Below are 57,671 nucleotides of genomic sequence, written 5' to 3'. Positions count from 1 at the left end.
CGAACTCCACATAGAAAAACAAGCTGTTAATGAATTAATGACTCAAGTTATCGATTTAATTCAATATGAAGCTAATCAAAAAAACTTAGCATTAGCATTGAATATTCATAAAAATGTGCCTCATTATTTTTGGATAGACATTGTTAGAATCAAACAAGTATTGATGAACCTTTTGTCTAATGCCGTTAAATTCACCGAAATAGGGAGTGTGAAATTAGAAATAAGTGTAAAAGAAATTTTAAACGATTCGCAAACAAAAATTCGTTTTTCAGTAATTGATACAGGAATCGGTATAGCAGAACATAATCAGAAAAAAATATTTAAAGCTTTTTCACAGGAAGATAGTTCAACCACCAAAAAATTTGGTGGAACAGGATTAGGGTTAACTATTTCGAATAAACTTTTAAATCTAATGGACAGCCGTTTAAAACTTAAAAGTGAAATAGGAAAAGGAAGTTGCTTTTATTTTGATATCGATTTAAAAACAAACAACCAATTAATAGAAGATAAACTTCAAGAAAAAAATACTTTTATTTCGGATAATATTAATTTAGTAAACATCAATCCTAAGTTAGAAAACATAAAAATATTACTGGTTGAGGATAATAAAATAAATATGTTATTACTCAAAACCATATTAAAAAACTGTCTGCCTGGTGCTATCATTTTTGAAGCTTCAAACGGACTTGAAGCAACAGAACAGTTTGAAGAAATTCTTCCGGATATTATTTTTATGGATATTCAAATGCCGATAATGAATGGTTATGAAGCTAGTCAAATTATTAGAAAATTAAAGTCTGGTAAAGATGTACCAATCATAGCAATTACTGCTGGTACGGAAAAAGAAGAAAAAAACAAATGTCTCGAAATGGAAATGAATGACTATATTTCGAAACCTATCGTAAAAGGAATTATTGAAAAAACCCTGAGAAAATGGGTAAACTAAAGAGTAACTAAAAACACACTATTATGAAATGGAAAGGTAGAAGACAAAGTAACAATGTTGACGATCGCAGAGGAATGTCCTCCGGAGGAAAAACAATTGTAGGCGGTGGAATCCTTGGAATTATCATTTTATTATTAAATGTCTTTGGAGGTGAAAATGGACAAATGATAGCTCCTGTATTAGAACAATTTAACCAAGGGCAAAACCAAGCAACTACAGAACAAAGAGACTTAACAAAAGAAGAATTAGAAGAACAAGCCTTTGTAAAAACAATTCTAGCCGATAATGAAGATGTATGGTCTAAAATATTTGAAGAAAACAATTTACAATACAAAAAACCAACTATTGTCTTATTTAGTGGTGCAGTTCAAACAGCTTGTGGAAACGCAACTTCAGATTCAGGCCCTTTTTATTGTCCAGGAGACCAAAAAGTCTATATGGATTTGACCTTTTTTGAAGAACTAAAAACAAGGTTTGGAGCAAAAGGAGGAGATTTTGCTACCGCTTATGTTATTGCACATGAAATAGGTCATCATGTACAAACCTTACTGGGAACATCAGCTAAAATGAGAAAAATGCAACAAGGAAAATCTAAGGCTGAAGCCAATAAATTATCTGTTGCGCTAGAACTTCAAGCCGATTTTTATGCGGGAGTTTGGACACATTACAATCAAGAAATGAATAATATGCTTGAAGAAGGTGATATTGACGAAGCTTTAAGTGCTGCTCATGCCGTGGGTGATGATGCTATTCAAGCCAAAATGCAAGGGCACATTGTTCCTGAATCTTTTACTCATGGAACTTCTGAACAACGTAAATATTGGTTTATGAAAGGATATAAATCAGGTGACATCAAACAAGGAACTACTTTTGAAGAATTAGGATTGTATTAATTGTTTTTTTATAAAACAAAAAAAAGCTTAGTTGACTCCAACTAAGCTTTTTTGTTTTATTCTTATTTCTAAAGTAGTAATTACAAATACTCTCCGTGTTGAGAGATATCTAATCCTAATTCTTCTTTGTCTTCAGTAACTCTTAAAGGAGTGATTTTATTTACGATGAAAAATAAAGCATAAGAACTCACAAAAGCAAATACTGATACAATAATCAATGCTGTAAATTGATGAATAAATAAAGTCGATTCTCCAAAGATAAGTCCTTGATCAGTAACCGCTGGATTTACTTCTTTAGAAGCAAAAACTCCAGTTAACAACATACCTACCATACCACCAACACCGTGACACGCAAATACATCTAAAGCATCATCAATTCTTCCTTTTGGAAATTTGCTAACCATAAAATTACTTACAAGACTACTAAATAATCCGATAAAGATAGCATGTGGTAAACTTACAAATCCAGCAGCAGGAGTAATAGCTACTAAACCTACAACTGTACCAATACAAGCACCCATAGCCGATAATTTATGACCTAAAATTTTATCCATAAATACCCAAGCCATACCAGCAGCAGCAGCAGCAACAGTAGTTGTTCCTAAGGCTTGAACTGCTAAGTCATTAGATCCCAAAGCTGAACCAGCGTTGAAACCAAACCATCCAAACCATAATAAACCTGTTCCTAATAAAACATAAGTAATACGAGCTGGATTTACTTTTTGAACTTTTCTTTTTCCTAAGAACATTGCTCCAGCAAGAGCAGCCCATCCTGCACTCATGTGCACTACAGTACCTCCTGCAAAATCTAATACTCCCATTTGGAAAAACAATCCATCAGGATGCCAAGTCATGTGACACAATGGAGCATATATCAATAAAATAAACAATACCATGAATAACATATAAGCCCAAAAACGAATTCTTTCGGCAAAAGCTCCTGTAATTAAAGCAGGGGTAATGATTGCGAACTTAGCTTGAAACAAAGCAAATAACATAAATGGAATTGTAGGTGCTAAGCTCCAGGCAGTGTGAGTTCCTACTCCTTGAAACATAGGGTAAGTTGTTGGATCTCCAATAATTCCACCAATACTAGTTCCAAAAGACAAACTAAATCCAATTACAATCCATAACACTGTTACAATAATCATTGCCATAAAACTTTGCAACATCGTACTGATGACATTTTTTTTACCAACCATACCTCCGTAAAAGAAACCTAATCCAGGAGTCATGATTAAAACTAATGCTGTAGCAACAATCATCCAAGCTGTATCACCGGTATCAAATGCAACAGTTTCAGAAGGAACTGGATTTCCAGTTAAAATAAAACTAGAAAATAGTGTAACGATTAACAATGCAATCATAATTACACTTAAACTTATTTTTCTCATTCTTTTTGTGGGTTTAAATTTTTTGACAAAAATATAAAACTAAGAATACCCCCCATTAAAAATACCCCTAAATATTTTCATTTTTATCATTTATATAGTTTACCCCCTAAAATTTTAAGGTTAAGAATCATTATAAGTTCAAAAAATAACGATTTATTAAATTTCAATTAATAAAAAACTACTTTTTATACGATTTCATTAATTTAATTTACAGAAAAAACCTATAAACCTTGCTATTTCGCAATTCAAAAAAGCTTTAACCAATCGTTTTTTCAATATAATCCGAATTTAATAAATAAAGAGCTCCCATATATTTTAAATTAAAAGAAACCAAATCACCAATTTTATACTTCTTTTTAGAATGACTAATATCGATGACTAACATATCCGAACTGGCATCAATAATAGTAATATCCTCATCTTCGGGACTAATGTACTGAGGCTGCATATCTAACAGACCAATATCTAATATAGCCCTCAATGAAGTACTACTAAAATCCTCCGTTTGCTCCATCGAAAAGGTATTACCAGATACATTTTCACCCAATTCTCCAGTTGGTGTATCCGGTTTTTCGGTAATCTCAATAATTTCAGTGTACAATTTAAAAACATCATTGTGCATGCCTTCAATGGTTTCACCAGTAAATAAGTCTTTTCCAAAAAATAAGGCTTCTCCAATTCTAAAATGATTTACCGCCATAGGTCGTGCATTCTTTAAAATCAAAGGCACAGCTACAGAAGTTCCTCCTGATACCCACGGAATCTCAATATTAAATTTGGCTTCAATCAATTGTTTGTACAAACTCAATTGTATCAATTTATCCTGAGTTGGCATAACCCCGCTCAAACAATTCAAATTGGTTCCAATACCACGAATCTCAATATTTGGTAACCTTAGTACATTTCCATAAAATTCTACTAACTCCTCTCCCATGACACCTTCACGCAAATCTCCCATTTCAATCATAATAATGATTTTATGAACCTTATTTTGCTTTTGAGCTTCTTTAGAAAGTAATTGAATCGTATATATTTCAGTATTAAAACTTACATCGGCATAACGAACAATGCTTTCAATACTTCTTTTAGCTGGTGGTTTTATATATACAGTTTGGATATCAGGATTTAGCGATTTTATTTTTTTTAGATTACTCGCTCTCGAATCGTGAATTTCATTGACTCCTAAAGCAATAATTTCTTTAAGGTAAATTTCGTTTCCACACAACATCTTAGAGACTACTCCCCATTGAATATTTCTGGATTTAAAAATAGCATCTAAGAATTGATAATTCTCTTTTAATTTTTCTCTATATAATTTTACAAATGCCATTAGTCTATAATTTTTCTTGGAATTGTTTTTGAAATCCTGGTTAATAATTCATAATTCAATTGATTACTATAATCACTAAAAGAGGCAATAGATATAGCTAGTTGTTCTTGGTTTCCTATCAACACCACTTCGTCATTTTTTTTAACATTTTCAATATCAGTCACATCAACTGCTACCATATTCATTGTTACCAAACCTACAACCATACAGCGTTGTCCTTGAATAAGTACCCGACCATGATTACTCAACGACCTACTATATCCGTGAGCATAACCAATAGGAATTACAGCAATTTTCATATTTTTCTTAGCCATAAAACTCGTTCCATAACCTATAAATTCAGCAGTTTTTACCTTTTTAATACTCATTATTGCACTCTTCCAAGTAATAATGCGATGCAAAGGATCTGTTTTTATTTTTTTAGAATTCAAATAAGTGATAAAAACCTCCTGACTGGGCCATAAACCATATTGCATAATTCCAATTCGTACTAAATTCATTCTGGTTTCAGGAAACATTATCGAAGCCGCTGAACAAGCCGAATGTATTATTTCTGGTTTCAATTCTTTTTCGGATAAATACTGGCGTATTTCTTCAAAACGTTTAATTTGATTTGCTACTCTATAATAATTAGCAATACTTTCGGCTCCGGCATAATGTGTACAAAGTCCTTTAAAAACAAGTTGTTCATTTTCTTTTTTCAAAATAGCAATTACATCATTCAATTCGCTTTTTCCAAAACCGGTTCTATTCATTCCGGTTTCAATTTCAACATGAATAATTGCTTTCTTTTTAAGTTTTCGAGCCATTTTACAAGCACTCATCAGCCTTTTTTTATCAAAAACAAAAAACTCAATCTCGTTATTGATAATCCATTCTAAATCTTCGTCAGATACAAATCCCATAATCATAATAGGAACTTTACGTTCTAATGCCGCTTTAACTTGTCGGGCTTCATCTGCGTCAAAAACAGAAAAATGATTGACTCCACATGCTGATGCCATAACAACAAATTCGGCAATTCCATGCCCATAAGCATTTCCTTTGACAACAGAAGAAAGTATAATTTTCTTTCCAAAAAGCTGTTTTAGAAAATCTATATTTTTTTGATAAGCCGCACGGCTCAACTCTATAATGGAATTAGTTTGCATTTGTAATTTGTTTACTTATATTATAAAATACACGGATTCCTGTAGGTATTATATCATCTGGAAAATCGTAATCAGGATGATGAAGCGCAGCGGTTTCTGTACCGGAACCAATACCAAACATAGCGCCCGGATATTTTTGGGTAAACAAGCCAAAATCTTCTCCCCAAGTAAAAGGAGTCTCTTTTTCTTGTAACTCTAAATGATAATTTTGAGCTGCTTTTCGAACACAATCAACCATCTTTGGATTATTCTCATTGGCTTGAAAGGTTTGAATCCAGTCTATAGTACATTCTAATTGGTTGGTAGCAGCTATATTTTTTACTTTTTCTTCTAATAGTTTGGAAATGTGCTTCATTCTTGCATTACTATCACTTCTAACAGTAAAATGGACTTCGCCTGCACCAGCCGAAACGCCATAAGCCTTTTCTCCCATTTGAATATAAATTGGAGTAATCAAACAATAATCTTTTTGAACTATTTGAGGTTGAATGTATTGATTGAACTCTGAAACAATAGAGGCTATTGCTAATGCTGGATTTACACCGTTTTCAGGTTCAGCAGCATGAGCTACAATCCCTTTAAATTGAATAATCATACTGCTAACGGCGCAACTAAATGTATTGTTTTTAACTACAATTTGATTGCTGGTATATCCGGGTAAGTTGTGTAAGGCAAAAACATAATCGGGTTTTAGTATTGAAAATTTTTCGTCTGCAATCACTTTTTGTGCACCACTTCCATCTTCTTCTGCCGGTTGAAACAACAAAATTACCGTCCCCGTTTTTGGTCTTTCATAATGCAATTGGATTGCCAAACCGCATAAAATAGTCATATGTCCGTCATGCCCACATTTATGCGAAACTCCTTCATTGAGCGAATGATGTGTTCTTTTTTTATCTTCCTCTATGGCTAAAGCATCTAATTCGGCTCTAAACAACACTTTTTTACCTGATTTTTTAGCTTTGTAAAAAGCTGCAATTCCAGTATTTCCTAAATTGCTAATTATTTCATCAGGAGGAAATTGTTCTAAAAAAGACAAAATTCGCTGTGCGGTGGTTACTTCTTTTCCTGAAATCTCAGGATATTGATGCAACTCTTTACGCAACGAGACCAGTCGATCCAAATATTGATTAAAATATTCCATTTTGAACTATTTGATGAGACGCATTTCCAAGTATTTATTGGTAAATCCAAGTTTTTCATACAGCTTTTTAGCCGGATTATCGGGTTCTACATGCAATGCAATATCTCCATCGGCAATCGAAATCGCTTTTTGCATCAAACTTTTTCCATAGCCTTTTCCACGTTGACTATTATCAACGGCAATATAAACCAATATGTTTTCAGGTATAAAACCTTTCATACCTGTATTATTCAAAATCACTACTCCTACAATTTTTTTATCATCTATACCAACAATAATATTTCCTCCTTTGTGTGGATTCATGACATAAGCAATACATTTTAAAATATCTTCAACCTTATCCCCATATTCTTCTAAATGTGTATAAAGAAATTCAGCAATAACTTGATTGCTATAGATTGTATCTTCTCCTGTGCTATGATTAATTTGTTTGAAGTCCATTTTTTAGTTGTTTGTTATTATGATAAATTGATATGAAAACAAATAGAAGAAGTGAAACACTTATTCCATATATATTAGCGTCCAAATTCTCTGAAAGTTGTATGCCAAAAGGCAATTTATTTTGAGAAACGATTAAAAAAATCGTGGTTCCACCACCCAAAAGCATACTCCAAAAAGCCGCTTTAGGATGACTTTTTTTCCAAAACAATGCCCCCAAAACAGGGATAAACAACCCTGAAACCATAAAGGCATAAGAATACAGCATCAGTTCTAATACATTTTGCATTTGGGATGCTAATAAAATAGCAAATAAACCTACAAGTAAAGTTACTATTTGTGATAACTGCAACTCTTTTTTATGTGTCAATTTGTTTTTAGCAAATTTGCTTATAATGTCAGTTACAATATTTCCCGAAGCCGCCATCAAACAGCTATCGGCAGTAGAAAGTATCGCCGAAAAATAAGAAGACAACATCAACCCCATTAAACCAACAGGAAGAATTGTAGCTAGCAAAACAGGCAATCCCATCTCACTATCCATGCTGGCTGCATCGGTAATACCTACAAACATTCCTTGATTTGCAGCAACTTTAGCAAGCATTCCAAGAATTACCCCCATAAATGCCATTATTGGCCATTCAAAAACACCTGCAATCAGCCAAGCTTTTTTAGCTTCTTTTTCACCTTTACTGGCATAAATTCTTTGGTATAAAGTCATCCCCACAAACCAAATGGGAATAATGGTTATGGACCAATTTATAATTTGATATCCAGAAACATTCGTTAGCGATAAATACTCTGGAGCTAAACTACTTTTTATAGCATCATAACCACCTACCGCATGGTAAGCCACTGGGATTCCGATAAAAACCAAACCGCTAATCAATACCAACCATTGAATAGTATCGGTATAAATAACTGCTTTTAAACCTCCAATTGAAGTATAAGCCACCGCAATTACTCCCATAACAATCAATGCTGTTTGAATATCCAACCCTTTAATAGTTGCTGAAGCTAATTTGGCTCCAGCCAAAACCTGCGAACTGGTGAATCCTATATAACCAATTGCAGAAATAATTCCAGCTAAAAAAGCCACTTTAGCATTGTAAAAATGACTAAATATTTGAGGAAACGTGAAAAATTTATAGTGATGCCCTAACCTACTAATCGTTGGAATCAAAAAAACTGCACTCAACCAGGCACCTAAAACCCCAGTAAAAAGCATCCAGGAACCCGATAATCCCATTGTAAATCCAAGACCTCCCAATCCTATTGAAAATCCTCCCCCAACATCAGTTGCTACAACAGACAATCCAATATGCCAGGAACTCATGCTTCTCCCACTTACATAAAAATCTTCGGCGGTTTTGTTTTTATTAAAGAAATAAAGTCCAACTCCTAGCATAGCTAGCATATAAACAAAAAAGATTGCATAATCAATTATGTGCATTTTTTTTAATTTTCAAGATTATTTAATGCCTGATAATGGAATTTTTCCAAGAGGCCAAAAGATGCAGCGAACTGCAAAAAAGAATGATTTTATCGTTGATTCCAAGAATTTGAAATCGGAAACAGCTAAGCTTTTTTTGGACAAAAATTTATTTTTTTATCCCTAAAATCAAATAAATATTGGCAAATATAAGAAAAAGTAGCTAAAAACCAGTACTTTTTTGATAATTCTATTTCTACAAGATTTACAACAACTCTAAAAAAGTTTCAAAATAAATACATTCTTCTAGTACTAGACTTTACTTTCAAATGTTGTATTGTCATAAAAATAATACAACAAAAATAGTTTTGTAACTAAAATTTAATTATTTTTAAAAATTAACTCTCAACTAAATTAAGAGTATACTTAAAGCCACTTTTATCATGACAAACAACAATACTATCAAATGGGGAATTATTGGACTTGGAAGAATTGCACATCAATTTGCCAAAGAATTAAAAATGGTTGAAGGTGCTGAACTTGTAGCTGTTGCCTCTAGAAACAAAGACAATGCGACATCTTTTGCTCAAACACATCAATGCCCTAAGGCTTATGATAGCTACGAAGCTATTATTCATGACAATACAATTGACATTCTATATATAGCAACACCCCATAATTCTCACGCTGAACTATCTCTATTGGCTTTAGAAAATAACAAACATGTATTGTGCGAAAAGCCAATTGCTTTGCACTATCAAGATGCCGAAAAAATGATTGCCGCTTCAAAAAAGTATAATAAATTTTTCATGGAAGCTTTTTGGACAAGATTCAACCCTTCTTTTAGAGCGGCTTTCGCCAAAATAAAACAGGGAGAAATTGGCGAAGTGCGCTACCTCAATGCTGATTTTGCTTTTAACGCCAATGAAAAAGAAAAAAACCGATTGTTTGATTTAAAACTAGGAGGCGGTGCCTTAATGGACATCGGTGTTTATCCGTTGTTTTTAGCCTATACAATTTTGGGAGTTCCAGATAGTATTTTGGCAAAATCAAATTTTCATACTTCTGGTGTAGATAGCCAAACAGCTATGATTTTGAATTACAAAAATGCGCAGGCAGTTCTGTATACTGGAATTACAACTAATTCTGAAATGAAAGCAACAATAAGCGGTACAGAAGGGCAAATTAATTTGAATCCCACTTGGCACATGGCCGAATCCTATACATTAATAAAAGATAATACCGAAATCAAATACGATTTACCAACCAAAGGCATGGGATACACTTATGAAATTGAAGAATGCCATGAATGCCTTAGAAACAACAACATAGAAAGCCAACTATGGTCTCACAAAAATAGTTTGGAGTTAATTCAAATAGTTGAAGATGTTAAAAATAAAATTGGATTGCAATTCCCTATTTGACATCTAAAAAGACAATACCCCTAAGTTCATTGTAGTACCTAACACTATTTTATTATGTTAATAAAAGTATATGGAAGTGCTGTTTTTGGAGTAGAAGCTACTACAATTACTGTTGAAGTCAATATAGACAAAGGAATTGGTTATCATTTAGTAGGCTTACCTGACAACGCCATCAAAGAAAGTAGTTACAGAATTGCCGCAGCCTTAAAAAATAATGGCTATATGTTGCCTGGAAAGAAAATAACCATCAACATGGCTCCTGCCGATTTACGCAAAGAAGGTTCAGCTTATGACCTAACTCTGGCTCTAGGAATTCTTGTGGCTTCCGGTCAAATAAAAGGCGATGATATAGAGAAATACATCATCATGGGTGAATTGTCACTTGACGGAAGTTTACAACCTATAAAAGGAGCTTTACCCATTGCTATTAAAGCCAAAGAAGAAGGTTTCAAAGGCTTTTTTCTTCCAAAACACAATGTTAAAGAAGCCGCCATTGTAAAAGATTTAGATGTTTACGGAATTGAAAACGTTCAAGAAGTGATTGATTTCTTTGAAGGAAAAGGAAATCTAGAACCCACAAAAATTGATACAAGAGCTGAATTTTACAAAGATTTAGACTTTCCTGAATTTGATTTTTCCGATGTCAAAGGACAAGAAAGTATTAAAAGATGTATGGAAATTGCTGCTGCTGGCGGACATAATATTATTCTCATTGGTCCTCCCGGAGCAGGAAAAACAATGCTTGCCAAGCGTTTACCAAGTATCCTTCCTCCTATGACCTTGCACGAAGCCTTAGAAACTACCAAAATTCATAGTGTTGCCGGAAAATTAAAAGAAGTAGGATTAATGAATCAACGTCCTTTTAGATCTCCACATCACACCATTTCAAATGTGGCATTAGTCGGCGGTGGCAGTTACCCACAACCGGGAGAAATTTCAATGGCACACAATGGAGTCTTATTTTTGGATGAGTTACCCGAATTCAAACGCGATGTGCTCGAAGTGATGCGCCAACCTCTGGAAGACCGAGAAGTTACTATTTCCAGAGCTAAATTCACCGTAACCTATCCTTCTTCGTTTATGTTGGTAGCCAGTATGAATCCGAGTCCGAGTGGTTTTTTCAACGATCCCAATGGAGCACAAACCGCTTCACCTTATGAAATGCAACGCTATTTGAGCAAGATTTCCGGGCCATTATTAGACCGAATTGACATCCATATTGAAGTAACCCCTGTTCCTTTCGAAAAATTATCCGACAATCAAAAAGCAGAAAACAGCGTAACCATCCGAAAAAGAGTGACTGCTGCACGCGAAATCCAATCGGAAAGATTTGAGAAAATGGACAACATTCATTATAATGCACAAATGAATACCAAACACATTCGGGAATATTGCGCTCTTGACGAAGCTTCTAAAAACTTATTAAAAAACGCTATGGAACGCTTGAATCTTTCTGCCCGAGCTTATGATAGAATTTTAAAAGTAGCACGCACTATTGCTGATTTAGAAGCATCCGAAGAAGTTGTTTCCAATCACATTGCCGAAGCCATTCAATACCGAAGTTTAGACCGTGATGGCTGGCTGGGGTGATTATATAGATTTTTGAATACAGATTAACCAATAATGCTCCGCAAAGTCTCTTACTTTGAGGTAATGATTTTCGACTTCCAACCGATTTTATTTTGGATTGTTTAATTTATATGTCAGTCACAGACTGACAAAAGCATCCACAAAGTCAGAGACTTTGCGGAGCATGCCAAAATAAATCTTATTTAAAATTTGCAATTCCAGTTTTTAACCAATTATAGTATTCATCAACACCAACATAACTAATAGTTGGTTTTTCGGCATTTAAACTATTTCCTTCTAAATCCGTTAAAACATACAACGGCTGTGTATTGGTTTTATATTTAGAAATCATAAAATCAGTCCACTTATCGCCTATCGTTACAATTTCCGATCCTGTACTTGGCGAAACAAATTGTTGTTCTTTGGGTAATTTTCTTTTATCATCTACATAAAGTGAGATTAAAACAATCTGATCATTCAAAATAGGCAACACCTTCGCATCCGACCAAACGTTATTTTCCATTTTGCGACAGTTTACACAAGCATATCCTGTAAAATCAAGCATAATGGGTTTGTTTACTTTTTTGGCGTAAGCCAAACCATTTTGATAATTATCAAAAACTACCAAACCATGAGGTCCCAGTTTTGCGCCTTCTGGTAAATCAACATTAGCCACTTTTCTTCCAGAAACACTCAATCCCATTGGACTTTCGCTATATTCCATAGGAGGCGGAAAAGCATTGATGATTTTCAAAGGAGCACCCCAAAGTCCTGGAATTAAATAAATCGTAAAAGTAAGTACTAACAATCCTAACAGCAGTCTTCCAACTGAAATATGTGGTAGCGGACTATCGTGTGGCAACGTAATTTTACCAAATAAATACAATGCTAAGGCTCCAAAAATAGCAATCCAAATGGCGATAAAAACTTCTCTTTCTAACAGATGTAATTGTAAAACCAAATCGGCATTCGATAAAAATTTAAAAGCCAAAGCCAATTCTAAAAACCCTAAAAATACCTTAACAGTATTCAGCCAACCGCCCGATTTTGGTAATGAATTTAACCAACCTGGAAATAGTGCAAAAAGCATAAATGGTAAGGCTAAGGCCAATGAAAAACCAAACATTCCTATAATTGGTGCTATTCCACCATTAGAAGCTGCTTCCACTAATAAAGTTCCAACGATAGGTCCTGTACAAGAAAACGAAACAATTGCTAAAGCCAAAGCCATAAACAAAATCCCAACAATCCCGCCTCTATCGGCCTGACTATCTACTTTATTTGCCCAAGAATTAGGCAGCATAATTTCGAAAGCTCCCAAAAATGAAGCTGCAAAAACAACTAGTAATACAAAGAACAATAGATTGAACCAAATGTTAGTAGACAAAGCATTCAAGGCATCTGCACCAAAAATCCATGTTACTAGAATCCCTAATAACACATAAATTACAATTATAGAAATACCATAAATAATTGCATTTCTAATTCCTTTGGAGCGGGTTTTACTTTGCTTGGTAAAAAAACTAACCGTCATTGGTATCATAGGAAAAACACAAGGAGTCAATAAAGCTGCAAAACCAGATAAAAAAGCAATGATAAAAATAGACCAAATACTTCTTGGTGCTTTTTCTGGAGTAGTTTCTAAAGCTGTTTTTTCATCTACTTCAACAACATTACTTGCACCTAAAGTTGGAGCAACTGAGTCGGTTTTTATAGTATCAACAACCACTTTATTTTCAATCTGCTTTGTTGGAACACTATCTTTCTTAACAGTTGCAACAGCTATTTTAGCCGAAGTTGGTATTTGAAAAATAAATTTCTTTACTAAATTGAGGCACACTTCCTTACAGGCTTGATAATTAAGTTCTACTTCAACCTTATTTAACTTAGGATTCGTCAATTTAATTTCTTGCTGAATCTGAGCTTTCCCTTCAAAAAAAGTTTCGTTTACCTCAAAAATATCATTATATGCCGTTCTGGTTTTACTTTCTTTGGCTTTGCCAATTAAACTATAATTCCCAGCCTGATTTTTAAAAATAACCTCCATTGGCAGCGGTCCTCCATCTGGTGTAAACTGCGAATACATGTGCCACTCTTTTTCAATTACTGCATTAAATGTCAATACAAAAACGCCTTCTGACTTTTGTTCGATTTTAGTAGTCCACTTAACTGGATCTAAAATTTGAGAATTCACATTGGTAAAGACCAAAAAAGCGGTAAGAATAAATAGTAATTTTTTCATTATTGCAATGCTATTTTTAAAATATTTTTTGTTGAATGATCGATCCTAAATCGTTCGTCTTGTCGGATACCAACAACCCATACAATTTGATTTCCAGACCAAAGAACCCAACAATTTTCTTTTTCTAATAAAGATAATTTCTCGTCTTTAAAAAGTTTACTCAGCTTTTTAGATTTCCCATTCATTCCAAAAGGCTGAAAAGAATCGCCTTCATCCCAGCGTTTTAAAACTAATGGATACGCTAACTTATCTTCATCAACAAATATAATTGAATTTGAAGCATCTAAAATGTCGTCTGCTTTACAAAAAGCAAGATTTAAGGGAATATTAACTTCTCTAACATCCTTTTTAATAAAATACTGCTCATTAGCGGTTTCACCAATTATCGGACTTAAAATCAATACTTCTCTGTCTTTCAACAAACGGTATTCTGATGAATAAATCTTTTTTCCTGATTGACTTTCTACCAAAGCATAGACATCATCCCAAGCCGTAAAACCAAATTCATGCAACCATTGGTACAAATAGGACTTATAATTAGGTAATCTTAGTAGTTCCTTTAAGTCGAAAATAATGGTTCCATCAATTTCTTTTGCTACTTGCTGATACACCATTATGGCAGCATCATCAACTAATTCCTGAGATTCTCTTAAATACGACTGTGTTTTTTGAAAAGAATCCATAAACTGCGGATTCAAATCTTTCAACAATGGAACCAGATGATGTCTGATTTTATTGCGCAAATATTTATCCGAAGCATTGCTGCTATCTTCCCGCCATTGAATGTTATTTTCTTTAGCATATTCCAGAATTTCTTCTCTTGTAAAAGGCAAAAGCGGACGAATAATTTTATCATTTTGAGCCGGAATCCCAATCAAACCTTCTAATCCAGTCCCACGACTCAAGTTGATTAAAAAGGTTTCTATATTATCATCGGCATGATGTGCGGTTAAAACATAATCGTAATGCTCCGTTTCCAGCAATTCGTAAAACCAATTGTAACGCAATTCTCGAGCAGCAATTTGAGTTGAGAGTTTAAAATCATTTGCAAAAGCTTCGGTATCAAACTGCGTAAAAAACAACGGAATTTCATTAGCATTTGCATAATCTTGTATAAAATTTTGATCTCCAAAACTCTCCAAACCTCTTAGTTGAAAATTACAATGTACCAAAGCAATAGAATAATTCATTTGATGTAATAAATGAACCATAACCATGCTATCAATTCCTCCGCTTGTAGCCAAAAGCAATTTACTTTTTTCTAAAAAAGGAAAATTTTGATCAATATGTTTTTTGAGTTTTTCGAGCATGGACTAAGAATTAGAATTATTTTAAAACTTCAAACATCGCTTTGGCTTTTAGCAAACATTCCTGATATTCATTTTCAGGAACAGAAAGCGAAGTAATGGCACTTCCTACCGAAAAAGACAAATACTTATTTTCCTGATTGTACAAAATACTTCGGATAACCACATTAAAATCAAAATCGCCTTCTGGTGTAAAATAACCTACTGCTCCACTGTACAAACCTCTTTTGGTTTCTTCGAGTTCTTCAATAATTTTCATTACCGAAATCTTTGGTGCGCCAGTCATACTTCCCATTGGAAAAGTATGTCTTAAAGCATCAATGGCAGTATATTGTGAGTCTAATTTTGAAGTAACAGTTGAAATCATTTGATGCACTTGCAAGAACGAATAAATGCCGCACAACTCCGTAACTTGCACCGAACCCTTTTGAGCTGTATGCGACAAATCGTTTCGAACCAAATCGGTTATCATAATATTTTCGGATCGTTCTTTTGCATTAGTTGCTAACTCGTTTTTAGACTTTTCATCTTCAACCGAATTCGAAAAACGTTTAGCAGTTCCTTTTATTGGTTGCGATATAAGCACATCTCCTTCTTTCTTTAAATAGCGTTCTGGAGATGCTGACAATAAAAATTGCTTGTGATTTTTAAAATAAACGGCAAAAGGCGGTTTAGAAATTTTATTGAGTTTTAAAAAAGTTTCTAAAGGATCAATTTGAGCATTTTCAGCATAAAATTCCATACAAAAATTAGCTTCATACAAATTTCCATGATGAATATGTTCCAACATTTTAGAGACCTTTTCCAGATAGGATTCTGCTGAAATACGTTGTTTAACAGCAACATTTGGAGTCTGCGTTTCAAAGTCCGTAATGATTGATTGAATTTCCTGCCAATCGACTTCGAATTCATCATCGCAAAAATGCAAATAACGAATTTCCATCTCATTTCCTTTGGATAAAAAAAGCTTTTTAGGTTGGTAAAAAAACAAATCTGGAAAACCTAAGCCATCGTAATTCTTTGAGGTCAGTGCTTCTGTATCGTTTTTTAAATCATAAGACAAATAGCCAAAAATCCAATCTTGAATAGATTGCTGGTATTGTTTTAAATCTTCAAAAGCATTAAAATAATCGGTTTTTATTGAAGTAAAAGCGTCAACAGCCAAAATCCAATCGTAGCTAGAATACTCCTGATGGTACTGATTGCTGTCCATAAAAGTCACTTCTCGAAATTGCTGCGACCACAATAAAAGTTGTTTCTTGATATCGACGAGATGCGTTGTATCTTGTTTAAAGGATGTTCTCAAAGTAAAATTTTAAAGGGTAAAATTACAATAAAAATAGGACTTATTTTTTATTGGTTTTTGAGAATTATAATTTATTAAATAAGAGAAAACAACAACAACGCTTTCAGTATTATTTAGAAACTGAACAACAAACTGATTATTAAATTAACAATTTAATGAATAATTTTTCTTTAATATAAGAAAAATCAGTTCAATTTTTTGTAAATTTACAATACAACAGAAGAGAAATACAACATTACCAATAGTTTTTTAATATAGAAATGTTTCTTTATTTGTTTGAAACGGTTACTAGGGAGAGTTTTTACTAACAATGAAAGTGCTGAACCGCTAGAATTTTTTTGATTTGTTAACCCATAAAACCTAATATATCATGAAAATCGCAACCCTAATTATTCGTACGTTAATGGGAGCCACATTCCTTTGCACTTCTATTAGCTATTTTGTACTCTCCAATCCAGAACCTACTTCTACAGGTGATTTTAAAGCTTTTCAAGTAGGTCTAATTGCTTCAACCTATTTAATGCCATTAGCTAAAACTGTGGAATTTTTATGTGGTTTATCCTTTATTTCAGGAAAATTTACTACACTAGCCAATATCATGATTTTTCCGGTAATCATCAATATTCTACTAATTAATTACTTCTTAAATCCGCACGACTTACCAATAGCCATTGCTGTTTTTCTAGGTAACATATTTTTAATTTATAGCCACTGGCAAAACTATAAAGGATTATTTAAAATGAATGGCTAAACAAAGTATAAAAAAACCGTTTCATTAAACTGAACGCAAGAGTTTGGAAAAATTTACAACTAATTTTATAATGATGAGTTCGATATTTTATCGGGCTCATTTTATTTAAATTAGACTTTATTCGATCATTTATTACAACAAAATAAACATTGATTTTGAACTATTTTTATATCTAATTGTTCTGCTTTATTTTAAGTGCTAAAAAAAGCTAACTTATAAACTAAATCCATAAGCTACGCGAACCATTATTTGACCTAAAACTTCTTTTTCATCATTATTTTTAATAACTGAAAAATCTTTTAAAAATTCATATCGCAAACTAATATCTAAATTTTTGGCTGCATAACCAAGACTCGGAGAGAACAACATCGAATTTTGTTTATAATCTTTAGTAGTAGAAAAGGCTCCTCCTATTTCACTCATTACGTAAAATTCATTATTAAAAATAAATGATTTATATCCCACTTTTACAGGAATATATCCAAAACTGGGCGCATTCTCTTTTACAAATAAATTGTTGTAACCTGTTGTAAAGCTTATAGAATAGGTTTCTGAAATATTATACTGAACTCTAAAATCTCCACCAACATTAAAACTGTAAGGTTTACTAAATGGCAAACCGACATTGAGCCCCACTCCATATTTAAAATTGCGTTCATAATCATTGGAAATCATTTGAGCGCTGACAGTTGAAAATATCAAAATACAGCATACAGTTAAAATTTTAGTGCATTTATTCATAGTAGTTTATTGATTAGAGTTTACTTTTTTAGAAATAAAATTGGTTATACCGTATTGCACTAGAGAACCTAAAATTTTCTTGAAAGTAGATTTAGATTTACCAAATACTATTTTTTTAGACAAATAACCTCCTGCAAAACTTAAAGCAAGTTGGAGTAAATTAGACTTTACCTCTGGAAATTCTTTAATATCTTCTAACACTCCGTTTAATAAATGAATTGGTTTCATACTTTGAAAAGTAACATCCAATTGATTTTTTAATTCATTCCATTTTATGTCTCTTTCCAACTCTAAGCGAGCAATAGCTTCATCTAACACTATATTTTGATTTTTATAGGATGTCATCTTGTTCATCTTTATTTTTTTTAGACATTGATTTTGTTTTTAATAATTTTGCTATAACCAAATTAGTCAATGGCATTTTTATTAATTTATCTCTGTAATAATTAATCACTATAATTAATATCAGATACATAACCGCTACTACTGCGTAACCTAAATAATCTTTACCAAACAACTCTCCCAAATACAAGCTTAATGCAATGTTTACAAGTAAAATGAACATTACAATAAACATGAATATGACTATTCTTGATACCAGTGAAGACAAAACATCTGCAATTTTATCAATTGAATTCAGTTTTATTAATTCAATATTAGTATCTGCATAATCTTTAGCTTTTTCATACAGTAATTCTATGTCTTTTGTAATGTCCATTTTTAATTAATTTAATTATTAACTTTTTTCTTTACCGTATTCAAATCATCTTTAGTTTCTGTAACTAATTCATCAGCTTTATTGAGCATAGATTCACATTTTTCAACTACATTTCCCAAAACATCACTTATATAGTTTTTAATTGATTCCTTTGTATCACCGCTTTTTTTGGCTATTTTTTTTCGAGTATTTTCTCCTTTGTCTGGAGCAAATAAAATTCCTAAAGCTGTACCTACAGCAACTCCACCTAACATTCCGATAATTGCATTACTTGTTTTCATATTTCTTAATTTTTAAATTGATAATTTATATTAATCGTTTTTTATAATATCCAGCTGGTATCATTCTTTACTCATAAGCTAAGAGTTTTTACTTTAATAAATGAATAGATTATATAGTGGACTGAAGCGCTGAATAGCCATGAATAACATTACAAATAAGTAGGTAATAAATGATTCGATTTTATTTTTCATAACAATTGAATTTTTTATTATTTCTATATAACAAAGATGCAATTGATTCGTATTTAACTCATTATAATATATTTTAGAATGCTTACATAATTACCATTGCTTATTTAAAATTGGAATAAAATCTAAAATAATTAGTAGCTAAAATGATCCTTTTATACAGGAATTATTTATGATTCTGATTTTTTACCATTCCCTGTAAGGGTACTTATTATACCGCTTTTTAGATTAATCCATAAGTAATTAAAAAAAGATTTAGTAGCATCCCTTTCTGCTTTTATATCTCCAGAGCGAAAATCTTTTGGATCGGTTTTAGAATGACTGCGTACAAAAATATTTCCTACGGCAGTTAAAAATTTGTTTATTTTATTAGTATTCTTGCGTAGTATTATGAAATTAAAATCCTCATATTTCATTTTTATTTCTCCTTGAGACTTTCTATTATCACCATAAAAACTAAAATACATTTGCTGTAATGTTCCTTCTGCCAGTGCATTTAAATTAGGTTTAAAAAAGGGATTTAAAACCGTGGCTTCTAAATTACTTAGCGAACCTGTAACACTAAACGCATCGGTACTATTATTTACATTAAAATTCCAATTTAATGTTAATGGTGCTGTTCCCATAAGTTTCGATTGGACTTCAATTTCGGTTTTTTTAGCATTTTTCAAATTAGAAATATGATATACAGTTGCATCGACCTCATCAAAAAACAACTTGCCCGCCTTCTTATCTTGTTCCACTAATTCCGCATAAGAAATGTAGCCCTTTTTAATTTTTATCTGATTTACATCGATATCAAATGATATATTTCTCAAAGACTTGCTGTACAGTGATTTTATACTCAAATCATCTGTTATTAATTTATCTCTATAAATTTCAAGATTAGGTTTTACTAATTCAACCGAATTTGTTGAAATTGCTAATCGTGGTTTTTCTAAACTAAAACCTATTTTTTTAAAAATAATATGTGGAATTTTCAAACTAATATAATCGCGTTCTTTCTTTAAATGCGTTGAAAGTTCTTTTTTAGAATACTTAGGAATAATTTGAAAATTAGTCAAGTTTGCCGTCTCATTATTTGCCGAAAGAGAATCGACTTTAAGCCTGTCATAATAACTATTGTCTACCACTATTTTTTGAACATTGAGTTGAAAACGACCATAAACCAGCGGTAATTTCTGTGTAGATTTCAAATCTATTTTGCTCTCCAAGACAGTCAAATTAAAAGAAGAAACAGCCATTTTAATGCTATCGGTACTTTTTCTCATAACCTCTAGACTTCCTTTTTTAACAACTATTTTTCGAATATTTAGCGTTTGTAATTGGCTATCTTCGGTATTCTTTTTTATTTGTTTTGATGCTTTATGTTTGTAGGGGTAGTAATGAAGTTTTGAATTTTGTACTAAAACAGTCTTTATCGAAAGTGTTTTATGAAAAACTAAATCCCAATAACCAATACCGTTTAATGCTAAGGTTTGGGTTTTTAAATCGGCATAGTCTTGAAAATTTTCTTTGTTTTTTATCTTCAATACTACATCATGCAAACTTAAATTACCCAATGCAATATTAATATCTAAATCAGAATACTTCAACACATAATTTGAAGGGATTTTTTCTGCAATCAAATCCTTTGCGTATTTTTTTGCATACAATTGTAAGACTGTTAAAACAATAATTATAAAAATTAAAATTAAGGATATGCTAATCAGTATTTTTTTGCTACTCTTCATAACTTTTTCTTTTAAAATCTAACTTTAAAAAAGTTATCAAAGTCAGACAGTATAACTATTCTTTCATTTTTAAATTCTTGAGCAAGTCTCTATTGATTGTGATTGATGTTTTCTAATTATTGGTGTCTTTTGGTAAATCTGAAGATTTTTGTCCAAATTCTATTGTATGAATTGGGTAAGGAATTTTGATTCCTTCAGCATCAAAATGACTCTTTATCAGTTTTATTGCTTTATGTCTGGCATGGTGTTCTTCTTTAATTTTTACCATATCAATCCAAAATCGACACATAAATTTGATAGCATAATCGCCAAATTCCGTAAAGAAAAACTCGACATTTTCGCCTTCATTTCTTTTAAAATTTTCACTTATAATTTGTACTACTAAATCTTCTACTTTTTGAAGATCACTATCATAGCTTACACAGCATTTTACCACAATTCTGCTTCGGGTACTTATAGAATAATTGGTAAAATAATTGTCTACAAATTTTGAATTAGGAACAATTACATAATTATTATCTGTTTGTCTTAATACCACATTTCGCAATGTTATTTCCGAAACAAATCCTTTCACTTCTCCCGTTTCGATATAATCGTTTATTCTAATTTTATGCATAAATGATAAAACTACCCCGCCAAAAGTATTACTCAATGTTCCCTGCAATGCTAATCCAATAGCTAATCCTAAAACCCCTGCTCCTGCTAATACACTGGTTAAAACTTTATTGAGTCCTAACACACTGAGAGAGATAAAAAAACCTATTAACAGTATCGCTATAAAAGCAATTTTTGCTGTAATACTCTGTATGGATTTTTGCGCAATACGATGCAGTAAAAATTTCCTTAAAAATCTTTTAATACTTTGAGCCATAAAATAAAACAGCAACATGATCACAATTGCCATCACAAAATTGGGTAACTTTAAGATGAAGGCATTCAACCAACCTCCTACTTTATCCCATAATTGATTTAAAGTTTCTTCTATTTGAAAATTAGCTTCCATAATTTCTTTTATATCATCCTTGTTAATAAAAAAGTTGCCAATACCCATAACATAACACTCAATATTCCTCCAATTAGCAAAAAGTGTTTAAAATTATAATTCCCAATACCATAAATAATAGTGTTGGTTTGATAGCCCATTGGAGTATAAAAACTAAAATTGGCCGCAAACATAATAGTTAGAATAAAAGGCTTGAATTCCAAATTCATATCATGCGCTACAGACATTGCAATGGGAGTCATAATAATAGCCGTAGCATTATTACTTACTACTCCACTCAATAACATAGTGACTAAAAACAATGTCCCGATAATGATATAAGTAGGTTGACCGCCTAGAAAGCCTAATAATTTTTCGGAAATCCAAATATCAGTTCCTGTATTGTGCATGGCAAAGCCCAAAGGCATCATACCTGCCAACAAGAAAAAAATTTGCCAATTTATTTTTTTATAAACCGAATTTAAATCTAGATTTTTAGTCAACAACAAAATGCAAACTCCAGTTAATGCACTAACCATAATAGACAACAATCCTGATGCAGCTAAGGCAATTACTCCGATTAATACTGCTAATGAAAAATATTTTTCAAAATTTGATTTTTTATCAACTGTATCATATTCTTGCAATACCACTATATTTTCCATGGATTGAAGAACTGGAAGTTGTGCTTTAGCTATTTCAACTAAAAGTTGATCGCCAGCATCTAAAACCAAATGATTTTTAGTGCTTCCAACTAATTTTTCTTTTATATTTATAAAATTCTTTCTTTTTTTAATGGCCAATGGAATAATATCTTGCATCATAAAACGGCTTAGATTACCTAATGTTTTACCTAGCAAAGTGGCTCCAGGAAGCATTAAAAGTTCCACAAAAACAGTAGTTTCCATTTCAGTTGGCAACTGCTCTCTATCGCTGCTTTTTTCTTCTTCTTGATTTGAGTTTTCCAGACTACGTTCATCACATACAGACAAGTCTTTCGAATTTTTTATAAATGTCAGGCTTTTAATATTACACATCAAAAGTAATTCGTCTCCTTCTTTTAAAGTGATATACTTTCCTGGCGTATTATGGACCAGATTTTTTCTAATAATCTGTAATAATGAAACATTCTCATTTTCAAATAAAAAACTATCCTGAATTTTTTTTCCAATTAATGGCGACTCTGGATTGATACGAACCTTAGTAAAGTATTCGTTTATTTGATAATCTTTCTGAAGACTTTTTGTATTATCCCATGGAAGCCAACGCAATATTAGCGTCAAAAAAACAATTGCTACAACCAAGAATACAATTCCCAATCCCGAGAACTCGAAAAATGTTATTCTTTCTGCACCTAGATTTTTGGCAACCGAATTAACAATTAAATTAGTCGATGTTCCCATCAAAGTACAAGAACCTCCTAGTATACCTGCAAAGGAAATAGGTAAAAGTAATTTAGATTGTGAAATATTGTATTTTTCAGAAAGTTGATTGACAATTTTGATAAATACAATCACTACAGCAGTTGTACTAATAAAAGCCGAAATACCTGCCGTAACAAACATAAAAATAGGTGCCATAACATAAATGGGCATTGACTTTACTTTTCCCATGCTGGAAGTTAACCAATGTATAACACCATTTTCTTCCATAGCAATGGCTAAAATCATTAAAGCCAATACAGCAATTGTAGCACTATTTGAAAAACCACTCACCCCCTCTTCTGGTGTAACTAATCCCAATAAAATTAAGGACACAATAATGAAAAATGCTATTTTGTCAATAGAAAATATCTCAAAGACAAACAACACTATTGTTGTCAATAGTACTAAAAACATTAAAATAACATTCCAATCCATTTTGTAAACTATTATAATTTTGAAAACTATATTTATTAAAAAATCATTCCATATTTTTTACTTTTTTTGAAAATTCTTTCTTGTAAATATGTACTACTAATAAGAACAAACTAATCAATAGCGGACCAAAAACTAAACCGATAAAACCAAAAAGAGGAATCCCTATTATAACTCCGATTAGCGTAATTAAAGGATGTACATCGTCCATTTTTTTTAATACATATAGACGAATAATATTATCTGTAGTCCCAACAATCACTATCCCATATAACAAAACACCCCAAGCTTGAAATTCATTTCCATTGGACATTGCCAGTATAAAAACAGGAATGGTGCCTAAAAAACTTCCAATAAAAGGAATCATGGAGCCAATAGTTACCACAACTGCCCAAAAAAAGGGACTTTCGACACCAAATAACAAAAACCCTATTAAGGCTACAAAACCCTGAGCAATAGCGACCAATGGAATTCCTAAAGAATTGGAACGCACCATAGCATCTATTGTCGTTCCCAGTGTTTCTATATTTTCATTTTTCAATGGAATGTATGCTACCAAACCTTCCCGCAGTTGCTTTTTATTAATAAGCATATAAAATAATATGAAATACATTATAGAAATAGCTATAAATGTATCCAGTGTACCTCCCAAAATATTACTAACACTATTGGTTATTCCGCTAGAAATAGAAGCAGTATCGATTTGATCCGTGATGCTAAACCCTAAAGAATGCTCCCAATCTTTTAGATGTGTTTTAACCACTTTTATAAGCTTTTCAGAATTCTGAGTTGCCTTTCCAATTTTATTCCCCAGCATAAGTAAAGCCCCCACAACAGGAAGTAAAATTGAAATAAAAGAGAAAAGCATAAGAGAACCTGCTGCTGCATTAGGATTCCATCCCCTTTTTACTAATTTGGTCATACTCCCTTTTAGCAAAACATATAAGGTAATTGCTCCGAGTACACCTGAAGAATAAGGAATCATTTTCCAAAAAATCATTCCTCCCAACAAAATAATTAATAAAAGGATGAAGATTTGACTGATTACTTTTGAATTAATACTATTACTCATAGCAATGGAAAATTTTAAGGTTTAACAAAATTGCTTACAGCTTACTTTTAGCTTCTTTAGCCTGTTTTTCTGCTTCTTTTTGAGCTTCTTTTTCTTGTTTTTCTTTCTCTCTTTCTTTTTTATTAAAATAACCTCTTAGCAAAAAATTATGTTTTGCCGCTTCCATATTTTCATTTAAACCTTTGGAACTTTTTCTTAAATTTTCCATTGTTTTGTCTAAATCTTTAGCCATTTCCTTATCAGTCATCAGTTTCCCGATAGTTCCCTTTCCATTATTAATATTATTAAACAAAAGAGCCAATTCGCCAGTGATTACCTCTGCATTTTCGGCCGTTATTTTAACCGAAGACATAATGTCATCAAATTCTAAAGGTTCAAACGAAGTAATTGTAGCACCATCTTTAACTTGAGGTAAATTGGTACTTCCTTGTGAAATAGTTAGAATTTTATTCCCAATCACTCCTTCTGAAGTAATGGAAGCTTTACTATCCTTTTTTATAAATTTCTGAACGTCTTTGTCCATTACCGCTCCAACATTAACTGTAGAATCGTTGACAATGGCAATATTTTCCACAGTACCTACCGAAATTCCAGAGAAACGAACCTGTGCCCCAACTTGTAATCCACTTACATTACTGAAATTAGTGTAAATTTTAAATTTGGGACTAAATAAATTTTGATTACTTCCAATAAAAAAAATAATTAGAAATAATATCGCTATTCCTAAAGATACAAAAATCCCCAGTTTAATTTTATATGTTTGAGTAGTTGTTTCCATGATTTTTTATTTAAAAAATGATTGTATGTATTGATCCTTGTCATTAATAAATTCTTGCAAATTGCCTTCTTTATAAACTTTTCCGTCTTTTATCATTATAATTCTGTCTGCTACCGTTTTAACACAATTTATATCATGCGTAATAATTATGGAGGCGTTATTGAATTTTTCTTTGGTTTCGTTTATCAAATCGCTTATTTCATTAGAAGTAATTGGATCCAAACCAGTGGTGGGTTCATCATATAAAATAATGTCAGGATGTACCACTAATGTTCTGGCTAAACCTATTCTTTTTTTCATACCTCCTGATAATTCAGATGGCATTTTATCAATAGCATCGGGTAAACTTACATTTTCCAATGCTTCAATAATTTTATCATCAATTTCTTGTTTCGAAAATTTTTCTTTGAGTCTTGAAAGAGCAAATGTCAAATTTTCTCGTACTGTCATCGAATCATAAAGTGCGGCACCTTGAAAAAGAAAACCTATTTTTCGGCGTACTTTAATTAATTCCTCATCACTAATATCCGTCAATTCATGTTTCCCAACAGTAATACTCCCTTTATCATGTTGTAAAAGACTCACAATGCATTTAATCAAAACTGATTTCCCTGAACCCGATTTTCCTAAAACTACTAAGTTTTCTTTCTCGTGAAGTTGCAGTGTGATTCCATCAAGCACTTTCAAATCTCCAAAACTCTTTTCCAGATTTTGAATCTCAACAACCACTTTGTTTTCTAGCTTTTCCATTATAATAAATCGGTTATTTGTACAGCAATTAAGTCTACAATGATTAATAATAAGGAAGCCGTTACCACAGCCGAATTAGCTGCAACTCCAACACTTTCAGTACCACGACCAGCATTATAGCCTTTGTAACAACCTACCAAACCAATAACAGCTCCAAAAAAGAAAGATTTAATTACGGCAGGAATAATATCCATAAAATCCAAGTCGGTAAAAGCTTGATTAATAAACAATCGCAAACTCATGTCTTCTTTGATATTAATTCCTAACCAACTACCAAAAATCCCAATAGCATCGGCATACAACGTCAGTAACGGAATCATTACAATGGCAGCAAAAACTCTGGGAATAACTAAAAAATTAATGGGATAAGTATTAGACACTTCCATAGCATCTATCTGTTCATTTACTCGCATAGAACCCAATTCTGCTCCTATACTAGAACCTATTTTCCCAGCACAAATTAACGCTGTAATTACAGGCCCCATTTCTCTAACAATTGAAATAGCAACCATACCCGGTAACATGGCTACAGCGCCAAATTGAACCAAAGGCGGTCGGGATTGAATGGTTAAAACTAACCCAATGATAATACCTGTAACCGAAATTAACCCAACCGATTTGTTACCCATTTGGTAACATTGTTTTAGAAATTCTTGAAACTCAAATCTCTTAGTAAAGAAATTTTTAAATACCAATTTTAAGTATTCGGTAGCATTAGCCATATGCATAAAAAAGCCAATACTTTCTTCTTTTATACTATTTATAAAAGAAGGAGCTCCTAAAGAGATTTCGTCTCGTTTATGTATTTTTTTAAGCATAACTTTATATTTAAGGTGTACAATAAAGTTATGTTTTTTTATCTTTTTTTAAATTATAATATTTTAGATTTATCTTACATAATAACGATTAATATAATTACCTAAAAACACATAATCATTTGATTTTAAAACGGGTAACCAATAGCCAGATTGAATATTAAATTCTCTTTTCGCCAAGAGCCACTTGAAAAGTTAATATCGTCAATAACCCATTCCGTGCCTTTTGGTAAATACGGTTTTCGCAACGGAAATGCTAAATCAGTTCTAAGTACTAAAAAATTAAAGTCAAAACGCAAACCTAAACCAGCACCTACAGCCAATTGATTTAAAAATTGCCCAGTAAATTCGGCTCCAGGTTTTTCAGTGTTTTTATTCAACAACCAAATATTCCCTGCATCAACAAAAACGGCTCCTTTTACTAATTTGTAAATTTGAGTTCGCAATTCTGTACTAAGTTCTAATTTTAAATCGCCCGATTGATCTGGTAAAAAGGAATTATCGGTTACCGTACTTCCATCAAAAGTTCCTGGACCAATAGATCTTGCTCTAAAAGCACGAATACTGCTGGTTCCTCCAATGAAAAATTGTTTGATAAAAGGCAACTCTTTAGAATTTCCATAAGGTATTCCAGCACCAACAATAATTCTACTAGCCAATGTAGTTTCTTTATTAAAATTATAATAATGACGAAATTCAGCTTCTAATTTAGAATATTGACTAAAAGGAACACCTAATAAACTTTTAGGATTGTTATAATCCTTAGCTCCCAAAATTAAACCCAATGAATTCCCCGACAAATCAATTCCGCCTTTAAAATAAATGTTGTTTTTTTTGTTTTTCAACATCGTATTGGTGTAGGTATAGGAATAATTTGTTCCAAAAATAAGTTGCTTATCTATCACTTTTTGTAATGATGGATTGGCATCAATTTGAGATTGATACAAGTCTGTTACATTATTTGGGGAAGTATAAGCTATATTTAGCAAACTAAGATTATGTTCTTTTCTTTCATTTTCTTTCCATAAATAACCAAACGATCCATTGAAGGTTTTTAAGGAATATAATTGGGTTCTTAGTTGGTATTCATAACTTAAAGACACTTTGGTTTTAGGAACATACCCACTACCCGAACTCATTTGGATTGGTGCAATAAATCGAGGAAAAACCAAACTGGCTTCTCCACCAAAACGATACACATTAAACCCGTTATTTTGACCCGAAACCTGAACTTCTATTCCCGTAAATGCTGATATATTTAATAGTTCAGCTCCTTTTAATAAATTTCGATTGCTCCAATTAATATTTAATTCCGTTCCTGAATAATTAGCCGAATTGGTTTTAGCTAAAGCTTCTACTTGAATTGATTTTTTAGGCAATGGCGTTAAATAATAGTACACATCCAATTGATTTTTGTCGGAAACACTTTCTTTAAATTCGTTTTTTACAAACTTAAATGTCCCCAGAGTAATCAATCTATTCAATGATAAATTATGTGTTGTTCTATTGTAAAAATCTCCTTTATGAAACAATAGAGTCTTATCAAAAATAAAAGGTTTAAAAACAGGTTTGTTGTCTATTATAGTAATATCCTTGTAACTAACAGTATCCTGTTTTCTGTTTGCAATAGTATCTCTCCTTAAATTATAACTTGGATAAACATTGATATTGTTTATTTTATATTGGTTTTTAGCTTTTGCTGGTATATTATTTTTTATGGTCAAGCGCAAATCGACTTCATGATTCGCCACGGTGCTATCTACTTTAATCAAAAGATAATCTTCATTAAAATAATAAAAACCACGTTCTTTTAATCTAGCATCTATTCGTGAACGTTCGTTTTTTATATCCTCTAAATTATAGGCATTCCCTACTTTTAAAATACTATTTTCTTGAAGCATATTAATTTCTTTTGCTAAAAGAATAGAATCCTTCGGAAAATGAACTGATTTGATTTTATATTGGGTGTTCAATTTAACGGAGTAATTGGCTTTTGCTTTTTTGCCTTTTTTAATAGAATCTGATTTAGAAACGGCATTAAAAAAACCTTTATTCTCGACATAATTTTGAATCAGTTTTTCATTATATGCTAAATTGACCTTACTCATTAATACAGGTTCGGCACCTAATTTATATTTAATCCAATATTTAAAACCTTTGTCTTTCTTTACTTCACCAGCTAAGTTGTAAAAAAAAATACCCGGACGCATGCCAAAAATGGATTTGTTTGGTTTCGGACGAATCAATTCATCTAATTCGGATTTAATTGCTTTTCTACTTTTTTTGCTTTCTTGCCCTTTTTCAATTTTTAGAGTATGTCCAATATACAATAAATCTCCTTCTGGAATTTTACTGGTTCCACTACAACCCAAGAGTAAGCTTGCTGAAAAAAGTAGTTTTATGTAATTCTTAATTCTCATCTTTTCTTTGTTTTTTTCTATAGCCTTTGCCCTTTTTCTGGAACAACTCTTTAAATTTATTATAATTCATGGTAATTATAAAAGCGACCCCTGTTTCAATTACTTGACCTTGTAATGCCACCTGATAATTATTTTTTCTATAAGCTCTAAATTTATAACGACCATCTTTAGTAATTAAATAATCGGCTGTAACATCTCCTGCAATATTAGTCGCTTGTTCGTTTTGTTGCTGTGCTCCTTCCACGCCAAAACTACTTCCCACAGTAACCTTTAATCTGTCGTTGAATAATTGTTTGGAAAGCCCCACATTCAAATCAGTTCTTTCCTGTCTTTGACCAGAAGTAAAATCTTCCGAAGCCTGCAAATCAAAATCCAACTCAAAACCTTTGATTAAATCTCCAGCTAAATTATTCAGCTGTTGCGACAAAATTTTGCTCACACTTTGTTTTGCTAAATAACTTCCGCTTGTACCTCCAGCTTCACTTTCAAAAGGATTATCACCTATAAAACGATTCAATAACAACAACGCAAAAACTTGTTTATTAAGAGCATCTTCATCACGTCTTATTTGTTCTAATTTAGCTTGAGTAGTATTGATAATTTCGGTAGAAACACTATTATTACCTTCTGGTAAAACAATATCAAAACTAATTTCGGGTTGCAACAATTCCCCTTTCATGATCAAATTAGTTTCAAAGGGAATTCTTTGTTTGTAGGTATTTCTTGCTTCTGCTGTTATTCCTGCCAATTGATCATCTACCAAATCTAACGGAGAAGCATCTACTTTGTACACTGCCGTTATGTTGATATTGGCTGTTGTAGGTTCACCTGTCCAAAGAATATAACTTTCAGGTTGAATTTCGAATTTTCGTTTAATTAAATTAAAATTCATTTCATAGGAACCGCCTGTAAACTCATATTTTCCTGTCAATGTTGTTTTTCCCGAAGGATCAATTCCCCCTGTTAATTGGGCATCACCCTGTAATTTTAAATAATCACCATTAGATTCATCTATAATAATAGAAATTTCAGCTTTTTTATCGACTACAATATTTACTGAAGCATCAATTCCTTTTATTTCCGTTTGTGTGAGTTCCTTAGTTGGATCTTCAACAGCAATTAAAACAGGTTGATCTTCATCTACAAATTCTACTATTCCTTCTCTATCAGCAATAGAAGGATCACTTTGTGGCAAAACAATTGTGAATTTGGTATCTTCATTAATCTTTACATTACCATTTACAATGGGATTATTTAAGGTTCCTTTGATGGCTAAATTATTATCCAAATACAATTCTCCATAGAACAAATGATTGTCTTTGGCTTTTGAATTTACCGCTCTGAAATTTTTAGCAACCAAGTTCAAATCAAAACCTACATTAGTATAATCTTGCGTATTTATAGTCCCATTTATGGTTAAAGGATTTTCTTTTTCATCCTGAAGTTTAAAGTCTTTAAAAATGATTTTATCTGTATTGAAAACGATAGCGTCGTTACTTAATTTAAATTTTGAATTTAATTTAGTAACCTTAAAAGCAACCGAATTAAAATTCATACTTCCATCTATATTGGGATTAGAAGCCTGCCCCTTGATATTTAATTTACCGTTTAAATAACCTTCACTTTCTTTTAAATTATCCAACGAAAATGCCTGTACTGACTTCATTTGGAGTTTTTCTACATCTGCAATAAAGTCCAAGCTTTCACCACTAACATTATAGTTCCCTGTAATATTTACTTGATTACCAAAACCAGTTAATGCTACATTGGCGCTGTATAAATTGGTCGTTTTATTATCTACTTTTACAACTAAATTCCCAATAGTATCATTTTTGACTCTAAAATCATCAATATTCAAATCGGCAATAAACAATGGATTATTAGTTACATCAGTAAGCGTTGTTTTTCCGTTTATGACACCACCCACTTCAAAATTGGATTTGGCTATATTACTTAAGGTTTCTAATTTGAAATTTTTAAAATCAACAGCAATTGGTGCGTTAGCCACTTCTTTTTCGGATTGAATGGCAAAAACTTGTCCTCCATTTTGAATTTCAAATTTGGAAATCAAAAGTCCTTTTTCTTCTAATTTAATGGCGTTCTCTGGAGCAATTGTCCAATTTTCATAATTTAAAAGAAGCTTTTCTGGATTGAAATGAATCACCGAAGCTCCCAAACTATCTTTGAAAACTCCATTAATGACATACTTATCTTTATTTTCTAAATCTTTTATATTCAATTCATAATCAACCGTATTCTTTTCTATTTTACCAATTAATGACGTTTTAGGAATCTCAAATTGACTGTTTTTTATAGTACCTAAAGACAAATTATAAAGCAAAGCATCGTCTTGGGTATTCATTTTCAAAACACCATTTGAAATTTGATTATTGGCATAAATTAATTGAGGAATGGAAGCATTTACTACAATAGTATCATTGGCTGAATTGTATTTCCCATCAATCGTGATTTCAGACAATTCTTGGATTTCAGGTACTATTTTTTTTGTAATTGCATGGTCTTTAATCACGAATTGGAAATCCAAATGTTGATTCTCTTTACTCTTCGCGTATTTTTTATCTATTTGATAATATCTAGAAATAGAATTCATCAATTGCTCCCCAATTGTGGAAAGTTTATAATTTCCTGAAACCAATCCTTTTACAAATTGCGACTTTAGAATAATAGAATCTTTCTCAGCGGTAGAAATTGCTTTAAGACTGATGGTGTCTAGTGAAAATTGTTCTTTTTCTAAAGCAATAGTAAAATTATTAGCATCGATTGTTCCGTTGAGATTATCGGGATTCAAATCATCAAAATTAGCCACAACATCACCTCTCAATTTTAATGGACCAGCATGAAGATTCAATTTATTTAAATCTATAATATCCAAATTCAGTTTTAAATCTAAGCTTGGTTTCTCAGGTTTTGATGATCCTTTGGCCGCTAAATTAAAAGTCAAATTAGGATCAGTAGCATTGGCATTTGCTTCAAAAATTCCGTTCATAATGTTTCCGCTAAGATTGATGTTCTTATAATCGTAATCGCTAAAATGTACTTTTATAATTTTAGAAGTCAGTGTTGCTGTAGCCGTTGCTGGATCTAAATTTCTTCCATTTACTTTAGCATTGGCTGTTACTTTCCCTACTTTCTTGTTTTTAATTAATTTTCCAACATCAAAATTCACCACGCTAGCATCTGCAATGTATTTCTCGTTGTTTTTTCTGCTTTGGTCAAATGTAGCTTCTACAACAGCATTTCCAAAAGAACTTTTTAAATCTAAATTCGTTTGAAATACAGCAATACTTCCTTTAAAATCTCCTTTTACATTGAATTTTTCAGGTAACTGAAGCGTATTTGGAATCGTATTTTTAGGTGTAAAAGCATAAACATCTTTTGATGTGCTTTCCAAATTCAGAATCTTTAAGTCAAAGAAACTTTTATCCACATTCGGTAAACCTTTGATAGTTCCTTTCACATCTATTTTGGTATTTCCTAATCCAGCAGCATGGAATTGGTCAATTTTTAAATTGTTCATTTTTCCTTGTACAACAGCGTTGAAATCAACAATTGCATTGGGATAATTTTTAAAAATGTCATTTGATTTTAATTGTGGAACAAATAATAAAACATCTTTAAAACTTATTTTACTATCTTTTAAATTAGTGTCTAAAGTTAAATTTTCTGGATTTTTACTAATCGATTCAATAGAAGGATAAGAAACTGAAACCCTGTTTTGCAAAGTAGTTTGAGGTGTTTTTAGTAATAATTCTTTCAACGAAACTCCTTTGTCTGTATAATGGAATGTGGTAGATAATTCGTCCAATTGAAAACCACTTTTTTCTTTGAAATTAAAGGAATCAATAGTTCCATTATACCCATTTTCATTAACCGCAATTGAATTTCCTTTAAAAAACAAATCACTCAATTTCAAGTGATTGTAATCTATTCCGCTAGTGATTTTTATAGCATTGTTATTATCGAACGTAAAATTCAGGTTATCAATTAGAATTTTATCGGCATTTATTTTCCAAGCTAAACCTGAAGATTTCTCTTCCGTTTTCACTTCCTTCTTTTCTGATTGTACTAAAGTAAAATAACCGTTTGTTTTGTTTAATTCAACCGATTTCACATCCACAATTTGTTTTTCCAAATCGATTGTTTTGACTTCAGTTTGTAATTTTTCGAACTGGATTTTGGTATCCAACTTAGTTATAGCGTCTTTATAAGTGACATCAATATTTTCTAAATTAATGTCTTTTAAGTTTAATTTTAAGCTAGTTGTTTGAGCTTGTTTTTGAATCTTGTCTGTTGCAATTTTACTTGCTTCAACATGACCTTGATTGAAGTTGACTTTCAATCCTTTTAAATTGATTTCAGGAATATCAAAAGCTAAATTATCCAAATCAAATTGGTCCATTTTAGTATCAAAATGATTAAGAAACAACTTGATTCTATTATTGGCAACGGCATCTTCATAAGAAAATCGAATCGCATCTAGATTGATTTCTTTAATAGAAATTTCCATCGCTTTATCATCTGTTTTCGGTTTGTCTGGACTTGCAAAAGCTTTAATGATATAATCAAAATTATAAACCGAATCTTTATTGATTTTAATGTTAGCCGTGATTTTTTCTAAATCAATCGAATTAATTTGGACCTTGTTATTTAGCAATTCAAAAAGGCTAATATCTATTTTCAACGATTTACCAGCCAGCAAAGTGTCCTTGGCTTGATCTTCAAAATAAAAATCATTCAGAATAATTTTTTTTGGCAGACCAATTTCAATAGTTCCTATTACTACTTTGGTCTTAATCTTGCCTTCTAAATAGGTAACAGCCTTATCTTTTACAAAATTTTGTACAAAAGAGAGTTGTAACGCAATAACAAGTATAAAAAAAAGCGCTATTAAAAACAGTATAACTCTTAAAATAATTTTAGCTCCCTTTTTCAAATTTCAATAATTAAATTTCTAATCGTCATTTACACCGTGAAGATATTGATTTTAGATAAAAAACATTTATATAATTACCGAGATTTTTTTTACAATTTCAACATTAATATCAAAAATCTGTCTGCTACTAAAAATGATTTTCAAATAAAAATTGAAAAAAATCAATTCTGAAACGCTTGTTTCAAAAAAAGTTTTTACATTTGCAAAGTGAAATTAAAATCTTATGGCTCGCTGTGTAGAATTTAACGAAGTTGAAAAAATTGAAAAAGCAATGAATGTCTTTTCTGAAAAAGGATATAATGCTACTTCAATGCAAGACCTTGTGGATGCTATGCAGATCAACAGAAGTAGCTTATACAACACAATTGGTGATAAGCATCAACTGTTTATGAAATGTATTGGTAATTATTTTGATAATGCAATGATCGAAATAAAAGAAAAAGTTGCCAAACATAAATCGGCCAAAGAAGCGTTGATTACTATTATAAACGACAAAGCAGACTGGATAATTTCTAGCGATAAAGGATGTCTAGGAATGAAAACCAGTTTTGAAGTAGCTACAGATGATTGCACCGTTAGAAATCAAATGAGCAAAAACAACGATATTTTTATCGCATTTTTAGCCACAGTAGTACAAAGAGCTATGGATGATGGCGAAATGGATGACTCAGAAGATGCGGCTTTGATGGCTGAATACATTGCTACTTCTTTTACAGGATGGAAGCAATCGTACATTCTTCATGAAAATCCAATCAAAATAAAAAAAATGTCAGAATTTCTGATTAAAAACATATTTAAATAAGCCTTTTTTTTAAACTTAATTCTGAAACGTTTATTTCAGATAAAAATATATAATACGCATACCTATTTTTAAATTACAGCATTGATTCTGAAACGTTTATTTCAGAATTAACGCTATCGCAAAACCATTAACTTTAATTATAAACAGCATGAATTCTGAAACGATTATTCCAAAAACAAATACAATAGCAAACATCCATTTAAATCAAAACCCAATTATGAAAAAAGTTACACTATTAAGTTTAATAGCTATTTTTTTAATTAGCTGTGCTGATAAACAACAAGCTCCAATAGCTGCAGCCCCACTCCTTCCAGTGCTTACTATACAAAACACAAATGCCGTTACAGATGTTGAATATCCGGCTTCGATACAAGGAACAGTAGATGTTGAAATTCGCCCACAAGTAAGTGGTAATCTTGAAAAAGTATATGTTGACGAAGGAGCCTATGTTACTAAAGGACAAACACTTTTTAAAATTAACGAGCGTCCTTTTCGTGAGCAATTAAACAATGCTTTAGCTAATCTTCATGCTGCTGAAGCGGCTTTAATTAACGCCCAATTAGAAGTAGACAAACTAACTCCTTTAGTACAAAACAAAGTAGTTTCTGATTATCAATTACAAACAGCTAAAGCATCAAAAAAAATTGCAGCTGCCAATATTGAACAAGCCAAAGCAATGGTAGCTTCGGCAAGAATTAATTTAGGATATACTAACGTAACAGCGCCAGTTAGCGGTTACATAGGAAGATTACCTAAAAAACAAGGAAGTTTAGTTTCAGCATCTGACATCGAACCTTTAACAAACCTTTCCGATGTGCACGAAGTATTTGCTTATTTTTCCTTAAGCGAAACAGATTTCATCAACTTCAAAGCGCAATATGTGGGAAGCACTATTGGAGACAAAATCAAAAATCTACCACCAGTTTCTTTAATCCTAGCCGATAACAATCCGTATACACAACTTGGAAAAATTGATATGATTGATGGTCAATTTGATAAAAACACTGGTGCTATCACTTTAAGAGCGACTTTCCCAAACAAAAATGGAGCGCTTCGTTCTGGTAACACAGGAAAAATTCACTTAGGGATTCAACACGACGATGCCATTTTAATTCCGCAATCAGCAACTATTGAAATGCAGGATAAAGTTTTTGTTTTCACGGTTAGTAAAGACAATAAAGTAAGTAAGATGCCTATCAGCATTATTGGAAAAACCGGAACTAATTACCTAATCAAAGATGGTGTACAATCGGGAGACCAAATTGTCTTGAGTGGAATTGACAAACTTCAAGAAGGTCAGGAAATTCAACCTGAAAAAACCAAACCAGCAGTGGCACAATTAATTAACAAAAAATAATTTCTCAGAAAATGTTCAAAATATTTATACAAAGGCCTGTACTGGCAACCGTAATCTCCATTTTATTGGTGATATTAGGTGTACTTGGACTTAGCAAATTGCCTTTACAACAGTTCCCTGACATTGCTCCGCCATCGGTTTTGGTAACAGCAGTTTATCCAGGAGCAAATGCAGAAACGGTTTTACGTTCAGTTGCTCCATCACTAGAAGAATCCATAAATGGAGTAGAAAACATGACTTACATGAGTTCTACCGCCAGTAATGATGGAACTTTAGCAATTACCGTTTTCTTTAAACTAGGCACTGATGCCGACCAAGCAGCAGTTAACGTTCAAAATAGAGTCGCACAAGCTACCAGTCAATTGCCTACCGAAGTAGTGCAACAAGGTGTTATCACCGCCAAACAACAAAATAGTTTCATCATGGCGATTGGTATGTATACCGATGACGAAGCCAAATACGATCAGACTTTTGTTGCCAATTATGCTCAGATTAATATTATCCCTGAAATCAAACGTATTCCGGGAGTTGGTTCTGCCAGTATTTTTGGAGGTGTAAAAGATTATTCGATGCGAGTTTGGTTGAATCCAACGCAAATGGCTACTCATAATGTGACGCCAAATGAAGTGATGGCAGCTATTCAAGACAAAAGTTTGGAAGCTGCTCCTGGGAAATTTGGAGAACGCAGCAAAGAAGTTTTTGAATACGTAATCAAATACAAAGGAAAATTAACCAAACCTGAAGACTATCAAAATATTGCCATTCGTTCCAATGCTGATGGTTCTATCCTTCGCTTAAAAGATGTTGCCAGAGTAGAACTTGGTGCTTACTCTTATAACAGTTTAACGCGTTTGAATGGTAAAAAGGGAGTGGTTATTGGTGTTATTCAGTTGGCAGGTTCTAATTCAAATGATATTCAGATTGCTATTAATCAATTGATGGAAAAACAAGCCAAAAACTTTCCGGCTGGCATCAAAAAGAATATTTTTTATAGTACAAAAGTTTCTCTAGACCAATCTATTGATCAGGTAAAACATACTTTGCTAGAAGCTTTTATATTGGTATTTATCGTGGTATTTATCTTCTTGCAAGATTTTAGATCTACTTTAATTCCAGCCATTGCTGTCCCGGTAGCTATTTTAGGAACCTTCTTTTTCATGCAGTTATTCGGATTTTCGATTAACTTATTAACCTTATTCGCTCTAATCTTAGCCATTGGTATTGTGGTCGATGATGCGATTGTGGTAGTCGAAGCCGTGCATGCCAAGATGGAACACAAACATTTGTCTCCAAAAGTAGCTACTCACGAAGCGATGCACGAGATTACAGGTGCTATTATTTCGATTACGTTAGTAATGGCAGCGGTATTCTTGCCTGTTGGTTTTATGGAAGGTTCTACGGGAGTTTTCTACCGTCAGTTTGCTTTTACTATGGCTATTGCCATTGTAATTTCGGCAGTTAACGCTTTGACTTTAAGTCCTGCCCTAGCCGCTTTGTTCTTAAAAGACAATCATACAGCCCAAGGTGAAGATGCTCCATACGAGAAAAAAGGATTTAAAGAAAAATTCTTTAGTGCTTTTAATAGCAGTTTTAATTCCTTAACTAATAGATATGTTGGCGGTTTAAAATTCCTAATTCGTAGAAAATGGTTGAGTTTAGGAGGTTTGGCTTTAATTACTGTTGCAACAATCATAATGGTAAAAACCACTCCTGCAGGATTTATCCCAACAGAAGATCAAGGTTTTATTGCCATTGCCGTAAATACGCCATCTGGGACTTCATTAGACGGAACACAAAAAGTAATGACTGAGGCTGAAAATATTTTAAGCAAATTAGATGCTTCCAGAGACGTTACTGCTATTTCAGGTTTCAACTTATTGACTAATTCTACCAGTCCGTCTTCGGCAGTTGTTTTTGTATTGTTGAAACCAAACGAAGAGCGTGGCGAAGTCAAAAACATTGACGATATCATGAATCAAGTTCGTGGCAAATTAGGCGCTATTTCTGGCGGAAGTTTCTTTGTATTTAGTTTCCCAACGGTACCTGGTTTTAGTAACGTAGAAGCTTTGGACTTAGTGTTGCAAGATAAAACAGGTGGAAAACTGGATAAATTCAGTGGAATTTCTCAAACCTTTATTGGGGAATTAATGAAACGTCCAGAAGTTGCTGTTGCCTTTACCAGTTTCAAAGCCGATTATCCGCAATTGCAATTGGATATTAATGATGAAAAAGCCGATCAATTGGGTGTAAAAGTCAAAGATATTTTGCAAACCATGCAGGCTTATTTTGGTAGCGCTCAAGCATCTGACTTTAACCGTTTTGGTAAATACTACCGTGTAGTGGTTCAAGCTGATATTGATGACAGAGCCGATCCTTCGTCTATTGACCGTGTTTTTGTAAAAAACAATCGTGGCGAAATGGTTCCTATCAATACTTTGGTTAAACTAAGTCGTATTTATGGTTCAGAAACCGCTTCGAGATACAATTTGTTTAACTCTATTTCTATCAATGCTATTCCTGCTCCTGGATTTAGTTCTGGTGATGCGATTAAGGCCATCGAAGAAGTAGCTGCACAACAATTGCCAGCAGGTTATGCCTTTGAATTTTCGGGACAAACTAGAGAAGAAATTTCTTCAGGCGGTCAATCAGCAACCATATTCCTGCTGTGTTTGATATTCATTTATTTCTTGCTAGCAGCGCAATACGAAAGTTACATTTTGCCATTAGCCGTAATTTTCTCTATACCAGCTGGAATCTTTGGTGTTTTTGCTGCCATCGGATTAACAGGAATTGAAAACAACATTTACGTTCAAGTAGCTCTTGTAATGCTTATTGGATTATTGGCTAAAAACGCCATCTTGATTGTGGAATTTGCCGTGCAAAAACGAAAATCAGGTCAGGCATTAATCAAAGCAGCAATAGACGCAGCCAAATTGCGTTTGCGACCAATTATCATGACCTCATTAGCCTTTGTCGTTGGGCTTGTGCCTATGATGAGTGCCAAAGGTCCATCGGCTCAAGGAAATCATTCCATTAGTATTGGAGCTGCGGGTGGAATGCTATCAGGAGTAATTCTAGGATTGTTTATCATCCCTGTTTTATTCATCATATTCCAACATTTACAAGAAAAAGTTTCTGGAAAACCAGTAGCCGTAATTCACAACGAAGAAAAAAAATAATATGGAGAATTATATCACCCTAATACTGATGGGAATCATCATCAGTATTGGATTCTTATCCTATCAAGTTTGGAAAGATCTCGAAAATAAAGATGATTTCTGTTCAGAAAAATAAACTATAAAAATGAAAAAATATATAAGCAAAATTGTGATGGTCAGTATTTTGATTAGCACATTGATATCTTGTAAAGTTTCTAAAGATATTGAAACACCAACCAATGCATTTCCTGAGAATTTCAGGAATGCATCGGTTTCAAATGACACAACAAGTATTGGAGACTTAGAATGGAAAAACTTCTTTACCGAAAAAGATATCATTCAATTAATAGATAGTGCGGTTGCTAAAAACAACGATTTACAAATTGCTACTAAGAACATTGAAATAGCACAATATCGTTTTACGCAATCCAAATGGGGAAATATTCCTCAGGTTAATTTGGCTGTAAATGCAAGTACCAGCAATCCCTCTGACAATAGTTTTACGGGAATGAATTTGAATCAAGCCTTAGGTCAAAAACACATTAATGACTTTTCGGCTGCTGCTTCACTTTCATGGGAAGCTGATATTTGGGGAAAAATCCGCAATCAGAAAAAAGGTGCTTTTGCCAGTTATTTGCAATCCGAAGAAGTAAAAAAAGCATTGCAAACTACTATTGTAGCTAATGTTTCCAAAGGATATTACAACCTTTTGATGTTAGACGCACAATTAGAAATTGCCAAACAAAATCTGAAATTGAATGATAGCACCAACAAAATTATCCAATTAAAATACGATTCTGGTCAAGTAAGTTCATTAGCCATTCAGCAAGCACAAGCACAGCAATTAATTGCTTCTCAATTGATTCCGCAATTGGAACAAAATATTGCCATTCAGGAAAATGCTTTAAGTGTTTTGACGGGTTCTTTCCCAAATTCGAAAGAAAGAACGGCTCTTTTGAGTGAAATTGCATTAAAAAACACCACTGCAATAGGGATTCCATCTTCGTTAGTAAGCAGAAGACCGGATGTAAAAAGTGCCGAATTAGCGTTGAAAGTAGCCAATGCCAATGTGGGAATTACCAAAGCCGATTTGTATCCTTCACTAAAAATAACAGCGCAAGGGGGCGTAAATTCGTTCGAAACCAGCAGTTGGTTCAACATTCCTGCTTCCTTATTTGGAACTGTTGCAGGCGGTTTAACCCAACCTTTATTGAACAATAAAAAAGTAAGAACGCAATACAATATTGCAAAAGTAGAAAGAGAAAAAGCGGTTTTAAGTTTCAGACAATCAGTTTTAGTAGCCATTAGCGAAGTAGCAGATGCTTTGGTAAAAGTGGAAAAATTAGAACAACAAGAATCGTTTTTGCAACAGCGCGTTAAAACCTTGCAACAAGCCATTAAAAATTCTAATTTGTTGTTCAAAAACGGAATGGCAGAATACCTGGAAGTGTTGACGGCTCAGTCTAATTTATTACAAAGTGAACTGGAATTAGCCAACATGAAAAGAGAGCAATTAGCTGCTAATATCGAGTTGTATAGAGCTTTGGGCGGTGGTTGGAAATAAGAAACTCTGTTCTTAAAAAAATCACACTAGCTACTGCCCTTATGTGATTTCTCCTTTGTCGAAATGACACAAAATTCGCTTAACTTAATAACATTGCACCTACCACAGCAATAAGTTGCTGAGTATTTTTCCTGCCCCATTGAACAAATGGGGCTTTTTTATATCTAAAAAGAACTTTTTAGGTTCGCTATAAGTACTTTTTTTTGTTCCATAAAGCAGTTTTTAGGTTCGGTATAGGTACTTTTTTGGTATAAAAAAGGCGTTTTTAGGTTCGTTATAAGTACTTTATTAGTATTAAAAAGAACTTTTTAGGTAGGCTATAGATACTTTTTTAGTACTAAAAGGGAGTTTTAAGGTTTTATATAGGGATTATTTTAAGAAAGATTCGCTGCAATTAGTCGTTTTGTGGAAACTAAGTCTGGTGCTGAAACACAATTTTCTAGCACAGCTGGGCGAATACCTACCCTACCGCTTTGAAACCCTACAGGATAAGCTCTAAAAAAGAACTGCAACGGAAAAACGACTATATCCAGAAACTGGAAATACAGCTTGAAACCTTAAGAGAAATGATGGGAAATAAATTATTTTGTAAGATATTTTTATATATTTGAGAAAAAAATAATACGCTATAAACTAGCGACAATCTACCCAATTTTGGGTGTATAGGCGCTACTTTATAGCGAGTATATGTAAGTTAGGCGTTATATACTCGAAATGCAATCAAAAAGCTTCAAGAGAAATGGATTTAATGCATAATTATGGAAGGAAATTAAAAAGTATAAATACAATGGATGAGCAATATGAAATAACTGAAACATATGAACTTTAAAAAAATAGCTTTCTTGATTATCATATCTTTTTTTCTTAAAAGTTGTTTTTACTTTGAAGGAGAAAAAATTGAAATAAACTATAAAAATAAAACTATTAAGGTTTTGTCTAATGATTATATTATTGAATCAATTAGAATAGAAAATTATCAGTCAAGATTACTACATTTAGATTTAAAAGATTATTCAAAAGGGAAAAGTTTGATTAATTTTAAAACACCTCCAAAAGGATACCTAGTAAGTATTGACAGTATTGATTACTATTGTTCAAGAATATTTGATATTGATTCTCCAGAAGTTAATTTTACTATTAGAAAGAAAGGTTTTAAGGGTAAGGAAAATGGAAATGATTATAAAGAAATTCAATATTTCAGCTATAATAAATTACCTTGTAATTCATCAGTAATAGATACAATAGTAGCAATTAATCCCTATAAATAATTTTATGAGTAAAAATACAACGCCTAACACACGTTACAAGCAATTTGGGCAATTGGCTTAATTTAAAATTGGTTTTGTATTTGGAAGATTTGGCAAATCCGAAAATTAGGTCTTAATTTAATCCCAAACTGCTTGTAGCGCGAGAACGTTGGGTGAGATTTTAACGACGAAAAACCGAAAATGAAGACTATGAATGTTTATAAAAAAGTCATTTTAATATTTACTTTATTTTTGCTAATATCCTGCGATAAATTTTATGTCGCGTCAATTGTAAATAATTCGAAAAATACAATTACTGTTAAAATAAAAATCGATAATGATGCCGTTGATAAAAAACGAAAAGAATATTTAGAAAAGGTTTTTTTATTTGACAAACAAAATCCAAAAGATTACGAAATCAAAATTGATTCCTCTGAATCATATGATCTTGAAGGAAGTATGCATGTTAAACCTGATTTTTACGAAATTAAAGAAATGGAAATTTATTCCGGAGACACATTAATTTTAAAATGCAGAAAAGACCAAATGAAAAAACTCTTTTCATCTGACGGTCCTCGCTCTCCTGGTTTCTTGGAGTTAATAATTAATTAAAATAGGTTTGACAAAGTAAAGTAGACATAAATTTAAAATATAATAGTTGAAGCTTGAAAAGCTAATCCGACGAAATGAAAATGAAAACCGATTAAACCAAAAAGAAATTTAAAAACCTCATCCAACACACGCTACAAGCAAGCTGGGGATTTGGCTTAATGGAAAGATGGTTTTGTATTTGGGATGATTTGGCAAATCCGAATAATGGGCTTAATTTAGGCTCAAATGCTGTATAGTACCAGAACTTTGATAGTAATTTTGAACAAATACTCCTGAAAGTACTTCTATGAAAAAAATTATACAATTATTTCTTGCATTAATCATTACATCGAGTTGTAATCATAGAAAATATGAAAATTTAAATAGCTTACCGTTTAATGAACTTGTAGCAGAAAGTGATCAAATAATTATTAAACTTTATGATTCAACTGTTGAGAAACAAATAACGAGCACAGAATCGAACCCGAAGAAAATATTTAAGGTTTCTGAAGAAAAAATAAGAGATTTCAAAAGCATTTTTGAAAATGCAGAAAAAACAGGCTATTGTTGTTGTCCAATATCAAACTATTCAATATCACTTTTAGATAATAATGAAGAGTTTGGTTTATTTTACGTTGACACTACAGAATTTAAGGGCAAAGTAAGAATTTATGACTGTGGTTATCAATATTCATATATTTTAGAAGAACAAAAATGGAAAAGATTCCTCTATGAAACGGAAAAATAAAACTACTGCCAACAGCTACTACAACGTTTTTGGGCAATTGGGCTTAATGGAAAATTGGGTTTGTATTTGGAAGTTTTGGCTTGTCCGAAAATTAACGCTAATTTAGTCTCAAACCGCCCCAGGCTAGCGCAAGCGTCCCGCTTGTGCCCTAAAGAAAAAATAGTTAAACAAAATTTTCATATACAAATTATTTAAAAGACATGATTCCAACTTGGATAAATAATATTAAGTGTTTACCATTTTAAACATTAATTAGATTGTGGGCACAAGCGGGACGCTTGCGCTAGCTACAGAAACTTAGTTCCAATTTCCGCAACAGTCGCAAAGCCACAGGACGTTATACCACATTTTAAACACTAAACTGCAAATGGAAGAACTAGCAGAACAACAATTAATAATTGATATCGACCTTGCTCCAAATGTAGACGATGTTTACACCGGAAAATGTTTAGTGGCAAACTCTGAAATAGTTATGCTCTTAAACTTTGATGAAGAAAATGGAGAGTTTGACGGCTTTACTATTGTGAAAAATAGCGACGTTGAAAAATATAGAACTTGGGAAGAAGAAGATTACGCAGAATTGAAAAATGACAATTCAGAAAAACTAATCGCTAATATTGATTTAAACAATTTTATAGATTTAGAAAGCTCATTGAAAAGCTTAATTTCCGAAATCGTTGCAATATTTGCCTACGACGATGAAGATTCATTTTTTGTTGGCAAAATATTATGGGCAACAGACGAAGCTGTTGAATTACATTTGATTGACGAAGATTCAAAATGGAGTGATACGGAAATTGTAAAACTAAGTGATATAAGCTATCTTGGTTTTGACACAGAATACGAAAGAGAAATAAAAAAAAACGTGGTCTAACCGCTATTAAGCGCAAGTTGGGTTTTGGTGCTTATGGAAAGTTAGTTTTGTACTTGCCAGATTTGTGTTTAACGGAAAAAAATTGCATTTTTAATCCCAACCTACGCCTACTAGCCAAACGTTAAATTAATTTCTTTTCAATACAACTACAAAACCTGCGTAGTTTTATACACCTGAACAGGAGCAGCCAATAAGGTTTCGCTTTTAGCAATAAAATCAATTAAATACGGTTGACTGTTGTGAATGTCCAATCCGGCTTGGTCTGTCCATTCTTCCCAAATGATAAAAACGTTCTCGGTACAATGCAAGTCATAACGAATACAGGCGGCTTCTTTTCTAGTATTCGCAACCAGACTGTGAACCATTTCTTGAACTGTTTCAAGTGTTTCTTTCTTACTTTTTATAATGGCTGTAATCGAAATCATAATGCTATTCTATTTTAAAATCTTGCTTAAAGATAGTATTATTTTCTTTTTTGCTTGGTTAAAAAACAAACTAAAGATAGAAAAGCAAAGACCAATCTTTATTAAATAAAAAAAGAGCATTGAATCTTTAATCCAATGCTCCTTTTAAAAATTTATTTGGTACCTATTCCTTATTTAGAATAAGCTACAGCAAGTTGTTTACTAGATCCTAAACCTTCAATACCTAATTCGATAACATCTCCTGCTTTTACATAAATTGGATCTGGTTTAATTCCTAAACCTACACCTGGAGGCGTTCCTGTACTAATAATATCGCCAGGAAGCAATGTCATAAACTGGCTTAAATAGTGTACTAAAAATGGAATTTTAAACACTAGATTAGAAGTGTTGCTGTTTTGGAATTTTTTACCATTTACAGTCAACCACATCGATAAATTATTCACATCAGCAATTTCATCCTGAGTAGCTAAAACGGGTCCTAGAGGCGCAAAAGTATCACAACCTTTTCCTTTAGCCCATTGTCCACCCATTTCAATTTGGAATGCTCTTTCGCTATAATCATTTAACAAAGCATATCCAGCTACATAATCTAAAGCTTCCGCTTCTTCTACATAACTTGCTTTTTTACCTATTACAAAAGCCAATTCTACTTCCCAATCTGTTTTTTCACTTCCTTTAGGGATAATTACATTATCATTAGGTCCACACAAAGAAGTAGTTGATTTAAAAAAGATGATAGGCTCTGTTGGAATTGGAGCACCAGTTTCGTGGCAGTGGTCTACATAATTTAAACCAATACAAATAATTTTTGAAGGTCTTGCAACAGGAGAACCCAAACGAACATCAGCAGCTACTTCTGGAAAAGAAGTTCCGCTTTCTATTGCTCCTTTTAATTTTTCTAAACCATTATTTTCAAAAAATGATTCGTTATAATCAGTTACAATGGAAGAAACATCGTATCTTTTTTCTCCAACTACAATTCCTGGTTTCTCGTTGCCTTCGGCTCCAAAACGTATTAATTTCATTTCTTTATTTTTTTTGTTAAGTTTATTAGTTACTGAGTTGCTAAGGTACTGAGCTTTTTTTAAAAACTTAGAATCTTAGAATCCTAGCAACTCTTTTTTAATTATTTAATTTGATAAAACCTCCGTCAATTGGATAATCTGATCCAGTGATAAATCCTGCTTCGTCACTTGCTAAAAACAAGGCTAAAGTAGCAATTTCTTCTGGTTTTCCCATTCTTCCAATAGGTTGCGATTTTGATAATTTATCAAAAATTTCAGCCTCATTTCCTGGATAATTTTTAGCAATAAATCCATCTACAAATGGTGTATGCACACGCGCTGGCGAAATAGAATTACAACGAATCCCCTCGTTGATATAATCTTTAGCCACTGATAAAGTCATAGACATAACCGCACCTTTAGCCGTAGAATAAGCAAAACGATCTGGAATTCCTACCCATGAAGCAATAGAAGCTAAATTTACAATAGCACCTCCACCCGACTTGCGAAATTGAGGGATAGCAGCAAACAAACAATTGTAAACTCCTTTTACATTCACATCCATAATTCGGTCAAAATCAGCTTCTGGAGTCGTATCCACCTTACCTACATGTGCAATTCCAGCATTATTGACTAAAACATGAATGTTGCCAATTTTTTCAAAAGTAGCTACTACATCAGCGTGTTTAGCCACATTACAAGCATGAGCAAATACTTTACCACCTGCAGCAGTAATTTCATCCACTGTAGATTGCGCGCTTTCGGCAGTTAATTCTATGATATGAACCTCAGCTCCTTGTTTAGCAAATAAAACAGAAATAGCTTTTCCAATTCCGCTTCCTCCTCCTGTAATGATTGCCTTTTTGTCTTTTAATGAGAACATAAATTTTATTTTTTAGATAATATATTTTTAATGATAGAATAAATTCAATGCAAGATAATAATTAATTTTTCTTTGTTTTTTTAAAATGTAAATATTGATTATTAAAATAAATTTATCTCCACTTTTTATCAAACAAATAGTAACTTTAATTATTACAAATCACTGCTTTTTTTATAAAGATACGCCACGTTTCCATGGAATAAAATCATCTTGATTTAGTAATACTGCTTTAGGAGTAATTTCGCCACTCGCTGCTTTGATACAATATTCCAAAATAGCTTCTCCCATTTCTTCAATAGTTTTTTCTCCACTAATAACGGGACCACAATCAATATCAATAATATCACTCATTTTTTGGGCCAACACAGAATTAGTCGCTACCTTAATTACGGGGCAAACTGGGTTTCCAGTAGGTGTTCCTAAACCTGTGGTAAACAAAATTAATGTAGCTCCTGAAGCTGCTTGCCCAGTCGTAGCTTCAACATCATTACCAGGAGTACACACAAGATTTAATCCTGATTGAGTAGCTATTTCAGTATAATCGAGTACATCTATCACTGGTGCTGTCCCTCCTTTTTTAGCCGCACCAGCACTCTTAATGGCATCTGTAATTAATCCGTCTTTAATATTTCCTGGCGATGGATTCATATGAAACCCAGACCCCACTTGGTGAGCCAAAGCATCGTAAGACTGCATCAAGTCGATGAATTTTTTTGCAGAAGCTTCAGTTGTACAACGATCAATCAAATTTTGCTCAACACCGCATAATTCAGGAAATTCAGCTAATAAAACTTTTCCGCCTAAACCTATCAACAAATCAGACGTATATCCTACTGCTGGATTAGCCGAAACACCACTAAATCCATCACTTCCCCCACATTTCACACCAATGCATAATTCGCTTAATGGAGCATCTGTTCTTTCATTTTTATTGATTTCAATTAACCCTTCAAAAGTCTTTTTGATAGCATCAGCCACTAATTGTTCCTCACTTTGAGCGGATTGCTGTTCGAAAACATACATCGGTTTATCAAAAGATGGATTTTGTCTTTTAACATCGTCCATAAAATTTTGAACTTGTAAATGCTGACATCCCAAACTCAAAACAGTAATTCCTGCCACATTAGGATGATTGGCGTAAGAAGCTAATAAAGCACTTAGTGTATCTGAGTCCTGACGTGTTCCTCCACAACCTCCTTGATGATTCAAAAATTTAATACCATCAACATTTTGAAATACACGATTCGTTTTAGGACTTGGATTCAATTGTATTGAAGCCGAATTTAAATCCTCTCCATCTTGGTAGGCTTTCAATAACTGATGGGTAAACTGCGTATACTTATCACCAACAGAATATCCTAATTCGTTGTGTAATGCTTCCTTTATAACATTAAGATTTCGGTTTTCACAAAATACCGTAGGCACAAAAAGCCAATAATTAGCAGTACCTACTCTGCCATCACTCCTTTTATAACCTTTAAAGGTTCTTTCTTTGTATTTAGAAACATCTGGTGCTTGCCAACTAAAATCTACATGACGGTATCCATAAGGTTCCGCAGCGTGCTTAAGATTAGCCGTTGTCATCAAACTCCCCTGAGCTACATCATTCTGAACTTTCCCTACTAAAACCCCATACATGATCACTTCATCTCCTGTACTTAAATCTGAGGTATAGAATTTATGTTTGGCCTTAATGGTATCCTGAAGAACATATGTTTGTTCTTCAAAAACCACACTTTCTCCTTTTGTTAAATCTGTTAATGCCACCAAAACATTATCGTTAGGATGCATTTTAACTACTAATCTTTTTATTTCCATTATATTTAGCAGAATTTATATTTTTTACTTTATTAAAAACAGCACTAGATTATTCGTATCAATTCTTCCTCTGATTATAGAATAATTATTTATGAATCAAAACTTTACCCCCTCAACTATTTAGCCCAAGTTGTTATAATTTCTATTTTATCTTTCTAATGAAGCCTATTTCAAATAATATCTTGTCATAAAAAAGATAATTTTCAAACAATTACTTCATTTTAAAAGATAAAATAGTCTTAATTTTTATTTTTTTTACTAAGAAATAATTCAATCATTCTTCACAAAAAACACAACAAAACACTAACTATCAATTCATTAGAATTTAATATTTTGTCACAATACAAAAAAATAAAGATACTATGCAACATCATTATATAGTAACTCTATTTTATCCTTATCTAATTATTATTTATCTTTGAGCCCTTATGAAACTTGAAAAAACAAAAATATCATCTTATCTCAATAACGCCATTTCAGTACTCTCAAGAGAGGAAGCTTTTTTTCAGGCACCTTTTCATTCCCATCCTGAACTAGAATTAGTATATGTAAAAGAAAGTTTTGGCAAACGAATAATAGGCAATTCGGTTGATAGTTTTGAATCGGGAGATATGGTTTTTCTGGGTTCAGACATTCCACATGTTTGGCTAAATGACGAAATATATTACCATAATCTCAACAAATTAAAAGCGAGATCTATTGTGGTTTATTTCAACAAAGATATTTTTGGACCTGCTTTTTATGAGCTAAAAGAAGCTAAAAAAATTAATTCCCTATTTGAAAAAGCTAAAAAAGGTTTATCAATTACAGGAAAAACAAACCAATTGATTGCTCAGAAGTTAGAACAATTAGTACTTAAAAAAGATTTTGAAGTCATCATTGGACTTTTTGAAATTCTATCTGTTCTATCTGAATCTACTGATATTGAATTTATAAATCCCGAAAGCTATTTTCCTGCTAATGATTCTTTTAAAAAAGACCGTCTTAGTGAGGTTTATCAATATGTAAAAGAAAATTACAAAAAAGAAATCTCATTAGATGAAGTCGCTCAAATTGCCAGCCTGACACCAACTTCCTTTTGCAGAATGTTCAAATCTAAAACCAAAAAGAATTTTATTGAATACCTCAACGAAATACGCATTTCCAATGCCTGCAAACTCCTAATTGAAACCGATATGAGTGTTTCGGAAATTGCATACGAATGCGGTTATAAAACGGTGTCCAACTTCAATAAGCTATTCAAAAAAAACACCAAAAATACACCTAAAGAATACAAAAATAAAATAGCGCGGTAAATTGGTCAAAACACATATACTACATTAAAACCACCATAATAATTAACCGGATTTCCGGGATAATAATAACGGGCTGGAGCTATACCAAAACCTACTGCATTTGGTAAAATACTGGCTGCATATTTTTCATTCAGAGCATTTTGAATCCCCAGATTGAGTTCCATTTTTACGTTTTTAAGAATAAAAAAAGTATATCCAGCTTTAATATCTAAAAGTTCATATCCCGTAGTTTCTTTCAAATTGGCATCATCAAGATACATCTTGCCTGTTAATCGATAAGAAGCATTAAAACTGAATCCTCTGTCACTAACAAAATCAAATCCGAAATTAAATTGTGTATCAGGCACGGCCGGCAATAAATTACCCGAATAATCACTATCATTATCTACAAAATCTTTAAACTCAAAACGGTTAATAGTTGCCGAAAAATAAGGATTCAATTGAATACTTGAATGGGGTTGAAATTTATAATTCAGTAAAAATTCCAATCCTTTATGCGAACTTTCCCCTGCATTAATACCCACATACTGATCTTCGGCAATACGGCGTGCTACCAATAAATTAGTAATCTGAGTAGAATAAAAAACCAATTCTGTATAAAACTTTTTCTCTAAGAAATTTGCTTTAAAACCCACTTCATAATTACCCCCTTTTTCGGATTGTAAATCTGTATTAAGTCGGCCTTCGGGAGTTAATGTTTCGGCCACAAAAGGAACTGAGAAACCTTTACTAAAGGAAACATAAACATTCTTAGCTTCACCTACTGTATATGAAAGTGCCAATCTGGGAGACCAAACTGAGCCAAAAGTGTATTGCTCTTCCGGATTTTTACCACTTAAAAAAATATCTTGCTGACTGTAATTTGTGGTATTAAAAGCCAAACCGGATTCTAAATTCAACTTATTAGAAAGTTTCGTTTCCATTTGGATAAATCCATTCCAATATCTTCTTTTTTGTTCCATCTCACTAAATTGATCTCCCCTAATACTGCCTTGTCCTGGATAAGACTGATATAAGTTTCTAAAAAGGGAGAAAGCATAATTTTCGGTCATCCATTCTGTCCCCAGACTTATGGTGTTAGGCAAAGAAAATAAAGAAGCTTCATAATTTATTTTAGCTCTAAAGCCGAGCATTTTTGTTTTTTCTTTCAATATATCAAAAGGACGAGGTTCATAAGCATTTTTAAAATTAGAAAAAAGACTAACGTCAGCCGACCAGTTTTTTGAAAACTGATGTTCAAATCCAACTCCTGCCAGCAATTTATCATAAGATTCAAATCCTCGGGCAGCCAGCCAGGTGGACGCAGCCGACTCAGGTTTGGTATTAAAAGCAGTTTCACTTATCGAACTCGGGATATACGCTTTTAAACGGGTGGCAATTCCAAAAAATGAAAGTGTAGATTTTTCAGATATTTTTTGTTTTCCAAATAGATTTACAGATTGCCGGTTATAATCACTATTATCACGAAAACCGTCTTGTTGTAAATTGCTGTAATTTGCAAAAATACCACTTTGCGAATCACTATATCCTGCAGATACAATTTGTTTTGTTAAACCAAAACTTCCAAAAGTAGTGCCTGTTTTTGCAAAAGAAATCCCTGAATCTAATTGTTTTGCCCTCAAACTGATGACACCTCCTAATCCTGCGCCAAAACTGCTTGAATTAGGTCCTTTTATAATTTCAACTCCGCCTAAAACCTCTAAATCAATATCTTCTAATGCAGTTTCTCCTTCGGCATTAGAAAGAGGAATTCCTTCAAAATAAGCTTTAATCTTCGCTGTACCATATTGTGTTCTCGCTCCTATCCCGCGAATAGTAATCCTATTGGTATTCAAAGCTCCTTGCTGCATAAAAACTCCTGGAACTTTATTAAGAACAGGAGTCAGGATTACACCATCAGTTTGATTGATTTCTTTCTCGGTAATAATAGAAATAGCTGCTGCTGAATACTGAATTGAATTCCGTATAGGAACATTCATTACTGTCAATTCTGATAATGAAACAGTATCTGTTTTTACTTGTCCAAAAACAGTAGTACAAAAAAATAAAATTAGACAAAAAAGAAACTTAGAAAATGTATTTACGTTTAAGGTCATTAGCATATTGATAATTCTAACCATTTTGAATAGAGCATTTCAAATTTATTGTTTTATTCCCAATCGACTTTTATAAAACCTGATTTTCATGTAAAATTTAAAAAACTACAAGAAGTTAGTTTAATAAAATCTTACTTTTTATTTTTCTTAATCTCTTAATAGTAAAACTTATGTGCAAAAAAAAACTCTAGATTGCTCTAGAGTTTTTATATAATAGAAAATAGAAAACCTATTTTATCATTTCAATTTTTTGTACTTCTTCTTCGTTTATACTGTCGAAGAATCCTTGTTCATTCATCCAGTCATCGCTGAATACTTTACTCATGTAACGGGAACCGTGATCAGGAAAAATAGCAATTACGTTACTATTTTTATCAAATTCACCTTCTTCAGCATATTGTTTAATCGCTTGTAAAACTGCTCCAGAGGTATACCCAACAAACAAACCTTCTTTTCTAGTAATTTCTCTGGCAGAATGTGCACTTTCTTCATCGGTTACTTTCATGAATTTGTCAATAACGTCAAAATCGGTAGCAGATGGAATTAAGTTTTTACCCAAACCTTCTATACGATAAGGATAAATTTCTTCAGAATCAAATTCTCTAGTTTCGTGGTACTTTTTCAATACTGAACCAAAAGCATCAACACCTAAAACTTTGATATTTGGATTTTGCTCTTTTAAGAATTTTGCTGTTCCAGAGATTGTTCCTCCTGTACCACTACAAGCTATTAAGTGCGTAATTTTACCATTGGTTTGCTTCCAAATTTCCGGCCCTGTTGTGTTATAATGTGCATCAATATTTAGTTGATTAAAATACTGATTAATATAAACAGAACCTTTTGTTTCTTCGTGCAATCTTTTAGCAACACTATAGTAAGAACGCTCATCATCAGCAGAAACATGTGCTGGACACACATAAACCTTAGCTCCTAAACTACGAAGCATATCGATTTTATCTTTAGAGGATTTAGAGCTTACTGCTAATATGCAATTATATCCTTTAATAATACTTACCATAGCTAAACTAAAACCAGTATTACCTGAAGTAGTTTCAATTATAGTATCGCCAGGAGATAATATACCTTTTTTTTCTGCTTCTTCAATAATGTATAAAGCAATCCTATCTTTTGAGGAATGTCCCGGATTAAAAGCTTCTACCTTAGCATAGAAATTACCTTCTAAATTTTCGGTGACTTTGTTTATCTTGATAAGAGGTGTATTTCCTATCAGTTCTAAAACATTATTATAAGCATTTATTTCTTCTTTCATAAAAAAATAGTTAATCAAGATTAATTTTATTTAACCTGGATACGCAGCAAATTTAACAAAAAAAAACTAATTACTTTTCAATTTTTTCTAAATCTAGTAAAAAACTAAATTCTTTTGCTAATTCTTTTAGCGCTTCAAACCTCCCAGAAGCGCCGCCATGCCCTGCGTCCATGTTAGTATCCAAATACAAAACAGTACCCTCTTTTTTATTTACTCTTAGCTTAGCCACCCATTTAGCTGGTTCCCAATACTGCACTTGCGAATCATGCAAACCAGTTGAAACATACATATTGGGGTATTTTTGACTTTTTATATTATCATACGGAGAATAGGATCTCATATACTGATAATATTTTTTAACATTTGGATTTCCCCATTCGTCATATTCCCCTGTCGTTAATGGGATGCTATCGTCTAACATCGTAGTCATAACATCAACAAAAGGAACTTGAGCAATAACCCCATTATACAATTCCGGAGCTTCATTAATAATCACGCCCATTAACAATCCGCCGGCAGAACCTCCTTCGGCGTATAAATGTTCTGGGGATGTATATTTTCGCTCAATCAAATATTTAGAACAATCAATAAAATCAGTAAAAGTGTTTTTCTTATGAAGCAATTTACCGTCTTCATACCATTGTCTTCCTAAATCTTCTCCTCCGCGAATATGCGCAATGGCATAAATAAAACCTCGGTCTAATAATGACAAACGTGTTGAAGAAAAATATGCATCCATAGAATGCCCGTAAGAACCATAAGCGTATAACAGTAGTGGATTCTTTCCGTTTTTCTCTACTTCTTTGCGACACACCATCGAAATTGGCACTTTAGTTCCGTCCTTAGCAGTAGCCCAAACACGCTCTTCTTTGTAATTATTTTTATCAAATGCACCTCCTAAAACCTCTTGTTCTTTCTTGATTTCTTTTTCTTTAGTACGCATATTGAAATCAATAATCGAAGAAGGTGTAGCCATCGATTGATAACTATACCGCAAAATTTCGGTTTCAAAATCAACGTTTGTAGAAGTATAAGCGGTATAGGTTTCGCTACCAAAAGGCAAGTAATACTCTTCGTTTCCATCCCAGGACATAATTCGGATTTTATTCAAACCTCCTGTACGTTCTTCAAGGACTAAATAGTTAGAAAAAATCTCAATATCTTCTAATAAAACATCTTCACGATGTGCTATAATTTCAACCCAATTTTCTACTGAAGTAGTATCTTCATGGGTTTTCATCAGTTTAAAATTCTCGGCATCGTCTTTATTTGTTAAGATATAAAAACTATCCTGATAATGATTGATACTGTATTCTACGCCTCTTTTTCGCTTTTGAAAAATCTTAAATTTCCCATCAGGATTATCAGCATTCAAAATACGATACTCAGTAGTTAAGGTACTTCCCGACTCTATTGCTAAATATTTTCTGGATTTTGATTTAGAAATATCAACACTAAACGTATCGTCTTTTTCAAAATAAACCAAGATATCTTCTTCTTGAGTTGTTCCTAATTGATGCTTAAAAATCTTATCCGAACGCAGAGTCACTTCGTCTTGGCTTGAATAAAAAATAGTTTTATTATCATTAGCCCAAACTGCCGAACCCGTTACTTTTTCTATTTTATCTTCTAGAATTTCATTCGTTTCTAAATTCTTAACCTGAATAGTATAAATCCTTCTTCCAATAACATCTGTACTAAAAATAGCCAGCTTATTGTCTGGACTAATACTCATTCCTCCTAGTTTAAAATAGGCTTGCCCTTCAGCCAACACATTACAGTCAAAAAGAATTTCTTCCGGAGCAGACAGACTTCCTTTTTTTCGAGAATAAATAGGGTAATTTTTAGCAGTTTCAAATCGGGTAATGTAGTAATAGCCATTGTATAAATACGGAACCGACTCATCTTGCTCTTTAATTCTGGCTTTCATTTCCTCAAACAACACGCCCTGAAAATCCTTCGTGTGAGCTGTCATCTGCTGATAATATTCATTTTCTTTGTTCAGATAATCAATAACCTCCGGATTTTCTCGGTCTTTTAACCAAAAATAATTATCGATTCTAAGATCTCCAAACTTTTCTAATTCGGTAGGTATAATTTTAGCAACAGGCGGTTGTAATTTTTCTATCATTTAGTAATTCTTGATATTTTTTAAAATAGCTCGGACAAAAATAGGCGAAACAATTGCTAAAACGAACCTATATTTCATCAATTTTAACATTGTATTAGCCGTAAAAATAGTAATTTCGTGGACTAATTTTTAAAAAAAGTAAAAATGGATTTAATGGGAATGATGGGTAAATTAAAAGAAACCCAAAATAAAATTGAGGAAACAAAAAAACGTTTGGATACTGTTCTTGTTGATGAGCAAAGTACAGATGGTTTATTGAAAGTTACCATTACTGCTAACAGAAAAATAAAATCCATCACTATTGCTGATGAATTATTAGAAGACAAAGAACAACTAGAAGATTATATGATTTTAGTACTTAACAAAGCTATTGAAAAAGCTACTAAAGTAAATGAGGCAGAACTAGATGCTGTAGCAAAAATGGATATGCCAATGATTCCAGGAATGGATAATTTGTTTAAATAGTTTTATGAAAATCACTAGACCTTTTTTAGGCTTAACTATTGTTGCTATATGCTTCTTTTTTTCATGTAGCAACGATAGTTCTAGCCTAACTGATACAGAAACTATTACTGATGATTTTAGCTACACTACCGTAAATGATAATGGTGAAATTAATTCTATTGGCAACAATTCAGGAAAGATTACTTTATCTGCTAAGTTTAACGGACTAACTGCTACGCCTATAAACCTAAATACTATTTGTTCTAATACCAATAGTATATTCTTAATAGAACATAAGTCTCCACTAGATAAACTTTATATTTTTGATAAAAGTTCTAAAACTACTACTTCAAAAACCCTTTCTTATCCAGATGAAATAACTGGTTTTGAACCTCTGATGTTTGTTTTAGAGTGGAACGAATCAAAAAGTATGTTATATGGAATAATAGCATCTAATCCGTATAATGAAACTGATAATATAAATTATTTTGTTACTATAAATCCATCCTCTTACGAAGTACAATACTCTGGAATTTCTTTTTCACAAAAAAATATTTATTCTACATTTAGTAACGGGTCTAAACTTTATTGCACAAGTTATACCGATACTGTTTTTGAAATTAATCCTGACGAAAACACAGCTACTGCAATACCATTAAATGGTACAAAAATCCCACTAATTAGTACTGTAATGTATTCCAATTCTATTGCTTATGGTTTAAAAGTAAACACATCAACATTTACATTTAATCCAGTAAGTATCAACACTACAACTAATACTTATCTCGATTTGTTGCTAAATGAAAATTACAAGGCAGTTAATTACAAAGGAAAAGGTTTTATAGACAAAATAAACAATCAATATATTAATTTAGTATCTAAAAATAACCAATTGGGGATTTTAAAATACAACCTACTTTCTAATACCTCAGAATTTATTCCAGCAACAACAAACATAACAAGCTACAATATAAACACTGTAATTATAGAATAACAAAAAAAGCATGAATTAAAATTCATGCTTTTTTTGTTATAACTCATCCTTACATCTTTGCCAAGGTTTCAATCACATAAGTGTGCATAACCTCACGATAATCCAAGTGTGTCACCATGCGTAACTTTTGACTTCCAATGGCACTGATAGAGATATTTTTCTGTTTTAATTTCTCAATAAAAATCTCATTTTTAAATTCGGGAACTAAGGTAAAGACCAAAATATTGGTTTCTACGGGTTCAATGCTGGCTACCCAGCTTTTCTTCTTCAAAGCATTCGCTAATTCCTTAGCCCTTCTGTGGTCTTCGGTCAATAATTTAATGTTATTTTCTAAAGCATAAATAGCGCCAGCCG

At 32.5% G+C, this 57,671-nt stretch carries 46 protein-coding genes (2 of these 46 cut by a window edge); 16 read left to right on the top strand and 30 right to left on the bottom strand.

Annotated elements, in window-relative coordinates; all coding sequences use genetic code 11:
* Positions 1-946: the 3' portion of a PAS domain S-box protein gene (locus AC4FRF_RS07330; protein ID WP_491158839.1), read on the top strand. 3,113 nt of this gene lie to the left of the window's left edge; the window shows 946 of its 4,059 coding nt (coding positions 3,114-4,059); its start codon lies off the left edge, out of view; its stop codon occupies positions 944-946.
* Positions 947-969: 23 nt separating this feature from the next.
* Entirely contained in the window at positions 970-1,839 is an 870-nt protein-coding gene (ypfJ, locus tag AC4FRF_RS07325) for a KPN_02809 family neutral zinc metallopeptidase (protein ID WP_491158838.1), read from the top strand.
* 80 nt (positions 1,840-1,919) lie between these two features.
* Here ypfJ and AC4FRF_RS07320 read toward each other — a convergent pair whose 3' ends face one another.
* The 6 genes from AC4FRF_RS07320 to AC4FRF_RS07295 form a co-directional block, all read right to left on the bottom strand.
* Positions 1,920-3,233: an ammonium transporter gene (locus AC4FRF_RS07320; protein WP_491158837.1), complete on the bottom strand. Its 1,314-nt coding sequence runs from the start codon at positions 3,231-3,233 to the stop codon at positions 1,920-1,922.
* A 256-nt stretch (positions 3,234-3,489) separates the two neighbouring features.
* Positions 3,490-4,563, bottom strand: coding sequence for an alanine/ornithine racemase family PLP-dependent enzyme (locus tag AC4FRF_RS07315; protein ID WP_491158836.1), 1,074 nt, complete (start codon positions 4,561-4,563; stop codon positions 3,490-3,492).
* Positions 4,563-5,714 carry an alanine racemase gene (alr, locus tag AC4FRF_RS07310; RefSeq protein ID WP_491158835.1) on the bottom strand — a complete coding sequence of 384 codons (1,152 nt, stop codon included), beginning with the start codon at positions 5,712-5,714 and terminating at the stop codon, positions 4,563-4,565. The genes AC4FRF_RS07315 and alr overlap by 1 nt, the downstream gene beginning before the upstream one ends.
* Positions 5,704-6,858, bottom strand: a complete 1,155-nt coding sequence (locus AC4FRF_RS07305) for an amidohydrolase (protein ID WP_491158834.1) — start codon at positions 6,856-6,858, stop codon at positions 5,704-5,706. The genes alr and AC4FRF_RS07305 overlap by 11 nt, the downstream gene beginning before the upstream one ends.
* Before the next feature lie 6 nt (positions 6,859-6,864).
* Positions 6,865-7,299, bottom strand: a complete 435-nt coding sequence (locus AC4FRF_RS07300) for a GNAT family N-acetyltransferase (RefSeq protein ID WP_491158833.1) — start codon at positions 7,297-7,299, stop codon at positions 6,865-6,867.
* Positions 7,280-8,749: a sodium:solute symporter family protein gene (locus AC4FRF_RS07295; protein WP_491158832.1), complete on the bottom strand. Its 1,470-nt coding sequence runs from the start codon at positions 8,747-8,749 to the stop codon at positions 7,280-7,282. Before AC4FRF_RS07295 ends, AC4FRF_RS07300 begins: the two co-directional genes overlap by 20 nt.
* Positions 8,750-9,171: 422 nt before the next feature.
* On the opposite strand from AC4FRF_RS07295, the gene AC4FRF_RS07290 reads away from it, so the two are divergent.
* The gene (locus AC4FRF_RS07290) at positions 9,172-10,152 is read left to right on the top strand and encodes a Gfo/Idh/MocA family protein (RefSeq protein WP_491158831.1); all 981 of its coding nucleotides are present in this window, start codon (positions 9,172-9,174) and stop codon (positions 10,150-10,152) included.
* Positions 10,153-10,206: 54 nt separating this feature from the next.
* Positions 10,207-11,742 carry a YifB family Mg chelatase-like AAA ATPase gene (locus AC4FRF_RS07285; protein WP_491158830.1) on the top strand — a complete coding sequence of 512 codons (1,536 nt, stop codon included), beginning with the start codon at positions 10,207-10,209 and terminating at the stop codon, positions 11,740-11,742.
* Positions 11,743-11,920: 178 nt separating this feature from the next.
* On the opposite strand, the gene AC4FRF_RS07280 is transcribed toward AC4FRF_RS07285, so the two are convergent.
* From AC4FRF_RS07280 to AC4FRF_RS07270, 3 genes are read right to left on the bottom strand one after another with little or no spacing between them, the layout of a single operon-like run.
* On the bottom strand, positions 11,921-13,963 hold the full coding sequence (locus AC4FRF_RS07280) for a protein-disulfide reductase DsbD family protein (RefSeq protein ID WP_491158829.1): 2,043 nt from the start codon (positions 13,961-13,963) through the stop codon (positions 11,921-11,923).
* Positions 13,963-15,273 carry a tRNA lysidine(34) synthetase TilS gene (gene tilS / locus AC4FRF_RS07275; protein ID WP_491158828.1) on the bottom strand — a complete coding sequence of 437 codons (1,311 nt, stop codon included), beginning with the start codon at positions 15,271-15,273 and terminating at the stop codon, positions 13,963-13,965. The genes AC4FRF_RS07280 and tilS overlap by 1 nt, the downstream gene beginning before the upstream one ends.
* A gap of 16 nt (positions 15,274-15,289) precedes the next feature.
* Complete coding sequence (locus AC4FRF_RS07270; protein WP_491158827.1) at positions 15,290-16,576, bottom strand: anthranilate synthase component I family protein; 1,287 nt, start codon at positions 16,574-16,576, stop codon at positions 15,290-15,292.
* Positions 16,577-16,946: 370 nt separating this feature from the next.
* On the opposite strand from AC4FRF_RS07270, the gene AC4FRF_RS07265 reads away from it, so the two are divergent.
* Positions 16,947-17,327 carry a DoxX family membrane protein gene (locus tag AC4FRF_RS07265; protein ID WP_491158826.1) on the top strand — a complete coding sequence of 127 codons (381 nt, stop codon included), beginning with the start codon at positions 16,947-16,949 and terminating at the stop codon, positions 17,325-17,327.
* 213 nt (positions 17,328-17,540) lie between these two features.
* Here the strand turns inward: AC4FRF_RS07265 and AC4FRF_RS07260 are convergent, their stop codons facing one another.
* From AC4FRF_RS07260 to AC4FRF_RS07200, 13 genes are all read right to left on the bottom strand, one after another.
* A complete protein-coding gene (locus tag AC4FRF_RS07260; RefSeq protein ID WP_491158825.1) occupies positions 17,541-18,002 on the bottom strand; it encodes a hypothetical protein in 462 nt (153 codons plus the stop codon).
* Between the two features lie 72 nt (positions 18,003-18,074).
* Positions 18,075-18,422, bottom strand: coding sequence for a hypothetical protein (locus tag AC4FRF_RS07255; RefSeq protein ID WP_491158824.1), 348 nt, complete (start codon positions 18,420-18,422; stop codon positions 18,075-18,077).
* Positions 18,400-18,786, bottom strand: coding sequence for a hypothetical protein (locus tag AC4FRF_RS07250; RefSeq protein WP_491158823.1), 387 nt, complete (start codon positions 18,784-18,786; stop codon positions 18,400-18,402). The genes AC4FRF_RS07255 and AC4FRF_RS07250 overlap by 23 nt, the downstream gene beginning before the upstream one ends.
* An 11-nt stretch (positions 18,787-18,797) precedes the next feature.
* The gene (locus AC4FRF_RS07245; RefSeq protein WP_491158822.1) at positions 18,798-19,067 is read right to left on the bottom strand and encodes a YtxH domain-containing protein; all 270 of its coding nucleotides are present in this window, start codon (positions 19,065-19,067) and stop codon (positions 18,798-18,800) included.
* 359 nt (positions 19,068-19,426) lie between these two features.
* On the bottom strand, positions 19,427-20,989 hold the full coding sequence (locus AC4FRF_RS07240; RefSeq protein ID WP_491158821.1) for a hypothetical protein: 1,563 nt from the start codon (positions 20,987-20,989) through the stop codon (positions 19,427-19,429).
* A gap of 112 nt (positions 20,990-21,101) precedes the next feature.
* The gene (locus tag AC4FRF_RS07235) at positions 21,102-21,992 is read right to left on the bottom strand and encodes a mechanosensitive ion channel family protein (protein ID WP_491158820.1); all 891 of its coding nucleotides are present in this window, start codon (positions 21,990-21,992) and stop codon (positions 21,102-21,104) included.
* A gap of 8 nt (positions 21,993-22,000) precedes the next feature.
* Positions 22,001-23,830, bottom strand: a complete 1,830-nt coding sequence (locus tag AC4FRF_RS07230; RefSeq protein ID WP_491158819.1) for an SLC13 family permease — start codon at positions 23,828-23,830, stop codon at positions 22,001-22,003.
* 43 nt (positions 23,831-23,873) lie between these two features.
* A complete protein-coding gene (locus AC4FRF_RS07225) occupies positions 23,874-24,899 on the bottom strand; it encodes an AI-2E family transporter (protein WP_491158818.1) in 1,026 nt (341 codons plus the stop codon).
* 34 nt (positions 24,900-24,933) lie between these two features.
* Positions 24,934-25,677, bottom strand: a complete 744-nt coding sequence (locus AC4FRF_RS07220) for an MlaD family protein (protein ID WP_491158817.1) — start codon at positions 25,675-25,677, stop codon at positions 24,934-24,936.
* A gap of 6 nt (positions 25,678-25,683) precedes the next feature.
* Positions 25,684-26,427, bottom strand: coding sequence for an ABC transporter ATP-binding protein (locus tag AC4FRF_RS07215; protein WP_491158816.1), 744 nt, complete (start codon positions 26,425-26,427; stop codon positions 25,684-25,686).
* Complete coding sequence (locus AC4FRF_RS07210; protein WP_491158814.1) at positions 26,427-27,245, bottom strand: MlaE family ABC transporter permease; 819 nt, start codon at positions 27,243-27,245, stop codon at positions 26,427-26,429. The genes AC4FRF_RS07215 and AC4FRF_RS07210 overlap by 1 nt, the downstream gene beginning before the upstream one ends.
* A 125-nt stretch (positions 27,246-27,370) precedes the next feature.
* Positions 27,371-29,662 carry a translocation and assembly module lipoprotein TamL gene (tamL, locus tag AC4FRF_RS07205; protein ID WP_491158813.1) on the bottom strand — a complete coding sequence of 764 codons (2,292 nt, stop codon included), beginning with the start codon at positions 29,660-29,662 and terminating at the stop codon, positions 27,371-27,373.
* Complete coding sequence (locus AC4FRF_RS07200; RefSeq protein ID WP_491158812.1) at positions 29,652-34,616, bottom strand: translocation/assembly module TamB domain-containing protein; 4,965 nt, start codon at positions 34,614-34,616, stop codon at positions 29,652-29,654. Before AC4FRF_RS07200 ends, tamL begins: the two co-directional genes overlap by 11 nt.
* 223 nt (positions 34,617-34,839) lie before the next feature.
* On the opposite strand from AC4FRF_RS07200, the gene AC4FRF_RS07195 reads away from it, so the two are divergent.
* The 8 genes from AC4FRF_RS07195 to AC4FRF_RS07160 all read left to right on the top strand — a co-directional run bounded on the left by AC4FRF_RS07195 (position 34,840) and on the right by AC4FRF_RS07160 (position 44,957).
* Complete coding sequence (locus AC4FRF_RS07195; protein WP_491158811.1) at positions 34,840-35,418, top strand: TetR/AcrR family transcriptional regulator; 579 nt, start codon at positions 34,840-34,842, stop codon at positions 35,416-35,418.
* A 217-nt stretch (positions 35,419-35,635) separates the two neighbouring features.
* A complete protein-coding gene (locus AC4FRF_RS07190) occupies positions 35,636-36,775 on the top strand; it encodes an efflux RND transporter periplasmic adaptor subunit (protein ID WP_491158810.1) in 1,140 nt (379 codons plus the stop codon).
* 11 nt (positions 36,776-36,786) lie between these two features.
* Positions 36,787-39,954 (top strand): efflux RND transporter permease subunit, encoded by a 3,168-nt coding sequence (locus AC4FRF_RS07185; protein WP_491158809.1) that lies wholly within the window; start codon positions 36,787-36,789, stop codon positions 39,952-39,954.
* Between the two features lie 124 nt (positions 39,955-40,078).
* Positions 40,079-41,497: a TolC family protein gene (locus tag AC4FRF_RS07180; RefSeq protein ID WP_491158808.1), complete on the top strand. Its 1,419-nt coding sequence runs from the start codon at positions 40,079-40,081 to the stop codon at positions 41,495-41,497.
* 818 nt (positions 41,498-42,315) lie between these two features.
* Positions 42,316-42,765, top strand: coding sequence for a hypothetical protein (locus tag AC4FRF_RS07175; protein ID WP_491158807.1), 450 nt, complete (start codon positions 42,316-42,318; stop codon positions 42,763-42,765).
* 189 nt (positions 42,766-42,954) lie between these two features.
* Positions 42,955-43,356, top strand: a complete 402-nt coding sequence (locus AC4FRF_RS07170; RefSeq protein ID WP_491158806.1) for a hypothetical protein — start codon at positions 42,955-42,957, stop codon at positions 43,354-43,356.
* 286 nt (positions 43,357-43,642) lie between these two features.
* Positions 43,643-44,083, top strand: coding sequence for a hypothetical protein (locus AC4FRF_RS07165; protein ID WP_491158805.1), 441 nt, complete (start codon positions 43,643-43,645; stop codon positions 44,081-44,083).
* 367 nt (positions 44,084-44,450) lie between these two features.
* Positions 44,451-44,957, top strand: coding sequence for a hypothetical protein (locus tag AC4FRF_RS07160; protein WP_491158804.1), 507 nt, complete (start codon positions 44,451-44,453; stop codon positions 44,955-44,957).
* A 146-nt stretch (positions 44,958-45,103) separates the two neighbouring features.
* Here AC4FRF_RS07160 and AC4FRF_RS07155 read toward each other — a convergent pair whose 3' ends face one another.
* The 4 genes from AC4FRF_RS07155 to AC4FRF_RS07140 all read right to left on the bottom strand — a co-directional run bounded on the left by AC4FRF_RS07155 (position 45,104) and on the right by AC4FRF_RS07140 (position 49,081).
* Positions 45,104-45,382: a putative quinol monooxygenase gene (locus AC4FRF_RS07155; protein WP_491158803.1), complete on the bottom strand. Its 279-nt coding sequence runs from the start codon at positions 45,380-45,382 to the stop codon at positions 45,104-45,106.
* Between the two features lie 170 nt (positions 45,383-45,552).
* Complete coding sequence (locus AC4FRF_RS07150) at positions 45,553-46,407, bottom strand: fumarylacetoacetate hydrolase family protein (protein WP_491158802.1); 855 nt, start codon at positions 46,405-46,407, stop codon at positions 45,553-45,555.
* Between the two features lie 97 nt (positions 46,408-46,504).
* The gene (locus AC4FRF_RS07145; RefSeq protein ID WP_491158801.1) at positions 46,505-47,269 is read right to left on the bottom strand and encodes an SDR family NAD(P)-dependent oxidoreductase; all 765 of its coding nucleotides are present in this window, start codon (positions 47,267-47,269) and stop codon (positions 46,505-46,507) included.
* 171 nt (positions 47,270-47,440) lie between these two features.
* A complete protein-coding gene (locus tag AC4FRF_RS07140) occupies positions 47,441-49,081 on the bottom strand; it encodes a UxaA family hydrolase (protein ID WP_491158855.1) in 1,641 nt (546 codons plus the stop codon).
* A gap of 434 nt (positions 49,082-49,515) precedes the next feature.
* On the opposite strand from AC4FRF_RS07140, the gene AC4FRF_RS07135 reads away from it, so the two are divergent.
* Positions 49,516-50,382 (top strand): AraC family transcriptional regulator, encoded by an 867-nt coding sequence (locus AC4FRF_RS07135; protein ID WP_491158800.1) that lies wholly within the window; start codon positions 49,516-49,518, stop codon positions 50,380-50,382.
* 5 nt (positions 50,383-50,387) lie between these two features.
* Here the strand turns inward: AC4FRF_RS07135 and AC4FRF_RS07130 are convergent, their stop codons facing one another.
* The 3 genes from AC4FRF_RS07130 to AC4FRF_RS07120 all read right to left on the bottom strand — a co-directional run bounded on the left by AC4FRF_RS07130 (position 50,388) and on the right by AC4FRF_RS07120 (position 55,879).
* On the bottom strand, positions 50,388-52,502 hold the full coding sequence (locus AC4FRF_RS07130; RefSeq protein WP_491158799.1) for a TonB-dependent receptor family protein: 2,115 nt from the start codon (positions 52,500-52,502) through the stop codon (positions 50,388-50,390).
* 205 nt (positions 52,503-52,707) lie between these two features.
* Positions 52,708-53,748, bottom strand: coding sequence for a cysteate synthase (capA, locus tag AC4FRF_RS07125; RefSeq protein ID WP_491158798.1), 1,041 nt, complete (start codon positions 53,746-53,748; stop codon positions 52,708-52,710).
* Between the two features lie 70 nt (positions 53,749-53,818).
* Positions 53,819-55,879, bottom strand: a complete 2,061-nt coding sequence (locus tag AC4FRF_RS07120) for a S9 family peptidase (RefSeq protein WP_491158797.1) — start codon at positions 55,877-55,879, stop codon at positions 53,819-53,821.
* Positions 55,880-56,023: 144 nt separating this feature from the next.
* On the opposite strand from AC4FRF_RS07120, the gene AC4FRF_RS07115 reads away from it, so the two are divergent.
* The gene (locus AC4FRF_RS07115) at positions 56,024-56,344 is read left to right on the top strand and encodes a YbaB/EbfC family nucleoid-associated protein (RefSeq protein WP_491158796.1); all 321 of its coding nucleotides are present in this window, start codon (positions 56,024-56,026) and stop codon (positions 56,342-56,344) included.
* Between the two features lie 4 nt (positions 56,345-56,348).
* A complete protein-coding gene (locus AC4FRF_RS07110; RefSeq protein ID WP_491158795.1) occupies positions 56,349-57,317 on the top strand; it encodes a hypothetical protein in 969 nt (322 codons plus the stop codon).
* A 49-nt stretch (positions 57,318-57,366) separates the two neighbouring features.
* Here the strand turns inward: AC4FRF_RS07110 and AC4FRF_RS07105 are convergent, their stop codons facing one another.
* Positions 57,367-57,671: the 3' end of a threonine aldolase family protein gene (locus tag AC4FRF_RS07105; protein WP_491158794.1), read on the bottom strand. 715 nt of this gene lie beyond the right edge of the window; 305 of the gene's 1,020 nt are visible here — the last part of the coding sequence; the start codon falls outside the window, past its right edge — the gene reads right to left on this strand; it ends in the stop codon at positions 57,367-57,369.

It is taken from the genome of Flavobacterium sp. ST-158, assembly GCF_058309975.1.
The sequence above is the reverse complement of the archived record's forward strand: the minus strand, read 5'-3'. Positions and strand labels throughout refer to the sequence as shown.

Excerpts from the sequence above, each read along its gene's own strand:
- ypfJ (WP_491158838.1), top strand. The coding sequence starts at position 970 with ATGAAATGGAAAGGTAGAAGACAAAGTAACAATGTTGACGATCGCAGA.
- AC4FRF_RS07320 (WP_491158837.1), bottom strand. The coding sequence starts at position 3,233 with ATGAGAAAAATAAGTTTAAGTGTAATTATGATTGCATTGTTAATCGTT.
- AC4FRF_RS07315 (WP_491158836.1), bottom strand. The coding sequence starts at position 4,563 with ATGGCATTTGTAAAATTATATAGAGAAAAATTAAAAGAGAATTATCAA.
- alr (WP_491158835.1), bottom strand. The coding sequence starts at position 5,714 with ATGCAAACTAATTCCATTATAGAGTTGAGCCGTGCGGCTTATCAAAAA.
- AC4FRF_RS07305 (WP_491158834.1), bottom strand. The coding sequence starts at position 6,858 with ATGGAATATTTTAATCAATATTTGGATCGACTGGTCTCGTTGCGTAAA.
- AC4FRF_RS07300 (WP_491158833.1), bottom strand. The coding sequence starts at position 7,299 with ATGGACTTCAAACAAATTAATCATAGCACAGGAGAAGATACAATCTAT.
- AC4FRF_RS07295 (WP_491158832.1), bottom strand. The coding sequence starts at position 8,749 with ATGCACATAATTGATTATGCAATCTTTTTTGTTTATATGCTAGCTATG.
- AC4FRF_RS07290 (WP_491158831.1), top strand. The coding sequence starts at position 9,172 with ATGACAAACAACAATACTATCAAATGGGGAATTATTGGACTTGGAAGA.
- AC4FRF_RS07285 (WP_491158830.1), top strand. The coding sequence starts at position 10,207 with ATGTTAATAAAAGTATATGGAAGTGCTGTTTTTGGAGTAGAAGCTACT.
- AC4FRF_RS07280 (WP_491158829.1), bottom strand. The coding sequence starts at position 13,963 with ATGAAAAAATTACTATTTATTCTTACCGCTTTTTTGGTCTTTACCAAT.
- tilS (WP_491158828.1), bottom strand. The coding sequence starts at position 15,273 with ATGCTCGAAAAACTCAAAAAACATATTGATCAAAATTTTCCTTTTTTA.
- AC4FRF_RS07265 (WP_491158826.1), top strand. The coding sequence starts at position 16,947 with ATGAAAATCGCAACCCTAATTATTCGTACGTTAATGGGAGCCACATTC.
- AC4FRF_RS07260 (WP_491158825.1), bottom strand. The coding sequence starts at position 18,002 with ATGATTTCCAATGATTATGAACGCAATTTTAAATATGGAGTGGGGCTC.
- AC4FRF_RS07255 (WP_491158824.1), bottom strand. The coding sequence starts at position 18,422 with ATGAACAAGATGACATCCTATAAAAATCAAAATATAGTGTTAGATGAA.
- AC4FRF_RS07250 (WP_491158823.1), bottom strand. The coding sequence starts at position 18,786 with ATGGACATTACAAAAGACATAGAATTACTGTATGAAAAAGCTAAAGAT.
- AC4FRF_RS07245 (WP_491158822.1), bottom strand. The coding sequence starts at position 19,067 with ATGAAAACAAGTAATGCAATTATCGGAATGTTAGGTGGAGTTGCTGTA.
- AC4FRF_RS07240 (WP_491158821.1), bottom strand. The coding sequence starts at position 20,989 with ATGAAGAGTAGCAAAAAAATACTGATTAGCATATCCTTAATTTTAATT.
- AC4FRF_RS07235 (WP_491158820.1), bottom strand. The coding sequence starts at position 21,992 with ATGGAAGCTAATTTTCAAATAGAAGAAACTTTAAATCAATTATGGGAT.
- AC4FRF_RS07230 (WP_491158819.1), bottom strand. The coding sequence starts at position 23,830 with ATGGATTGGAATGTTATTTTAATGTTTTTAGTACTATTGACAACAATA.
- AC4FRF_RS07225 (WP_491158818.1), bottom strand. The coding sequence starts at position 24,899 with ATGAGTAATAGTATTAATTCAAAAGTAATCAGTCAAATCTTCATCCTT.
- AC4FRF_RS07220 (WP_491158817.1), bottom strand. The coding sequence starts at position 25,677 with ATGGAAACAACTACTCAAACATATAAAATTAAACTGGGGATTTTTGTA.
- AC4FRF_RS07215 (WP_491158816.1), bottom strand. The coding sequence starts at position 26,427 with ATGGAAAAGCTAGAAAACAAAGTGGTTGTTGAGATTCAAAATCTGGAA.
- AC4FRF_RS07210 (WP_491158814.1), bottom strand. The coding sequence starts at position 27,245 with ATGCTTAAAAAAATACATAAACGAGACGAAATCTCTTTAGGAGCTCCT.
- tamL (WP_491158813.1), bottom strand. The coding sequence starts at position 29,662 with ATGAGAATTAAGAATTACATAAAACTACTTTTTTCAGCAAGCTTACTC.
- AC4FRF_RS07195 (WP_491158811.1), top strand. The coding sequence starts at position 34,840 with ATGGCTCGCTGTGTAGAATTTAACGAAGTTGAAAAAATTGAAAAAGCA.
- AC4FRF_RS07190 (WP_491158810.1), top strand. The coding sequence starts at position 35,636 with ATGAAAAAAGTTACACTATTAAGTTTAATAGCTATTTTTTTAATTAGC.
- AC4FRF_RS07185 (WP_491158809.1), top strand. The coding sequence starts at position 36,787 with ATGTTCAAAATATTTATACAAAGGCCTGTACTGGCAACCGTAATCTCC.
- AC4FRF_RS07180 (WP_491158808.1), top strand. The coding sequence starts at position 40,079 with ATGAAAAAATATATAAGCAAAATTGTGATGGTCAGTATTTTGATTAGC.
- AC4FRF_RS07175 (WP_491158807.1), top strand. The coding sequence starts at position 42,316 with ATGAACTTTAAAAAAATAGCTTTCTTGATTATCATATCTTTTTTTCTT.
- AC4FRF_RS07170 (WP_491158806.1), top strand. The coding sequence starts at position 42,955 with ATGAATGTTTATAAAAAAGTCATTTTAATATTTACTTTATTTTTGCTA.
- AC4FRF_RS07165 (WP_491158805.1), top strand. The coding sequence starts at position 43,643 with ATGAAAAAAATTATACAATTATTTCTTGCATTAATCATTACATCGAGT.
- AC4FRF_RS07160 (WP_491158804.1), top strand. The coding sequence starts at position 44,451 with ATGGAAGAACTAGCAGAACAACAATTAATAATTGATATCGACCTTGCT.
- AC4FRF_RS07155 (WP_491158803.1), bottom strand. The coding sequence starts at position 45,382 with ATGATTTCGATTACAGCCATTATAAAAAGTAAGAAAGAAACACTTGAA.
- AC4FRF_RS07150 (WP_491158802.1), bottom strand. The coding sequence starts at position 46,407 with ATGAAATTAATACGTTTTGGAGCCGAAGGCAACGAGAAACCAGGAATT.
- AC4FRF_RS07145 (WP_491158801.1), bottom strand. The coding sequence starts at position 47,269 with ATGTTCTCATTAAAAGACAAAAAGGCAATCATTACAGGAGGAGGAAGC.
- AC4FRF_RS07135 (WP_491158800.1), top strand. The coding sequence starts at position 49,516 with ATGAAACTTGAAAAAACAAAAATATCATCTTATCTCAATAACGCCATT.
- AC4FRF_RS07130 (WP_491158799.1), bottom strand. The coding sequence starts at position 52,502 with ATGGTTAGAATTATCAATATGCTAATGACCTTAAACGTAAATACATTT.
- capA (WP_491158798.1), bottom strand. The coding sequence starts at position 53,748 with ATGAAAGAAGAAATAAATGCTTATAATAATGTTTTAGAACTGATAGGA.
- AC4FRF_RS07120 (WP_491158797.1), bottom strand. The coding sequence starts at position 55,879 with ATGATAGAAAAATTACAACCGCCTGTTGCTAAAATTATACCTACCGAA.
- AC4FRF_RS07115 (WP_491158796.1), top strand. The coding sequence starts at position 56,024 with ATGGATTTAATGGGAATGATGGGTAAATTAAAAGAAACCCAAAATAAA.
- AC4FRF_RS07110 (WP_491158795.1), top strand. The coding sequence starts at position 56,349 with ATGAAAATCACTAGACCTTTTTTAGGCTTAACTATTGTTGCTATATGC.